General features: G+C 44.3%; 55 protein-coding genes and 1 other annotated feature (2 of these 56 cut by a window edge). Of the genes, 13 read left to right on the top strand and 42 right to left on the bottom strand.

Translation table 11 applies throughout. The features are described from left to right. The 6 genes from NSS94_RS10875 to NSS94_RS10850 all read right to left on the bottom strand — a co-directional run. Positions 1-719, bottom strand: the 5' portion of a protein-coding gene (locus NSS94_RS10875; RefSeq protein WP_341039271.1) for a copper amine oxidase N-terminal domain-containing protein. The gene continues 172 nt to the left of window position 1, outside the view; only the first 719 of its 891 coding nucleotides appear in the window; the start codon lies at positions 717-719; its stop codon lies beyond the left edge, outside the window. A 973-nt stretch (positions 720-1692) separates the two neighbouring features. Further along, positions 1693-2574, bottom strand: a complete 882-nt coding sequence (locus NSS94_RS10870; RefSeq protein WP_341039270.1) for a copper amine oxidase N-terminal domain-containing protein — start codon at positions 2572-2574, stop codon at positions 1693-1695. Between the two features lie 122 nt (positions 2575-2696). Continuing rightward, positions 2697-3587 carry a copper amine oxidase N-terminal domain-containing protein gene (locus NSS94_RS10865; protein WP_341039269.1) on the bottom strand — a complete coding sequence of 297 codons (891 nt, stop codon included), beginning with the start codon at positions 3585-3587 and terminating at the stop codon, positions 2697-2699. Positions 3588-4061: 474 nt separating this feature from the next. Continuing rightward, the gene (locus NSS94_RS10860) at positions 4062-4346 is read right to left on the bottom strand and encodes a hypothetical protein (protein ID WP_029517074.1); all 285 of its coding nucleotides are present in this window, start codon (positions 4344-4346) and stop codon (positions 4062-4064) included. 319 nt (positions 4347-4665) lie between these two features. Next, positions 4666-4980 (bottom strand): hypothetical protein, encoded by a 315-nt coding sequence (locus tag NSS94_RS10855; RefSeq protein ID WP_340955261.1) that lies wholly within the window; start codon positions 4978-4980, stop codon positions 4666-4668. 800 nt (positions 4981-5780) lie between these two features. After that, positions 5781-6056: a hypothetical protein gene (locus NSS94_RS10850; protein ID WP_176715718.1), complete on the bottom strand. Its 276-nt coding sequence runs from the start codon at positions 6054-6056 to the stop codon at positions 5781-5783. 137 nt (positions 6057-6193) lie between these two features. Between NSS94_RS10850 and NSS94_RS10845 the strand changes: the two genes are divergently transcribed. Further along, positions 6194-6367, top strand: coding sequence for a hypothetical protein (locus NSS94_RS10845; RefSeq protein ID WP_176715717.1), 174 nt, complete (start codon positions 6194-6196; stop codon positions 6365-6367). Between the two features lie 430 nt (positions 6368-6797). Here the strand turns inward: NSS94_RS10845 and NSS94_RS10840 are convergent, their stop codons facing one another. Next, the gene (locus NSS94_RS10840; RefSeq protein WP_341039268.1) at positions 6798-7868 is read right to left on the bottom strand and encodes a hypothetical protein; all 1071 of its coding nucleotides are present in this window, start codon (positions 7866-7868) and stop codon (positions 6798-6800) included. Next, positions 7858-8433, bottom strand: coding sequence for a sigma-70 family RNA polymerase sigma factor (locus NSS94_RS10835; protein ID WP_341039267.1), 576 nt, complete (start codon positions 8431-8433; stop codon positions 7858-7860). The genes NSS94_RS10840 and NSS94_RS10835 overlap by 11 nt, the downstream gene beginning before the upstream one ends. 611 nt (positions 8434-9044) lie before the next feature. Here NSS94_RS10835 and NSS94_RS10830 point away from each other — a divergent pair. Continuing rightward, positions 9045-10097: an AraC family transcriptional regulator gene (locus tag NSS94_RS10830; RefSeq protein ID WP_341039265.1), complete on the top strand. Its 1053-nt coding sequence runs from the start codon at positions 9045-9047 to the stop codon at positions 10095-10097. Positions 10098-10114: 17 nt separating this feature from the next. Beyond that, positions 10115-10252, top strand: a complete 138-nt coding sequence (locus tag NSS94_RS10825; protein ID WP_239645186.1) for a helix-turn-helix domain-containing protein — start codon at positions 10115-10117, stop codon at positions 10250-10252. Positions 10253-10388: 136 nt separating this feature from the next. Here NSS94_RS10825 and NSS94_RS10820 read toward each other — a convergent pair whose 3' ends face one another. After that, on the bottom strand, positions 10389-11159 hold the full coding sequence (locus tag NSS94_RS10820) for an SDR family NAD(P)-dependent oxidoreductase (protein ID WP_341039264.1): 771 nt from the start codon (positions 11157-11159) through the stop codon (positions 10389-10391). 817 nt (positions 11160-11976) lie between these two features. Between NSS94_RS10820 and NSS94_RS10815 the strand changes: the two genes are divergently transcribed. Continuing rightward, positions 11977-12951 (top strand): stalk domain-containing protein, encoded by a 975-nt coding sequence (locus NSS94_RS10815; RefSeq protein WP_029517069.1) that lies wholly within the window; start codon positions 11977-11979, stop codon positions 12949-12951. 452 nt (positions 12952-13403) lie between these two features. Here NSS94_RS10815 and NSS94_RS10810 read toward each other — a convergent pair whose 3' ends face one another. Continuing rightward, positions 13404-13649 carry an NAD(P)-binding domain-containing protein gene (locus tag NSS94_RS10810; RefSeq protein ID WP_341011428.1) on the bottom strand — a complete coding sequence of 82 codons (246 nt, stop codon included), beginning with the start codon at positions 13647-13649 and terminating at the stop codon, positions 13404-13406. Positions 13650-14243: 594 nt separating this feature from the next. Here NSS94_RS10810 and NSS94_RS10805 point away from each other — a divergent pair. Beyond that, positions 14244-15080: a copper amine oxidase N-terminal domain-containing protein gene (locus tag NSS94_RS10805; RefSeq protein WP_069011424.1), complete on the top strand. Its 837-nt coding sequence runs from the start codon at positions 14244-14246 to the stop codon at positions 15078-15080. A gap of 261 nt (positions 15081-15341) precedes the next feature. Here NSS94_RS10805 and NSS94_RS10800 read toward each other — a convergent pair whose 3' ends face one another. The 10 genes from NSS94_RS10800 to NSS94_RS10755 form a co-directional block, all read right to left on the bottom strand. Next, positions 15342-15500, bottom strand: coding sequence for a hypothetical protein (locus tag NSS94_RS10800; protein ID WP_161626997.1), 159 nt, complete (start codon positions 15498-15500; stop codon positions 15342-15344). Between the two features lie 326 nt (positions 15501-15826). Beyond that, positions 15827-16636, bottom strand: a complete 810-nt coding sequence (locus NSS94_RS10795) for an SDR family oxidoreductase (RefSeq protein WP_341039263.1) — start codon at positions 16634-16636, stop codon at positions 15827-15829. Positions 16637-16901: 265 nt separating this feature from the next. Further along, positions 16902-17738 (bottom strand): hypothetical protein, encoded by an 837-nt coding sequence (locus NSS94_RS10790; protein WP_069011423.1) that lies wholly within the window; start codon positions 17736-17738, stop codon positions 16902-16904. Between the two features lie 12 nt (positions 17739-17750). Continuing rightward, positions 17751-18503: a vWA domain-containing protein gene (locus NSS94_RS10785; protein ID WP_013309992.1), complete on the bottom strand. Its 753-nt coding sequence runs from the start codon at positions 18501-18503 to the stop codon at positions 17751-17753. Between the two features lie 84 nt (positions 18504-18587). Next, positions 18588-20633, bottom strand: coding sequence for a hypothetical protein (locus NSS94_RS10780; RefSeq protein WP_341039262.1), 2046 nt, complete (start codon positions 20631-20633; stop codon positions 18588-18590). Positions 20634-20834: 201 nt separating this feature from the next. Further along, the gene (locus NSS94_RS10775; protein ID WP_013309990.1) at positions 20835-21110 is read right to left on the bottom strand and encodes a WXG100 family type VII secretion target; all 276 of its coding nucleotides are present in this window, start codon (positions 21108-21110) and stop codon (positions 20835-20837) included. Positions 21111-21358: 248 nt separating this feature from the next. Further along, positions 21359-21895: a WXG100 family type VII secretion target gene (locus NSS94_RS10770; protein WP_029517064.1), complete on the bottom strand. Its 537-nt coding sequence runs from the start codon at positions 21893-21895 to the stop codon at positions 21359-21361. A gap of 5 nt (positions 21896-21900) precedes the next feature. Continuing rightward, positions 21901-22743 carry a hypothetical protein gene (locus NSS94_RS10765; RefSeq protein WP_029517063.1) on the bottom strand — a complete coding sequence of 281 codons (843 nt, stop codon included), beginning with the start codon at positions 22741-22743 and terminating at the stop codon, positions 21901-21903. A 16-nt stretch (positions 22744-22759) separates the two neighbouring features. Beyond that, entirely contained in the window at positions 22760-26755 is a 3996-nt protein-coding gene (essC, locus tag NSS94_RS10760) for a type VII secretion protein EssC (RefSeq protein WP_340955248.1), read from the bottom strand. 67 nt (positions 26756-26822) lie between these two features. Beyond that, the gene (locus NSS94_RS10755; protein WP_029517061.1) at positions 26823-27143 is read right to left on the bottom strand and encodes a hypothetical protein; all 321 of its coding nucleotides are present in this window, start codon (positions 27141-27143) and stop codon (positions 26823-26825) included. A gap of 389 nt (positions 27144-27532) precedes the next feature. On the opposite strand from NSS94_RS10755, the gene NSS94_RS10750 reads away from it, so the two are divergent. Continuing rightward, a complete protein-coding gene (locus NSS94_RS10750; protein ID WP_013370782.1) occupies positions 27533-27772 on the top strand; it encodes a hypothetical protein in 240 nt (79 codons plus the stop codon). 129 nt (positions 27773-27901) lie between these two features. On the opposite strand, the gene NSS94_RS10745 is transcribed toward NSS94_RS10750, so the two are convergent. Continuing rightward, positions 27902-28051, bottom strand: coding sequence for a hypothetical protein (locus tag NSS94_RS10745; RefSeq protein WP_023988262.1), 150 nt, complete (start codon positions 28049-28051; stop codon positions 27902-27904). 216 nt (positions 28052-28267) lie between these two features. On the opposite strand from NSS94_RS10745, the gene NSS94_RS10740 reads away from it, so the two are divergent. Next, positions 28268-29287 carry a flagellar motor protein MotB gene (locus NSS94_RS10740; RefSeq protein ID WP_209018285.1) on the top strand — a complete coding sequence of 340 codons (1020 nt, stop codon included), beginning with the start codon at positions 28268-28270 and terminating at the stop codon, positions 29285-29287. Positions 29288-29405: 118 nt separating this feature from the next. Here the strand turns inward: NSS94_RS10740 and NSS94_RS10735 are convergent, their stop codons facing one another. The 3 genes from NSS94_RS10735 to NSS94_RS10725 form a co-directional block, all read right to left on the bottom strand. Next, positions 29406-29744 carry a L,D-transpeptidase gene (locus tag NSS94_RS10735; RefSeq protein ID WP_029517059.1) on the bottom strand — a complete coding sequence of 113 codons (339 nt, stop codon included), beginning with the start codon at positions 29742-29744 and terminating at the stop codon, positions 29406-29408. An 82-nt stretch (positions 29745-29826) separates the two neighbouring features. After that, the gene (gene rsgA, locus NSS94_RS10730; RefSeq protein WP_029517058.1) at positions 29827-30924 is read right to left on the bottom strand and encodes a ribosome small subunit-dependent GTPase A; all 1098 of its coding nucleotides are present in this window, start codon (positions 30922-30924) and stop codon (positions 29827-29829) included. A gap of 479 nt (positions 30925-31403) precedes the next feature. After that, complete coding sequence (locus NSS94_RS10725; protein WP_029517057.1) at positions 31404-32000, bottom strand: DUF2087 domain-containing protein; 597 nt, start codon at positions 31998-32000, stop codon at positions 31404-31406. 294 nt (positions 32001-32294) lie between these two features. On the opposite strand from NSS94_RS10725, the gene NSS94_RS10720 reads away from it, so the two are divergent. From NSS94_RS10720 to NSS94_RS10710, 3 genes are all read left to right on the top strand, one after another. Further along, the gene (locus NSS94_RS10720; RefSeq protein ID WP_029517056.1) at positions 32295-33266 is read left to right on the top strand and encodes a YpdA family putative bacillithiol disulfide reductase; all 972 of its coding nucleotides are present in this window, start codon (positions 32295-32297) and stop codon (positions 33264-33266) included. Between the two features lie 22 nt (positions 33267-33288). Continuing rightward, entirely contained in the window at positions 33289-33732 is a 444-nt protein-coding gene (locus tag NSS94_RS10715; RefSeq protein WP_039273550.1) for a DUF441 domain-containing protein, read from the top strand. Positions 33733-33847: 115 nt separating this feature from the next. After that, complete coding sequence (locus NSS94_RS10710; protein WP_039273552.1) at positions 33848-34360, top strand: hypothetical protein; 513 nt, start codon at positions 33848-33850, stop codon at positions 34358-34360. A 133-nt stretch (positions 34361-34493) separates the two neighbouring features. On the opposite strand, the gene NSS94_RS10705 is transcribed toward NSS94_RS10710, so the two are convergent. Then, a complete protein-coding gene (locus NSS94_RS10705) occupies positions 34494-34796 on the bottom strand; it encodes a HesB/YadR/YfhF family protein (RefSeq protein ID WP_039273555.1) in 303 nt (100 codons plus the stop codon). A gap of 583 nt (positions 34797-35379) precedes the next feature. Here NSS94_RS10705 and NSS94_RS10700 point away from each other — a divergent pair. Next, positions 35380-37137: an ABC transporter ATP-binding protein gene (locus tag NSS94_RS10700; protein ID WP_318626636.1), complete on the top strand. Its 1758-nt coding sequence runs from the start codon at positions 35380-35382 to the stop codon at positions 37135-37137. Further along, the gene (locus tag NSS94_RS10695; RefSeq protein WP_340955247.1) at positions 37137-39221 is read left to right on the top strand and encodes an ABC transporter ATP-binding protein; all 2085 of its coding nucleotides are present in this window, start codon (positions 37137-37139) and stop codon (positions 39219-39221) included. The genes NSS94_RS10700 and NSS94_RS10695 overlap by 1 nt, the downstream gene beginning before the upstream one ends. 123 nt (positions 39222-39344) lie before the next feature. On the opposite strand, the gene NSS94_RS10690 is transcribed toward NSS94_RS10695, so the two are convergent. From NSS94_RS10690 to NSS94_RS10680, 3 genes are all read right to left on the bottom strand, one after another. Next, positions 39345-40313 (bottom strand): S-layer homology domain-containing protein, encoded by a 969-nt coding sequence (locus NSS94_RS10690; RefSeq protein WP_340955245.1) that lies wholly within the window; start codon positions 40311-40313, stop codon positions 39345-39347. 262 nt (positions 40314-40575) lie between these two features. Next, positions 40576-42306, bottom strand: coding sequence for an arginine--tRNA ligase (gene argS / locus NSS94_RS10685; RefSeq protein WP_340955243.1), 1731 nt, complete (start codon positions 42304-42306; stop codon positions 40576-40578). A gap of 62 nt (positions 42307-42368) precedes the next feature. Continuing rightward, positions 42369-42625: a binding site (T-box leader), on the bottom strand. Positions 42626-42702: 77 nt separating this feature from the next. Further along, positions 42703-43032 (bottom strand): four-helix bundle copper-binding protein, encoded by a 330-nt coding sequence (locus NSS94_RS10680; protein ID WP_322251989.1) that lies wholly within the window; start codon positions 43030-43032, stop codon positions 42703-42705. Between the two features lie 261 nt (positions 43033-43293). On the opposite strand from NSS94_RS10680, the gene NSS94_RS10675 reads away from it, so the two are divergent. Continuing rightward, positions 43294-43809 carry a MogA/MoaB family molybdenum cofactor biosynthesis protein gene (locus NSS94_RS10675; protein ID WP_340955238.1) on the top strand — a complete coding sequence of 172 codons (516 nt, stop codon included), beginning with the start codon at positions 43294-43296 and terminating at the stop codon, positions 43807-43809. A 66-nt stretch (positions 43810-43875) separates the two neighbouring features. Here the strand turns inward: NSS94_RS10675 and NSS94_RS10670 are convergent, their stop codons facing one another. The 14 genes from NSS94_RS10670 to recA form a co-directional block, all read right to left on the bottom strand. Further along, on the bottom strand, positions 43876-45339 hold the full coding sequence (locus NSS94_RS10670; RefSeq protein ID WP_023988249.1) for a nicotinate phosphoribosyltransferase: 1464 nt from the start codon (positions 45337-45339) through the stop codon (positions 43876-43878). Between the two features lie 118 nt (positions 45340-45457). Next, positions 45458-46024, bottom strand: a complete 567-nt coding sequence (locus NSS94_RS10665) for a cysteine hydrolase family protein (RefSeq protein WP_029517047.1) — start codon at positions 46022-46024, stop codon at positions 45458-45460. A gap of 67 nt (positions 46025-46091) precedes the next feature. After that, positions 46092-46880: an NUDIX domain-containing protein gene (locus NSS94_RS10660; RefSeq protein WP_023988247.1), complete on the bottom strand. Its 789-nt coding sequence runs from the start codon at positions 46878-46880 to the stop codon at positions 46092-46094. Between the two features lie 65 nt (positions 46881-46945). Continuing rightward, positions 46946-47368, bottom strand: a complete 423-nt coding sequence (locus NSS94_RS10655; RefSeq protein ID WP_029517046.1) for a PaaI family thioesterase — start codon at positions 47366-47368, stop codon at positions 46946-46948. 122 nt (positions 47369-47490) lie between these two features. After that, a complete protein-coding gene (locus NSS94_RS10650; protein ID WP_023988245.1) occupies positions 47491-47943 on the bottom strand; it encodes a RicAFT regulatory complex protein RicA family protein in 453 nt (150 codons plus the stop codon). A gap of 80 nt (positions 47944-48023) precedes the next feature. Further along, complete coding sequence (miaB, locus tag NSS94_RS10645; RefSeq protein WP_341039261.1) at positions 48024-49577, bottom strand: tRNA (N6-isopentenyl adenosine(37)-C2)-methylthiotransferase MiaB; 1554 nt, start codon at positions 49575-49577, stop codon at positions 48024-48026. Between the two features lie 297 nt (positions 49578-49874). Further along, positions 49875-50447, bottom strand: a complete 573-nt coding sequence (gene pduL, locus NSS94_RS10640) for a phosphate propanoyltransferase (RefSeq protein WP_013309962.1) — start codon at positions 50445-50447, stop codon at positions 49875-49877. Positions 50448-50589: 142 nt separating this feature from the next. Next, on the bottom strand, positions 50590-51678 hold the full coding sequence (locus tag NSS94_RS10635) for a low temperature requirement protein A (protein ID WP_029517044.1): 1089 nt from the start codon (positions 51676-51678) through the stop codon (positions 50590-50592). 177 nt (positions 51679-51855) lie between these two features. Beyond that, positions 51856-52923, bottom strand: coding sequence for a dipeptidase (locus NSS94_RS10630; RefSeq protein WP_340955236.1), 1068 nt, complete (start codon positions 52921-52923; stop codon positions 51856-51858). Between the two features lie 122 nt (positions 52924-53045). Beyond that, the gene (locus tag NSS94_RS10625) at positions 53046-53306 is read right to left on the bottom strand and encodes a stage V sporulation protein S (protein WP_007430104.1); all 261 of its coding nucleotides are present in this window, start codon (positions 53304-53306) and stop codon (positions 53046-53048) included. A 129-nt stretch (positions 53307-53435) separates the two neighbouring features. Further along, on the bottom strand, positions 53436-54230 hold the full coding sequence (locus NSS94_RS10620; protein ID WP_013309959.1) for a TIGR00282 family metallophosphoesterase: 795 nt from the start codon (positions 54228-54230) through the stop codon (positions 53436-53438). A 77-nt stretch (positions 54231-54307) separates the two neighbouring features. Continuing rightward, positions 54308-55852 (bottom strand): ribonuclease Y, encoded by a 1545-nt coding sequence (gene rny / locus NSS94_RS10615; RefSeq protein ID WP_013309958.1) that lies wholly within the window; start codon positions 55850-55852, stop codon positions 54308-54310. 374 nt (positions 55853-56226) lie between these two features. Further along, positions 56227-56976 carry a regulatory protein RecX gene (locus NSS94_RS10610; protein WP_069011415.1) on the bottom strand — a complete coding sequence of 250 codons (750 nt, stop codon included), beginning with the start codon at positions 56974-56976 and terminating at the stop codon, positions 56227-56229. A gap of 195 nt (positions 56977-57171) precedes the next feature. After that, positions 57172-57671 carry the final stretch of a recombinase RecA gene (recA, locus tag NSS94_RS10605; protein ID WP_023988239.1) on the bottom strand. 562 nt of this gene lie beyond the right edge of the window, so 500 of the gene's 1062 nt are visible here — the last part of the coding sequence; the start codon falls outside the window, past its right edge — the gene reads right to left on this strand; the stop codon is at positions 57172-57174.

The raw sequence follows: 57671 nt of genomic DNA, 5'->3' as shown, positions 1-57671 counted from the left end.
GGTTTTTGGCCAGCACTAGACACAATATCAGACATACCATTTCCTTGCGTAAATTGCCAAACTGCTTTGGCTACTCCATTTTTAACTTCGACTACCGTATTACCAACTCTGTTTAAATACATATATCTGGATGAATCTCCTCTCGGGAAAACGTAAGTATAGCTTAGATTAGCCCCCGGTTTTTCTAGAGAAGAAAGCGATTTGTAAGAGAATTGAATCGGCAACGATATAGCAGCCTGACGGGCTGCTTGTAAATCTTCTGCCTGTAAGCTCTCTTGGTCTACCTTATAATTACCGTCTTGAATAAATAAAATAGACCGAATCTTCTCATAGTTTGCCTTGTAGCCAAAGTTCTCCGACACAAAACGAATAGGTACCAATATCCTTCCTTGAGTCATTTGGACAGGAACGTCTACCTGAACTGCTTGGTTATTTTTAAATGCTTCTTTTTTGTTGGCCGTCAGCTTAATTTGATCTTTGCCTTTTGTGATGAGAGCATACTGACTTTTACTATCCCATTTATAGGTTACCCCAAGTGAAGCAAGCGTGCGTATAGGGACCAAAACACGCCCGTCCTTAATAATAGGTGAAACATCAGTTGCTATAAACTTTCCATTCACATTCACCGCGTTAACGGATATAGGATTGGCAGCATCAGCAATCGCCCAGGATTGAAACATAAGTACGAAGAAAAACACAAACACAATAACCTTTTTCAAGATAAATTACCTCCTTTTTCAATAAGTTCTCTTACATAAGACGTATGTAATAATTCGAAAGTTTCTAATCTATATCACAAAATTCATATGTTTTGAGATGATGAGCGAAATGTAGCGTTCATGGTGTTTTTTGCCCTCCCTAATCCCTTTTCAAGGTCCTTCATTCGCTCCGTGGGTCTTGCCACCTTAGAGCCAGTAGCAATGAGCCTGCTTCCCTGTCTTATCCTGCCTACTCTCCTGCTCACCGATCTGGAAGCCAGCCGCTTGCTACAGTATCCAGGCTGGTTCAAACCAGCCTTTAGGGTTACAACCGGCCATTAAAAAAGAACGCTCTTGGATTCCTCCAAAAACACCTTTTCTAAACAATGACCTTTTCCGAAATTACTTTCCTTTACGAATTATGCTCATTTTTGTAAACTTGCACGCAAAAACTGTATAATAATTGTATAACTGTAAACTAGGTGAGGGGAGAGAACGATGCTAAAAAATCCTTATTATTTAACTTTTGTTCTTTTGGTATGGCTCATAGCTAGTCTAGTTTTGCGAATTTCATATAATTATCCGAACACTCTTTATAACTGGTTGTTAGCATCATTAATAATCCGTTTAATTGTACGCGCTATTCATGCAACATATCAGAAAAATGGGAAGACCAGTAGGATAACTGATTGGGTTGTAGAATTATTTATGCTTCTCATTTCATTCGGAGTTATCATATCCATATTTTCAACTAAAGACTTTTTATGGTCAGATCAATTAATTTTTCTGCTTGCAGAGCTATATTTACTTATTGGTGTGTGCGTTAATCTTATCAAAATCAGAAAAAAGGGGTGCTCCTAGATTTCTCTAGCCCCCTACTAATTGTTTTTTTTAGCCTATCGACTTCCTGAAGCTCGGATCAGAAAACTTAAAAGGAAAGCATAGATAAAGGACGTCCCTTATTGCTCAGAACGTCCAAAATGAAGTGAAAAATCTATTTTATTTGATCTTTCCTTACTTCGCCGGAAATAGGTACAATAATATCTGCTAATCCTGTAGTATTTTTAGGCAAAGCTTGCGTTACTGGCTTCTCGGTCCCCACTTTACCATATGTGACACTATGATCCACACGTTCTTGTAAAAAATAATATTGTGTTTTGTCTTCCGATGGACGCTTTCCTTTTTCTTTCATTTTCTTCCTCGAATCTTCTTCTACACCTTCCCAAACTATATGTTTAACATCATCCTTAATTTCATAGTAAGTATATAAATTCCCAACAACATAATAATATCTCAATGCTTCTCCTTCAGGAAAGATATACTGATAATAAACACCCTCCTCGGTATTATGAAGCGCATTTTCATCCTTAGAAGGAAGATTTACAGCGATTTTACGTGCCGCCACCAAATCCGTACCTTGATACAGCTTCTTATATGTTTCTACTTGGTCAGCACTCCGGATAATGACAGTATTTTTGTCCGCTTTCCACTCCACCTCTGCTTTAAAGGCTTCGCTGATGAAGCGCAAAGGCACAACAACGCGATTCTTGTTTAATTGAGCAGGCACGTCCAAAGTAAGTGTTTTTTCTCGATAAGAAGCTTCTTTTTGGCCGATCGTAAGTACAAGTTTTTCTTTTACCCCAGGAGCATTGACAGTCACCGTCTTCTTGTCCGCGTTCCAGACTAGATTAAGCTTTAGCGGCTTTAAGGAAGCTAAAGAAACCATAGTCCTTCCTGCAACGGAAACAGGTGGAGCATCTGAATTAGCGACCTCACTATTGATCACCAATTGAATGGATGGTGCAGCAGAAAGCGGAATAGCAAATGTTAAAAGCATACCTAAAGTAAGCATAGATGAAAGAAAGATTTTTTTCATACCCAACTAACCTCCAATAATTTGTAATTCACTAAAAATCCATTGCTGCTTATAATTTGAATTCATAAGCAAAATAAAGAACATCCCTTGCTAAGGACGTCCTTAATAAACTGGTTCAGTTACTATTGTTTTCTCGTCTCATTAGGAATAGGTTGGATAACATCTTTATAGGATTCAGCTTTTACAGTGAAATCTTTCTGTTGACCTTTATCATCTTTGTATATAATCTTGAAATTTCCATCTCTATCATTACCCATTGTAATGTCTGTTACCCATCCGACGTAATTATAACTTGGTCTTTGGCCAGCACTAGATACAATATCATCCAGACCATTTCCTTCTGTAAATTGCCAAACTGCCTTGGCTATTCCATTTTTTATTTCGACTACCGTGTGTCCAACATTGTTTGAATACATGTATCTGGACGAATCCCCTCTCGGGAAGGCGTAACCATAGTCTTTATTAGCACTGGGTTTTTCTAATGAAGAAAGCGATTTGAAGGAGGATTGAACTGGTAACGATATAGCAGACTGACGGGCTGCTTGTAAATCTTCTGCCTGTAAGCTCTCTTGGTCTACCTTATAATTACCGTCTTGAATAAATAAAATAGACCGAAGCTTCTCATAGTTTGCCTTGTAACCAAAGTTCTCCGACACAAAACGAATAGGTACCAATATCCTTCCTTGAGTCATTTGGACAGGAACGTCTACCTGAACTGCTTGGTTATTTTTAAATGCTTCTTTTTTGTTGGCCGTCAGCTTAATTTGATCTTTGCCTTTTGTGATGAGGGCAGATTGACTTTTACTATCCCATTGATAGGTTACCCCCAGTGAAGCAAGCGTGCGTATAGGGACCAAAACACGCCCGTCCTTAATAATAGGTGAAACATCGGTTGCTATAAACTTCCCATTCACATTCACCGCGTTAACGGATATCGGATTGGCAGCATCAGCAATCGCCCAGGATTGAAACATAAGTACGAAGAAAAACACAAACACAATAACCTTTTTCAAGATAAATTACCTCCTTTTTCAATAAGCACCCTTACATAAGACGTATGAAATAATTCGAAAGTTTCTAATCTATACCACAAAATTCATATGTTTTGAGATGATGAGCGAAATGTAGCGTTCATGGTGTTTTTTGCCCTCCCTAATCCCTTTTCAAGGTCCTTCATTCGCTCCGTGGGTTGCGTTAAGCGAGCGCCAGGAAAGTAGAGCGCCTTGGCCGGACGCTTTCTCCCGGCGTAGGCGCTCTAGTTATCGGCGTGAGTAGCGGCCCAGCGGTGCGTACTGGCTCTTAGGTGGCCGCTCTTGCCCCCTTAGAGCCAGTAGCATGAGCCTGTTTCCCCCACTCTTGTCCTGCTCGCTCCCTTACTTGCCGATCAGCGAGTCTATTTTTTACAGATATCCCGGCTGGTTAAAACCAGCATTTAGGGTTTCAACAGGCTCATAAAAAAAGACTCTTCCGGTTTCACAGAAACGTCCTTAATAATCTTCAACCCACAAAGATACATATATAAATAATACGTAAGCTAAAAGGAAGAACCCAATCACACTAAAAAGGATAATCCAGATAAAACGTTTTTTTAATGGAGACAGGATTTCCCCGCATCGTCTTAGGATTCTCTGACGGGTAGGCAACAACTCATATTCTAATTTCTTTATAACATGTTCTGCTTCTTCCTCATCTCTAACTAAAAGTTCACTCCATAATTGCTCATAGCGTTCTTGAATTTCTTCTTTTTTAGAACTATCTTCTAGAAAAGCCATTTAGCATCTCCATAATAATTCATTTATGTAGAAAAGATTTGGAAAATGTACAGCACCATTTTCCGAAGTTTTCTATTATCCAACCTTACACATTGCCTGCGTAACATAAAGAAAAACACAGGTTCCTTTTTGTTGGACCCGTGTTTTATCGTTTATACAATTAGCTGTGGTCGATGGATAAGGCCCCGCTTATGGTATTAGCACTGTTATATGAACACCAAAGAAATAATTTTTATTTTTATTTAAATTGTAAATGCGTACAAAAATGCGCTCACCTGTTTTAAAAGTGGAACTGGACACAGCGTTATTACTGCCTAATTCATATGCAGTAATGGTATAGCTTCCCGAATGTGGGTAATCCTCCATTCACAGCTCCTCTAATTTTTATTTCTCCTGAGCTGTTTGTAGGGAAATAGTAGTGAGTATAAATAGTGTCTCTTACACCTGAAAATTCAGCAATATAAGTACCTTGGCTGTTAATGTTCCAGAACGAGGTTGGGTACGTAATGCTGAATAACCCTAAGCTGCTTGAAGTGCTTATTTTCTTAGGATCAAGAGCAGACGTCTTATCTGTTGCTGGATCTAATATTTCGACTTTAGCATCACTCGTTGTTTCTATAACTGGTTTATTCATATTATCTACAATACCAATTTTATCTACCGCTTTTTCGTTACTTCCAGTTCCTACTGGCAGAACTTCGACAGAAGGAGTCGCCTGATCTTTAGTTATTTGCTAGCGGCAGGAACCGAAGCGGCGGATACAGAAGCACCTAAAGCAGCAACCATTGTAAGTGTAGCAAGCATAGTAAACCATGTTTTCTACATTTGTAATTCCCTCCATCCTTTAATTTTTATTCTATTGATGTATAATTTTTGTATGCAAATAGTTACTAATCTTTTTTTGTAATTTACAACTATTTTTTTTATATTTTTCGGAATATCCATGTTAATTATACAGGCAACTTGATAGTTTTTCCAACGTATTCAATTAATCAATAGCGAATATACCGGAATTGAGTATATAGCACTTTTTTTTGTTAAATGCGTAATTTAGGAAGTTTCACCTTCCCCATGACAACTTGATTTTTCAACAATTATAATCTCGTATATTTTTTTCAGGGAGGAATTTACATGGGATTTTTGATCTTCGTACCACAGTTTCTAATCCAGGTGTTTACCATAGTCGTCGCTTTAGTGATATACGATAGATTTTTCAAAAGAAGATAATCAATCAGTAACATAGTAGAATACATAATCACGTAAAAAAGAGCGATTTTTATCGTTCTTTAACATTCATTTATATGTATTCAGTTGATTATCCTGTCCGTCGCTCCCTGATCTCATCAGAAAAGTTATGTACCAGCTTCCCTTGGTATATCAACGTTTTTAACTGATTATGTGATAATGAGGGGATATTTCGCACCCATGTTTCGTTTATCGCGTTTTACTTAACAGTATCAAGCCCCCATACACTTTAGCTGTGACGAAGTTTACTGCCTGGCTAGCAGGGTCCACAGCCCAAAATACATCAAAGTAACCCCCTCTGCTATTATCCGCATAAACAATGGTAGCACCTTTTACAGTGCTTACTCCCCAACCTGGTATACCCAAAAACGAAAAAATACCGGTAAAGGTTCCTCCGGATATTGCGAATTCTCCCTGTACTTCATTTGGCGTTGCTACTGTACTGCTGATAACAAGCATTAGCATAACGGATGCCATCCAGGCTGATACAAATCCCTCATTTTACCACCTACCACCTAATAATATGATATAATTGTAACAACAATACATAGAGTACATATATATCACTATTGGCACACTTTTTTTAGAAGGAGTTTTCAATTTTGAAGAATATCGCAACAATCTTGGTCGTTGGATTTTTTACTGGAATATTGACTATATATATACTTAATGGAAAGGTAGAACTAAATGGTTTATTAGTTTGCTTTTTAAGCGCAGGTATAGTAGCACTAGGCTTCTTGGCTGTACATTTAATAAAAAAGTGCGTAAAAAAATGAACACACTCTAAAATGAGTCCGGATCTCATGGACTCATTTTCATTCACACACTACAGCGTTATCGCATATTGTTTTAGCTGGCATATGTATAAAACCCAACATTTTGTGCACATGTCTGCCCCTCCCACGATCGCAAAAACGGCCGTTTTCGGCCTTATCCTTCGGCGGCTCATGGACGTTTACTTCTCCAAAAGCTTCAGCACGTTGTCCCAATCACTCGGCAGTCGGATTTTTGCCTATTCTGCCGGCATTTCTTCGTCTTCAAATTGACTCAAAATGAACTTTCCCTTCTGTATCAATGATGACCATAAACAACCAACCCATGCCCTATTTTTTGACTGTAAAGAAGCCATTATTGCATTTCGAATGCAATGTAAGAATATCTAAAAAATAAAATACAGGCGCCATTTCTGGCGCCTGTATTTTCTTCCTACCAAGGCGTTTCCGTTTTGTGTTCAATCACTTTCAATACTTTGGGTTCCAGAATCCGTTTCAATAGTGCCAGCGTACGATCGTCATCAGTAGCTCCACCATGCGGATCGGCTTGGATTTGTTTTTTTGCCTGCGTACTTGCGATTATGTCCATGACTTGTTGTTTGGAAATCTTTTTAGATGCTGCGATCTCGACGACAGATGCCCCCTTTGCCAATTCTTGTTTCAAGTCTGCTGGACTCATGTGAAGTAAAGAAAAGAGCTCTTCATCGTTTAAAAAGGCATCCGCAGTATAGTCAGGCTTGCCTTTAGTCATGAAAAAGCCTTCCACGGATGGAGCAGGGCCGCCTCCGATCAGAGAAACGCTGATCGTATTCCCTTGAACGAATGCCTGATAAAACGGCGTTGTTGATCCCTTTTCGGTGTAGTTCAATATAAATGTTTTTTGGTCCGGGTTCTGCATCGGCTCCATGTTACATTCGTACTTACTGGAGCTGCCGTACAGTTTGTTAATGAGGTCATCTACTTTCGATTTGATTTCTTGATCGGTTAAGGAGATGACCGGCTTCTCCTGAGGCTCCCAATTCTCTTGGTTCACTTGTTCGATTTCACCCGTGATACCGTTCAAATCAAGTCGGACCTTTTTGCCGTGAGCTCCCTTTTCCTGCAGCACGATGCTTGTTTGAATGGCTTTCCCCTGACTTGTATTCGTGGGGTCTCCTCCAATCTGGCTGGCGTCGATAATTTCAAACGACTTGGTTTCCGGATAAGAGCGATACAACTTTTCAAGCGCTGCTTGGCCAACCGCATCCATCTTGACTTGTTGGGCTGTCATCGGTGTCCTCGTAATCATTTCAATCAGGGGAGGGGCCGCGAATGCCGCGGTTGGAATCATAATTACTGCAGCAACAATGCCGCCGATCAATCGTTTTTTCATCGTTTTTTTGCTCCTTTGCCGTTGTACGTATTGAGAATAGGATTGTTCGATTCGTTTGGAAACAGCCGGGGGACATTCCATGGTCTCTGCCTCTTGGTGCAGGTACTCGCTGATTTGACTTTCAATAGGCATTGTTCTTTTCCATCCTTTCCAACGGGAGATTTCCCAATTGTTTTCGAAGCGACTGCAGGCCGGCATGATATCTGGACTTGACTGTACCCAGCGGAATATCGAGTAATGTCGCAATCTCCTCCAGCGTATAATCGTGATAAAAGCGGAGGATGATCACCGTTCGCTGTTTATCGGTCAGCTTGTGCATGGCCCTCGATATCTCGGGGTCTGTCCCATCCATCCTCAACGTGGGCTGATCCCAATGATACTCTTCCCGAGAAAAGACACGGATGCGTTCGAAAATTCGGAATCTCCTCCAGCTTTTCACCCGGAATCTTTGCACTTGTCGGATGACCAAGCCGTGCAGCCAGAAGTGGAAAGGACGATTCGGATCGTAGTTGGGAAGCGAGGTCCACATTTGCATGTAGATCTCATTCATAATATCTTCGCGATCCTGCGGATGATCCACCAGAAAAGAGACGGTCCGGTAGACATCCTTGTAGGTGGCATCATACAACGTATGAAACGCCTGCTGATCTCCTTCGATCATTTTTGTGAGCACGTGGTACATAGATTCACTTTGCATTCAGAGGGCCCTCCTGAGTAAGCAGCTTACACCCTATATTGTCGCTCGATGGAAAAAAGGTTCGGTTTTTTATGTTTTCGGTTGGGAGCCTATGGATTGTAAGAAGGCGAGCAGCGGCATGAAAGCGTGGAAGACATGTTGTTCTTCCGTCAGACTGCACGGTGAGCTCAAGGAATTAGGCCTTTGCAGGAGCTATCTGATCAAACCCAATAAAGATGAGTTCTGAACAATAAAGTTGAGTTCTAACTGAAAAAAATACAATAAAGTTGTGTTCTCAAAATTAAAGAGACCCGACGGTAGGTTACATCATAAGAACTCTTTTAGAGCAATAAGGGTAATTGATAATTAATTCAAAACTCAATATTATTGTATATGCTCGAATGAAAATGATGATTTTGTGAGACCAAGAACTCTACTTTATTGTCCGTAGAGGGTTACAGAAGAAAACACCATTTTTTTTTACTCTAGGATCTCCAAAAGAAAAAGTGATCGATGTTATGGGTACTTCAACGTCAATCATAGAAACTCATGGTCTATAGCAATAATGAGGTTATACTATAAATCTTAGTTATTGACTGACAGGTTACTTAATCAATTTAGGAGTGGCAATAATGGTGAAACAAAACTTAGAATATATCTCTCAATTGATCTATGACACATACAATATTTCTCTTTTTATTTTCAAGAATAAAAGTCATCGTATTACTAGAAGTGGAAAACAGCTAAGACATCCTCTTTTTGATTCAATAGAAACATTTATAAACAGGCTCATTCAACCTGGCGATCAACAAAACGTTCCTTTGATTAGAATAACAAACTATCTAGAAACGCTCATTGTATTTCATTCATCTTCCACAGAAACGATAATAATCGGACCTTTCACTTCCTTTGAGGTTACCGAGAACACCGTAAATGGTATTATGCATGATCATCAAATATCCTCTAGTTATCAGCAAGAGTTATGCCATTATTACAGTCAATTAGAGCTGTTAAACCAAAAACAAATTGTATCGCTTTGTTCACTCACGTATTTTTTAATCTACCAAGAGCCTATGGATGAAGAAATAGTGAGATCTCAATTAATGAATTTTAACGAAATTGAACCCACTCATATTGAACAAGCAATACGGCATCTTCGTCTGGAAACGTCTTTTCATTTAGACCATAAAACTGAGCAGAAAATATGGCAATATGTGAAAGAAGGCAAGAAGGAAAAGCTGTTACAGCATTTAGAATCAATTGAAATGGAGGGATTGAGTCAACTTTCGAAAAAAAGCCACCTTCGTAACATTAAAAATCAAATCATCATTTATATTGCACTTGCGACGAGGGCAGCTATTGAAGGCGGTCTTTATCCTGAAATTGCCTATACAATGAGCGATATTAGCATTCAAAAAGTTGAAGAAACGTTTGACCTACAAAAAGTTTTATTAATTGGTGATAACTTATTATTTTCATTAGTTGACCGTATGAATGAAAATAGGGAAAGTGCACATTCTAAGGCTGTGAATACTTGTAAAAACTATATATTCAATCATATATTTGAACAAATTTCGATAAAGGATTTAGCAGACCTCGTCCATTTAAATCCAGTTTATTTATCGCAGCTCTTTAAAAAAGAAACAAACAAACCTATCGGAAAATATATCCAAGAAGAAAAATAAAAGAAGCACAAAAATTATTGATCCAAACGGACTATTCTGTAGCCGACATTTGTATGTTGCTTCATTTCAATAACCAAAGCCACTTTTCAAGCCTATTTAAAAAATTTACGGGTGTAACACCAAATCAGTACCGAAAAAATACACTCAATCATTAATTGATTGTTCACGAAAAAAACTGCTAATCCATTGCAGATTAGCAGTTTTTTCTTATTAGATGCGTCTATCTCTCCATTAACCCATACCTATTAATAGCATAGATCGCAATATGCACCATCTATTTCATTTAAGGTATTAAGCGTTAATAATGACACCGCCATCTACATTGATTGTTTGTCCCGTAATGTGTCTAGAGTCTTCACTCGCTAAAAACAGTACGACAGGTGCAATATCCTCGTAAGGCGTGCCAAATCTTCTTATAGCAGTTTGTGAGAAACCTAAATAAAGTGGATCTCGTTGACCTTCAGGCATTTGGTCTAAATATGCTTGAATCGCATCTGTAATGGCACCTGGGTTTACGACATTTACATTAATATTGTCAGGTCCCCATTCACGCGCAGCTACTCTCGAAAGACCACGAATTGCTTCTTTAATCGCTGCATATGCTGCATAGCCTTCTTGTCCTTCATTCCCACTTCCAGAGCCAAAGTTAATGATTTTACCACCATTTTCTTTCAGGTATGGATAGCAAAGTTTCATAAAGTCCCATGTTGTAACAAGACCCGTCTGGTAGCTTCGTTCTAGAGTCTCCCGCGTATGATCTAAGAACGAATGAGGTGGCTCAATCGCCATCGCTAAATTTACTAAAATATCTACAGTTTGATATTGTGCAACCGTATCCGAAATAAATGCTGTTGACTGTTTAAGATCAGTAGCATCAAATGCTTTTGCAAATACATCTGCACCTTTGCTTTTACATAATTCAGTAGTTTCGTTAAGCCCTTCTGCATTGATATCACATAATGCCAGTTTAGCAGCTTCTTCTGCAAAACGAAGTGCAATATATTTACCTAATCCGCCACCTGCTCCAGTAATAACAGCAACTTTTCCAACTATTTTGTTCATAATGTCTTCTCCTTCTTTGCTAACAATTGCTTTAGAATCGATGAAGTAGCCTGTTAGTCAATAACAAAGATTTGTAGTACGGTTTCATTTTAAGCAAATTTTTTAGTGTAAAATATGCATTTTTAAAGATTTTTATAAGGATTTATAGGGTGTTTACTTTTTGTTATTTCAAAATATTTAATTTATTTTATCAGGGTTACGTAAGACAATTGAAAGTGCAATTCGTAATGGAAAAGTAAAATCCAGTTTGGAAACAATCAATAATACTCCTGTTTTTAAAATCTTATTTTTGTGCTTAACGATGTAAATGCAATACCTAGAGTCATCCCTTATACCACAATCGGGCGCATTTGTGGAGTAACGCAGGATGAGTACTATTTTTTCTAATGAATAAATTTAAAATTATGGAATTTAGTACACAACTTTATTGTATGTACACACTATCAGCACCAAATATTAAGTTGGCTATAATTTTGTATATAAATCTGTTTGAGTGTAATGGACATGGCCGCAACCAATTTTAGAACTGAAAAATTACTAAAGGAGCTGGAGGCTCTTTTCCAAAATTGATTGAGTCACTTGCAGAGTAAATGGGATCAGAACACCAGACCACTTCAACCTTGAAGTGGTCTTTTTTATATAGAGAATAAGCTCTACAGGAATGTTTAGCGCAACAAGGCAGCTGATCCATGAGTCTGTGGTCAGCCAATCTATGGATGGAAACTTTTTCAAGTTCACCCGCGTCTAACATACGAATAAAGATTGCTGGTATGCATTCGGAAAGAACGCTGCCGTCATGAGAACAGGAGTGGATACTATGAAAAAGCTTCTATGCACATTCGCCGTCATCGGTGCATTATCCGTCGGTACAACCGCATTCGCCACCGTGGATATTGGCATTACGGTGAGGAGCAAGCCGATCGCGACCGACAGTCCCCCCATCTACGATCAGGGACGGGTGCTCGTGCCGATCCGAGCTGTCTCCGAAGCACTGGGCGCCGCCGTCGATTGGGATGCGAAAACGGACACCGTGGTCGTCCGAAAATGGTCGCAGACGATTAAGCTGACCGTCGGGAAGAAGACGGCCGCGACCGAGACGTTTGGGAATAACTCGTCCTCGTCGGGTCCGATTTCACTCGACGTGCCAGCGAAGGCCGTCCATAATCGCGTCTACGTGCCTCTGCGCTTCGTCTCCGAGCAGTACGGCTACAAGGTGGAATGGAAAAACAACACTGTCGCCATCGAGTCGCCACTCTCCGATAAGCAGCGGGACGCGCTCTATACCGGCGATCTGGCCGCAAGCAGGAATCTGGTCATGGAAGCGATGTTCTCTGGAACCCATTACGAGCATACGCCACTGCGGACGCTCCACGAATCCGAGGATTACAGCACCGCCTTCCTCTTTCCCGAAGGAGAGGCACTCCGCTTCTTCACCATCGAGGGCAATGAGACGGCGACCTATTACGAATACAAGGACGATTTCCTTGTCGCGACATGGCAGGCCCATTTTGACGGAAGCATTGGAGATAGCTTTCAACTGCTGCTGGAGGAAAAGCTGAAGGACCGTACGGGTCCGACGCCGAAAATCGACAAGCCGCTGGTATTCTATAGCAGAGGCATTGCCGGAGATTCCAGCACCGAGGAAAGCGGCCTGATCGGACTGGACGGGAAGGTCACCCGGATCGGCTTCGAGCATACAGTCGGCGGTTCCGTGACCGACTCGTCTGGAAAGCTAACCGTGACGCAGCCGGACGAGGTGCGCAAGGAGGTCGTTCCCATCCCGCAAAATTAACAGCCTCAACGGATGTTCAAGTCTATTGCTTCTATCAGGAGGCGCCAGTAGGCAAAAAGGGATGGGATAAGATTATAAGTTCTTGTCCTTTTCGGGTACCGATTCATGTCTTGGGAAAGAACATGTATCACGATAAAAACAAAAATCCGCGAAATCCGCGAACCCGATACGTAATATGTTCTTTTCCTCCGACACATCCGTCAGGAGCATCGGAGAATTAACTGAATAGACCAGTGAATCTTGGCGTTTAACATGATTTTTTCGGATAAAAAATAAGTTGGGGCTACCGTGTGGCGCAGCCTCTTCGAAGTTAAACTAACGTTCTCCGTTAGCTTAGTCTTTTCTCAGGTTTTGAACAGGTTGTCCCCGTACTATGAATTTCTTAACATCTGTAGACTGGAATTGCTTAATAAAGCGGGTATTATCTCGTGAACGCGCACCGGATTTTGATGTTAGTCTTGTCTCTGCTCAATGCTCAAAAGGTCGACAATAGACTTGACATAGGAACGGGCGAGTCCACTTGTCATCGAGATGTGAACACCACCTGTTCCAAGCTTCTCTAAGAAGCCTTCGTTCATGACGACGCTTTCGACAGATGCATCATCCCATAAAATGGTTGCAACAATTCCCCTGCTCATTACTGTCTCAACCGGCCGGGACGCCAGCTGTGCGCCCTGAGCAACTAGGAAAAAATTAATGCTACTCTCTTACCTTGAACCAGCGCTCGAAGCGTTCGATGTTGGCCTGTAAATCAGCGCGGAATTGCTGTAACCCACCGATCTTCTGGTCAGCCTCTGCGAGATGCTACCGCAGGATAGAGAGGACTTTCTGCTTAGGTTGTACTCCACTAGGGTCAATGAAATAGAGATCAATAACGTCCCTTATTTCTTCCAGGCTGGCGGTTGATGTTGGTTTGCAGCATAGTACAGAATATAATGACTGGGCTCCTTTCATGCTCATTGAAAGTGTAAAAGAGCCTTATACTTTTAAGCCACGCTTTGAGCCTGATCAAGAAGTACAAATGAAATTTTATGTCCCTTCTGACTACAAGATCGACAAGACTATAATGACGGATCATACATTAGAAGAGTTCGTTGGGCTACATCCTACATTGGTAAAGATTCAGAAGATAATATTCCTTGGCGAAACAGTCAAACCTATGATTATTGTTCTATGCCACGGAGTAAAGTTGTAGTGGATTACGTACATGGAGGAGAGGAAACAGATAATATATTTTTAGATTGAATTCCGTGAGGGGCTGCTAGCCCCTCTCTTTTAAGGAGGATATTTTTATGGGAAAGATGTTGTTCAGAATTATGCTTATAGGTGCATTGTTTCTTTGTTTTTCTCTACCCTATATAGGAAAAATGTCAGCTCAGAGTATAACTCCAAACACTCCATTTTTGAAGATTAACAATTACTATGTCTTGTTCACAGCCCCCAAAGCACCTTATATTGATCAGAATAATCGCTATATGGTACCTTTGAGATCCATAAATGATTTGTTGGGAGGACAGACTACGTTTAACCCAACTTCTAATACGGCTACAATTAAGTTTGGAACACACAAGGTTGAGTTTAAAATGAACTCCACTGAGATTGTTACCGACTCGAGCTCGTCCGTGATGGATACCGTCCCTGTGCTTTATAAAAATGCGATGTTTGTCCCTTTAGGGGTACTTACTAAGCACTTAGACATACACCAGGAATGGGATCAGCAAAATAAACTGTATTCCCTCTCTGGGAAAGAATTAATGAAGACACCTTTGATGGAGAATGTAGAAGATTTGGATCATTTTAGAGAACAAGTGGATAATGAAAATGCATTCCAGTTGTTATCGTACAAATTGACCATGGGAGAAAAAATTCATCTGGCCATTACAGCTAAGAATATGACAGGGAAAAAGATTAGTGAGGGCATTGAAGATTTAAATACCACTTTTATTTTTTCTGACAATAGCACGGCCGGGGAAAATAGAAATCGTAAAAGGCCCAGTATAGATAAGGATGAAATTGTAACTCGCGAAGATGACATAGATTATGTGAAAACAATAGAGAATAATAAAATTATCAAACATGAACTGTCGTATATTCTCTTTAAGGGCAGAACGCTAAAGACTCACAAGTAAAAAAGTACTTTTACTTGTAGAGTGGAATGGGTCAATAGTAAAGCTGATCCTAGAAAGGATCAGCTTTACTATTAAATATTAGATTTGTGAGTTTCAAATTCCTTACGTTCATAAAAATACCCCAACCTACTCCATTGTCAATTAGGGACAAACTTGATAAATAGTGATTGCTTTCTCCGTTCCGAACGGCGTTTTACTTGACTGATTATTTATGTATTAGAAAGTTTATCAAGAGTATGTCTATATTTTCGACTGCCTTCTTTATTCTGGGGTGTTATCATGACGATCATCATTTTTATTCATATAATCCTCCTCGTGCAAATCTTCGTTTATAAAATAAAAATGCTGACTGTACTGAACCACGACTTGTTCTAAACCAAACCTTTTACCAGCCAACAAATTCGCAATCCACGCACTCATATAGAGTGCGACGTGCCTCGCGCAAAGCAGCCTGATATGCCGGGTCAATTTCAATCCACGCACTCATATAGAGTGCGACGACAGCGAAAATGAAGGAATTAATACCCTAATGATATCAATTCCATGCATTTCCGAAAAAAACGATGCCAAAAAAGCTTGAATCGACTATTGACTTCTAACGAAGAAAGCTAATTTAAAACCATTTCGACAAATTTCGAGGTGCGAAAGATCCAGGGTTTTTATGTGAGCTTCACATTTGCACCGTAACCAAGACATACACTCAGGATACCACAAAACATTTCTCTGTCCCAGACAATGCTCTATTTCTAAAACAATAACGACTCTGCCCCGTCAATGACAATTTGTGCGCCAGTAATGTGACGCGAATGATCTGAGGCCAAAAATGTTACCAAATCAGCTACCTGCTCGGGTTGACCCGGTCCCTCTGCCAACGGTTGCCCTCCTTCAGGAAACTTGACGGGGATGGTAATTTGCTTTAACCCTTCCGACTTCTCCGTGGTTTCATCAATATTCGTCGAAATGGCACCCGGATAGATGACATTGACACGAATACGAAACTTAGCCAGCTCCAGTGCAGCCATTTTAGCAAAACCAGTTTGACCCGCCTTCGATGTGCTGTAGGCTGACATCCCAAAGCTGGTAAAGCGCTGATTTCCATTAATGGAACTGGTAATAATAATGCTGCCGCCACCGTTCTTTTTCAAATGTGGAATTGTATACTTCACCGTCAGGAAGGTACCGTCCAGATTCGTGGACAATGTTTGCCGCCAATCCTCAATGCTCAGATCCTCGATCGGTCCGACGACCCCGTTAATCCCCGCATTAGCAAAAATGATATGCAGACCGCCAAATAATTCAGCCGCTTCCAGAACTGCTTTTTCCACACGCACCGGATCGGCAATGTCCACGTCAAATGCCCGCGCTGACCCTTCACGTATAGCATTAATTTCTCTTTCTGTCTCCAAAATACGCTCATTACTTACGTCAAAAAGAGCGACATTCGCTCCTTCTCTAGCCATTTGAATGGCCGTTGCCTTGCCAATGCCAGAACCAGCCCCCGTGATCAGAGCCGTTTTTCCTTCAAAGCGTGCGCCTCCTGCATATGTGTAGCTCATATGTATCGCTCCCTTTCAGTAATCTGTATAATCACAAGATTACCCAAAAGGATATACTTTATAATCACCATTTTTGCGCATTTTTTGCTATTCCTTTGCGATATTTAAGAAAAGTACGAATATTACGCGCATTAGCGCGTCTTTCCTTCTCCTCCTCGTTACATTCTATAAATATCTTAACGAATCGTAATGTTCTATGTATTCATCAAAAAAAGGACGTATACATCCATATCCATGGTTGTATAACGTCCTTTTGCTTATTCATTTACCACTGCAGCTCAATAAATGCAGCATCATCATCAAGTCCCCCGGTGTGGGATGCATCCAGCAATACCTGTATCTGCTCATCAGGGACAGGCTCGCGAATGGGGTCCAAATCGGATAAACCGTCCGTATATACCTGTAATCTCATCGGCATATCTGCGGATATGCTTCTTTCATACCAATGAGGCTTCCCTCCAATCGGCCCACGACTTGTGGACCAACGCTCCGCTGTAGAGAAGGTATGATCGAACAGCTCGCTGATTTCTTCGGCACCGTTCCATAGTCGCAAACGTGAATCCCCTTGCCAGGCAAGTCGGAGACGGCCACGGCTGCCACGCTTCGGCAGTTCGATTTTACCGCAAATATACATGGACTGGCTACCTTGACGACGTTTATCTTCCAATACCGAACGCATTAGGCCTGATTCGTGATCCAAAGGCTGCCGATCCAGTTCCTCTGCCGCTGTACCTGCCAAACGTTCAAGGTACACTCTCAATTGATCAGCAGACAGATCTTGTCCCCGTTCCATCCAATCCAGTAAAGAAGAACCCAGATAGCGGGCCGCAAAATCTCCTCGGTAACTGAGCCCGACACCATCACACAAGACAAAACAACAGACGGATTTATGAATACGTACTGCGGCGAAATCCTGTCCGCTTTCTCCCATACTGGCAGATTCGGCAGACCTTCCATAGCCATAACGACACATAAAACGACTGTGATGAGATGATAAAGGCTGATCGCCTGTCTGAGAGCTTATGTAAGCAAATTGCTGAGTCAGCCTTGCATTCATTCCCTTTTTTTTGCTCGCGGGGAGCAGGGACAGCGGTGGATTCATGCTTTTACCTCCTTACCGTACAGGCGTTGCGGCCGACATTTGAAACCCAATGGACACCAGCTCCGCACAGGTTCCGGGCAGCATCATAATGGCTCCTTCACCTAACTGATAATCTGCCTCAAATAGCATTTCCCGATAGCTTTCAGGCAGCACAGAAGACATATCACGCAATTTCACAGCATGTTCATCCTGCAACGGCGTATTATGTGTCAGACCTTTCCAGCGACGGGGGTCCTGAATAGGCGTTTCCAGCAACCTGTCGGATAAAAATATATTTTCCACCAGTACATTACCGTCCGGTACGCTCATGCTCATAATACGCTTCGCAATCGGTTCGGGATCATCACCTGTGGAAACTCCATCTGTCATATGACAGACCAAAGGTGCAGGACAGTCCTGCATCCCTGGTAATTCCGCTTGCAAAATACGCTCAGCTTGCAAGAAGGCCTTTGCTGAATCTGAAAACCGTTTGGGTGTCAAATCGGGCAACGAACCAATGGCCGCGATTTCATCAATTCCCTTGACACCATTCAGCAGGTCATACACATCGTCACTATAAGCCAAAATCGCAATCCGATAGCGCGCTGTCAGCCGATTTCCTTTGGTTGATCGAAAAACCATCTGCCGGATCGCCAACGATATAGCTTCATATACAACGTCAATACGCCGCCGCCCCTCCATCAGCATGTTCATCGACGCGCTGATGTCAATCAGGTAAATGATCAGGGCGGGAGTGCGTTGTGAAGCCTGTATTGTATAATTCATGGTTTGTACATGCTCCCCTCAGTTACCTTCTATCTCCATCTGTTTCGTATCTATCATTCCGCCTATATATAAACATATGAAATATTAAATTTTAGGCAGTCTAAAATTCGTATCTCCTAAAAAATTATAAATAGAGGAGGCCCGATATCCTACTTCACCTACCGAACGATAATAAGAAGGATTACTATCATATAGTGTTCTAAAACGCTTCGCAAAGCTCTTTGCCTTCGCAGCGCTGCCACCTTCCTGAGAGGCATACGCCTTGTTGTACAGGGAAATAAGCTGAAGAACGTTCTCCTTGTTTCGTGCATGCATGGACTCTTTTTGCTTTTGTTCCGCCTCGGCTGCTGCCTTACGAGCTGCCTCTTCCTGGGCGGCACGAGCTTCCTGCTCTTTTTTCAAAGCCAAGTATTTTTCATACTTTGCCTGTTGATCATACGCTTTTTGCTTCGCCAACTTGGCAGCCGCCTGCTTATTTTGTTCCTTTTGAGCGAGATAAGCTTCATATTTAACCTGTTGAGCGATAAGGGCTTGCTGTTTCTTCTGCTCTTCCTGTTGCTTTTGAGCAGCAAGTGCCTGTTGTTTGGTCTGCTGTTCCGCTTCCTGTCGTTGTTTCTCCGTCAGCAATTTTTGAGCCGCTTTCTGCTCGGCTGCCAGCTTTTCCTCGGCCGCCTTTGCAGCCTTCGCTGCCTCTTCCTGCTTGGCTGCCTCGATTTGCCGCTGATTGGACTGATCTGCAAGAATATTCACGGCTGGGATTCCAGCTGCCAATAGAACGACTGCGGCCGCAGTTGTCACGATAAACGCTTTGGAGCGATACCAGGCTTTTGTTTTTTCAGGTTGCTCTGGCGTCATGGGATTCAACTGCTCCTCTAGTCCTGTGATCGCAGCTGACACCTCCACATGCAAAGGACTGCCGTCTTCTACAAAATGATACAACGACCGGTATACTTCCAGCGCTGCAGCAGGTTTGTTTTGCTGCTCCAAATCACGTGCCTGTCGGAACAGCTTGTCCGTTACCCCACGCTCTCCTTGCTCCAGGGCGGCCTGATTTAGCAGTGCAGCCTGTTCAGTCTTGAGCGGTGCAGGCGCTGACAAAGAGGATGCAGCTTCACTGGAAAGGCCACCCACCGCTGCCGATTCTATTGTTTCTGTCGCAGCAGGTTCCGGTTCTATAGCCTCAACTGAAATTTCCTGCTCAGTAACCGCATTAAGTACAACCAGCCATTCGCCAAAAGTAGGGCAACTGCTTAAATCCTGACTATCCCAAGCACGGCTGAACAATTCTACCACCTTGCTGCCCCAACGAGATTCCAGCGATTTTCGTAAAATAAAATAACGTTCGCAAGGCGTCTGCATTTCATGCTGATCAAAATAACTTTCGCCCCACGCTTTGTCGACTACTACACGGTCAGACCAGCCTAACATTTCTCCTATAATGATTGCCCCTGCAAAACGGTCTGCATACGCACTCCACAACCCGCTGTGGACGGTACGATGGGCGGCATACCCTGGCGAACCTGCCAATAGAGCGTCTGGACGATCCATTTTAGTACTATACATTTGTTCCACGTCCACCAATTCCACAGCTGACGTGCCTTCAGGCAGTTCCACTTCAGAAAAAAACGGAAGCATCACATTCGGCGCCGATAAATCACAGTGCGCCAATCCTTTTTGCTCCATAGCTGAACCGATCCCTGCCAATGCTCTGGCTAAAGCCAGACTATCGGAAGCCTCAAGCTGACGCTGATCTGTGAGACAATCGAACCATGTCATACCGTGAACCCATGGCATCAGTACCGCATACAGCAAATCAGGCTGCTCGGCAATCAGACTTCCGTTTCTTTCTGGAGTGAGCACATCACGCTTGCATACCTGCAAACCGGGAATATCCCCGTATGCTTCCATATGCTCAGATTGATAAACCATAGCCGGGATGCGGAACTTCGGAAAAAACACCTTAAGGGCTTTTGCCTCATGTGGCGCTCCGTTTTTGGCATTTAGCTGGTATACAATTCCCTGACGCCCTGCTTGAGCATAGGCTAAACCGGGTGCAGCGGGATGTCGTCCAACCACATAAGCTGTGCCGTTTATGATCAATTCGTCTCCCGGATTCGGTTGAAAAGACATGAAACATCCCTCTCCTTACATCATTCAGTATGCTAGTTTTCCTCACCTTATTATATACATCTATGGATGGCAAGAAAACCGGGTATCCGAAGATCGCCCGGTTTTTCCTGAACATCCTGTGCCAAACCGTGAGGAATGGCTCACATATTGCTTCTTAATAGAGTGGTATATGATAAGTTAATGCCTATCAGGCAAGACAACTTATTTCGTTTGGTCAACCGTGCGGAATTTGTTAGCGATAGCTGTCAATTCTTGACTGATGCTGTTCAAAGTCGTTACGAAAGCTTGCATTTGTTTGCTAGCTTCCTGAAACTCTTGGAAGAAGCGTTGTTTAGTCATACCTTCCCATTGACCTTCCATACCTGAGATGGACTGTGTCAAACTGGAAACGATCTGCTGGCTTTGCTCACCACTTTGTTTAAATTGGTTAGCCACCTGATCAACCTGTTCTGGGGTAATTAAAATGCGTCCTGCCATTTTTTGAGTCCTCCTTGATGATAAATAATGTTTTTGTTTATCTGGTTCAAATTGTACTATGGCTATTTAATTCCCTACAAAAGGCAAAGGACCTAATTGTAACAATCCCACTTTTTAACTATAAAACAGCACCTAACAGTATAATATTAACAAAAAAAACACCTAATAAGTCCCATAAAGCCGGGAATTGTGGAACGAGCTCAAGTAATTTTGCAATCGATCCAGATTGTCCCGGAACGCGATCCCAACTAAGCGACAGGCTGATCTCTTACTGTAGACGGATCAGTAAAATACCAATCCTGCGGACTGCTAGAAGACGCCTGCATCAGAATATCCTGATGCAACGTTTCTACATCCGAAGACTGTACACCAGAAATGGCATGTACGACAGACTGCGGGTTAGAAATCAGGCTGCTTCCTTCCGAAGCTTGCCCAGGCAGAATAGACGGTGATTGCTGATTCGACCAATCGAGCATCGTGACGGGTCGTCCCAATGGTTGGCTGGCAAATGACAGTATCGTTTGATAGTTGTGGTCAACAGACTGAAACTGCTCTGCCTTTCGGTTCAGTTGTGTACCTGATGTATGGAGGTAAGCATGGATCTGTTCTGACATCCGCTTGGCCTGCATCCAATGATTCAAGATCGCCTCGCGTGCAGATACATCCCAATCCAGCGATTGTAACGCCTGCTCCAAACCTGCTGTTAACTGTTGAATTTGCTCCGCCGCATGCTGTAGCTGCCCGCTAAGCCCCCGAAGCACATCCGGTTCAACTCGAATGCGCATATCCATCACCCTTCTTCTGTCACTTCTTCATTCACTGCCGACTGTTTCAACCAATTTAATAATAAATCCACAAACTGATCTCTTGAAGCCATAGCTGCAATCAGCCAGTCCCCGTTACCACTAGAGCTCATCCGAAATATCCAGTTCATTGCAGGACACAGGACAAAGGCTGCCCGTTGTGATTCCCACTCCCTGCCGTTCCAAACCAGCAATTGCAGTTCTCCCTCAGCTACACGGGAACTCAAAGACTGAGCCAGTCTTGCAGACCCCTCTGCATCTCCGCTAGCCTCGGTCAGTTTACTGCTGATCAAAGACACACTTTCCCCTGCCGATTGCTCGTAAATTTTATTAAACGCCTGCTTGGAGAACATTAGTGCGGGGGATTCAGGCACAAGTCGATCTACCCAACCCATTTTATCAATCAATGTCTCGCAAGCCTTTTCCACATTACCCAGATCGTACAATCGATACTCATCGGGTTCATCAGCGGATTTCACGAGTTCCACTACACGCTCGTTCGTGCAATGGAGATAGCCTTCAAATTGCTTACCTCCCCGCACATAGCGTATACGGCAAGCCCTGTTGGATAATCCCGCGATAGCGACTCTTGAAAAAACAGTAGGAGGCATTGCTAGCTCTTTGCCCTTATCTACCCGCTTTAGATAACCCTTTTCCAAAAGAGTAGCTTTTACTTGCTCCCACTCTTCCGCCAACTCCTCTGCTAGATAGCCCTTAAACGGATCTTCCACCCCAAGCAGTCGGTCAGAACCCAATACGCCTGCCAGAAAAAACAGTTCCTTCGCCTTGAGGGTTATTAACTTCTGCTTGGAAGCTTGAAACGTTAACATTATGAGCCACCTCCCTTCAAACTACAACATGCCATCGGTCACGAATTTTCGTTATCCAATCCTCACAGCTCACTTGCTCTGAGAAGGGAATTGCCGCTTTTATCCTGGTAAATTTGCGCCGTACGTAGTACCCCTGCCCAGGTGGCAGGACTTTTAGTCCACCAGTAGCGGCGTTCGCCTCCGAATAAGGGATACGAAAGAACGATAGATCATTCGAATCTAGTGTTCCAAATAGCATACCGCTTTGGCTTGCCTTGACATCATTAAACCAGTCCACACCAAAGGTAGGAAAATCAGATGGCACACCCGAGAGCACGACATGCACATTGCGATCACGTCCCAACCGTACAATGGCGGAGAGCTGATCCTTTATCATAAAATCATTCAGTTGCTTGCTTAACATATCCGCATCATCAATGACCAGGAGCAATTCGGGATCATTCCCCTCCTTGTTCCGTTGTTGAACAATATCATACACTTGCTGTACCAGAGGTCCCATTTCTTCCTCACTTTCAGCAGCAGCCTTAACATGAGGAAGATGTCGTAATCTAGATAGTCCCCCGCCTCCATAGCGTGTATCGATCGTATAGACTTCCAATTGATCGGGTGATGTGTAATAAGCCAGCGATATAATCCAGCTCATTAGAAAGGAGGTTTTTCCACCCTCCATTGGACTACCCACAATAAAATTGGGCCCTTCTTTCAGATTCAGGAGAAAAGGCTCAAGATCGTCACTCTGTAGGCCTACAGGTACTTCGTAAGGTAGTGCGCCCGATGGTCCACTCGTCCGATCCCACTGCTGAAGCAGCTCCGATAGTGGAATCCGCTCAGGTAATGGTAGGATAGCTGGTGCGTGCTTGCCTTTCCATTCCTGCACAATGCCAGCAATATTGCGGCGTAGCCGTGCTGATCGCTCCGCCTCATCTTCTCCTGGTGAAGGCAGTGCCGTCTGGAACTCCAGCGGAGGAACATGCCCTTTAACCAGAGCGCGACCTGGAATTAACGGTCCTGGCGTTTTGGCTGGTCGCCCTACCGCATAGTAATAGTCACTCGGGTCGGACATTTCAAAAGAAACAGCATTCGGTATGTTACTGCGGAATTTCTCAAACACATCGGTAATCCGGTTCGCTGTAATGATAAACGTGATGCCTAGACTACCCCCTTCTCGCAAAAGAGATTCCAGCAGTTCATTTTCATCTGGATAAGCATTACGGAAATTAAGATATCCATCAATAACTACGACAATTTGCGGAATATCCTCGACAGCAGAACGTCGATAAGAGCTTATTGTTTTGACTCCAGCCTCGGAAAGCATTTCCTTGCGTACGGCCACCATCTTGAACAGATAACGGAACAATCGCTTGATCCGGTCATCCTCCTCAGCCATCATAACAGCCCCGATTTGGGGAAGTTCCCCAAAGTCGCGCATCGTTCGACCCATGTCAATGATATAACCGTTCCAATGATTCGCAGCAAATCGCTGAGCCGTGGACATCAGCAACGTATGCAAAAAGGTTGTTTTCCCCATGCCGGGCATGCCATACACAGCCCAATGACCATGATCTAGCGATGCATAAATTGGCTCCTGTCGCTGATTCGGCAAATCATCCACTAGACCAATAAGAGCCTTCAGCTCCAAAGGTGATGATGTACTATCTATTTCGGTGCATGCCGGCAAATTTGTTAAATCCAGCAATTCAGGCAGCGGCGGAAGCCACGGTCCCTGAAGCCGTTTGATCCCTGCCTTAGCAGCCTCATTCGCAATATAATCAATAAATACTTGAAGCTGTTTAGGGGCTTCTTCTCCTTTTAAGCCCGAGCTTGCCCGTTCGCCGCCCGTCAGTAGCGCTTCACGTTTTCCGTTCAGTCTCACTTCATGTACAGGTAGTGCAGAAGAAATATCGCTGTTGCCTATATACGGCGCACCGCTCCAAGCAAACTGCATCTCTTCAAATACTTCGTCACTACCCACTTGGAAATATCCTCGTCCCGGCTTCGTAATCCACGCGGCATTCGGTATTTTCAACATGTCACGGCTATCGCCTTCGCTTTGCACCCGTAAGCAGATGCGGAATCTGGAGTTACTCCAAATCTTGTCATCCACGACACCTGCGGGCTTTTGCGTCGCCAAAATCAAATGGACACCTAGTGTCCGCCCAATCGCAGCAATACTGATTAGCTCGTCCATAAACTCTGGCTGATCCCGCTTTAATTGTGCAAATTCATCAATAATAATAACCAGATGAGGCAGCGGTTGTTCCTGCCGCTGCCGGAGTAGTCTGTAATATTCATCAATATGCTGTAAATTGCCTGCATCGTTCAATATCTTCTGCCGACGAACCAGTTCTGCTTTAAGAGATATTTTGGCACGTTCAATCAAATTATTGTCCAAGTTCGTGATCGTACCCACAACATGCGGCAAGTTAACGAACGTGTTGGACATGCCTCCACCCTTGTAATCGATCAGCATAAAAGCAAGATCATGCGGATGAAACTCGGCAGCAAGCGAGGCTACGATGGACTGGATAACCTCACTCTTTCCTGAACCCGTTGTACCGGCGATCAAGCCATGGGGACCATGCCCTTGACGCTCTATCTTATCATGCAGGTTAATCATAATCTTCTTGCCGCCTGCTCGCACGCCCATTGGCACAGGTAAGGTATCAGGATGGCGGTTACGTCGCCACCGATCTGCCACATCCAGTTCTTCCACACTTGCTACGCTCATCATATCAAACAGAGGCAGCACAGCGGGAATATCAGAAGCAGAGGAACGCTTCAAGCGAATAGGAGCCATGTACCGCGCTAATGCATCGGCTTCCTCTTTTGACAAACGATCCGGTTTAAAACTTTGCTGTTCAACCTCCGCCGACTCTGATTTACGGGCATATACGCCCTGCTCTTTGGAAGCCTCCACAATCAGCTGACACTGCATCGGCAAAGCCTCTTTACGAGAAGCCAGCACAATCGTACACGCATCAATGGTTCGGCCGTCTTCCAATAACAACGGCAGTAACGGTTCTTCCTCAATCAGCTGGGTGTCAGATAAAACAACGACATAACAAGGGACTTCCATCCCTTTGCCTTGACGCTCATTACGATTATTTTTACGGCGGTTCAGTCTGGCAAACAGAAAATCTGCTAATTGATGTGCACTACTACTGCGGTCTGACATCATTCTCTGGATTCGGTCATCATCCCACACATGTGGAAGCCAGCGCATCCAGGTCCATTCACTTTCCTCTCGCTCGTCATAGAAGGAAGCAATTTTCACTTCATCTGGCGAGTGACGAACCGTCACTTGTGCCAAAATGACTCTTAACGCAGCAAGGGTATGTTCCCGATCGCCGACCAATCCAACCACTTTGGATTGAAACAGCGGTAATGCAATGGAAGCAGCGTCTACCAGACGAAATTCTTCTTCCAGTTCATCCGCAGCTCCCAACAAAGGATCTCGGTCATAACCGTCTGGGCGTGGAATTTGCAATTTTATATGAAAGGGAACTTGTCCAGTTCCAATACGCACCTGCAAAAAGTCCTCATCCTCCGGTGATCGTTCCCAAAGTGAACTGTTGCGGTTTTTGACAATTTGAGTGCATATTTGCGGGTCACCGTGAATTTCATATAGTGTGCGAATTTGCTCCTCGCGTTTCATTTCAAGTTCTTCACGATGCTTTTGGAGCTGTTCCCGGTACATGCGGTCCCGTTCCTCCAGCTTGCGCTTGTATTCCTTCTTATTATTTAGATAGACAAAAAAAGGAATCGTATAAGATGTAAGCATCATGACCACAGTGACCATTTGGAACATCAAATAGTTACTGTTGCCCATCTTGCCTGTTTTGCTCATATATACGTAAAAGCCTATAGTCACCAACGTCATCATTAACGGAATAAGTATAGATATAATAGAAAAAGACGGCTTGCTCGGCTCAGCCGGAGGCCGTAAAATCTCCAGCTTCTCCTCTCGGAGCGCCGGCCTTAATCTCGGGGATCGCTGGTATAATGCATTCAAGACAAAAGTCCCCCTTTTCGCTTACTATTTCATTTTACCAAGGTTTCATATAATTTCATGTGTGTATTTACCCATTTTTTTCATTTTGAAACAGAGAACGCCTTCCATACACAGGCGCTTCGTCCTGAGTTGTCGAAAAAGCGCGCTGAATACGCACAGTACAGCCTTCCCGCAAGCCGGATCCTGTAAGTAGCTGGTTATCTCCCACCCTGAACCAGAGCCCTTCCGGGAACTTTGCTTCCATAATATATTGCATGCCTTCCGCCGGAGGCTCGCCGAAAATGCGCACACCCAGCATCAGCTTTAAATGTTCCACCGAGTATTCATCAGCTACCTCGATGTCAAACCACTCTGTTTCCTGTCGTCCTGAAAGCACGGTCAGGATCATCTGTCATCCCTCCCGATCCTTAATATATAGCAAAGTTCACGCAAAAAGCCTATTTCCACGGAAATATGGCTATCGTAACTGTAGCATCCGACTATTAGACTGTCAATTTGTTACAAAATACCCACTCCAAAAATAAAATAGTGACTTTGGTCATATTTTCTCATATTAGTAGAGTCATTGGTATCAATAATATGTATTGGATCGGTTCTAATATGGGTATATACGTCATTTTGTCGATTAGTTAGAACTAAATTCGATTGTTACCTAGATTGTTGTGAACACTTTGTAAATTTTTCAGACCTTTATGTTTTTATAAGGTGTTTTTAAGGTAATTTTAAGAAACGGGCACTACAATTAAGCCATGAAATAACTCAGGCGAGGTGATTTTTGTGAGAACATTAATTACATTTCAAAACAAACGTATTCCCGTATACTTCAATCAAGAAAATAAGCAACCAGTACAAAAAACATTAAAACTTCTAAGTAACACTTTGGAGAATAAAATCTCCAGCGGCAAGCGTGCCCTTCAAAAATGCCTTAACTCTTTGATCAGTATAGAGATTGTCGGTTGTGAAGCCATCCTGCATAGTGTTAGTGAAAATGATTCATTGGCATTGTCCCTCTATTAAGAGGGACTTTTTTTTGTCCACTTTAGACACACAAAAAAGAGAGGGACATTTCAGCACCCTCTCCATATCAGCAGCTTTAAAACATGATACATGTGACTTACCGCAGCTTATGGATTGATCAGACTTTATTTAAAGTATTCTGCGATAACCTTTTTTACCGCCTCGTTCCTTATTCTGCGCCTTCTCAATCCGTATTCTAAACAGTTCTAGTAAATTAGCGCGTGTATGCTCTTCCCGGCAGTTGTCCAGCTTTTTTAAGATAAAACGGTCAATGGACATATGACTCAGGCTCCTTTACAGCAAGCTGCCCCTGCTTTTCAAGGGGATGATCAGGCTATCCATTTTTAACCATTCTGCCTGTTGTTTAAACAGGTACGTTCCTTATAGGATAAAGCAGGCGGGATTACATACCCTTTAATAAGGGTAAATACATAAAGTTTCGATAATTTTATCACGTTAAGCCTGGAAGCTATGGACAAGGAGCGAACAAAAACCATGAGTAAACACATGATTACCAAAATAGTCTGCAACCTTTTATTCGCATTCTTAATTCTAACGATGCTGGCTGCATGCAGCAGGGAAAAAGCTTCAACCCGGAGTATAGCCCAACATGAAGCTGAAGCACGTGCCTACACCGTAACGGGTAATCCCAACCAAGGTGCATCATCCCTTGATGAACGAGCTGCCAATCATACACCTGTCCATCAGCAAGGCAGCAGCTATGTCGAAATATCAGGTGGCGTCAGCATTGATAAAAATACCGTGAAGGTTACAGGACATTCCAACCTCCCGGCCGGAGCACGGATCAAAGGGAATCTTGCGGTCAAAAACTCCCTGTTAACTGGGTACACGGATGAGACAACCGTTCAAAAGGACGGAAGTTTTGTACTCCAGGTACAACGCCCCGGAATACAGGGCAGTATGGATCTGACTGTTCTGTTCCGTCCAGATGACCAAGACAATGAAATACGAAATCTGTATGGCAGCGGTGGCAACAAATTGGAAGGTCCTTATGTATATCAATACGAAGAAAACAAACAGCTTCTGTATGAAGTTCGGATTGGGGCTGAATTTGATCCTGAACAAGAACGCAATACCCCTTTAGTTAAGCCCGTCTGGAACAAACCTAAGGACTACGGCAGCCCTCAAGTGTGGATTAAGCCTGATGTGAAGCAAGAGGGTAACTATTATCATGTATATGCGCGCAGCAATTTGCTGGAAGGGTCGGACGTCAAACTCAAGATTGATTTTCCGGGACGATGGCAGTTTGGCTACGATGATCAAACCAAAGTTATGCCTGACGGCTCCTTCAGCATGAGGGTCAAAAAGCCGAGCCTTGCCAACCGCTACATCATAGTCATAAGTTTCGAACCAAACGAAGATATGTGGACCAACGCCAAACAGGCGTATGGTACACAAGGAGAACGTCTTTCGGGACCGTTAGTCAAATCTGCAGACGAAAAAGAGGGCTCCAAACAGATTGAAGCCCGTATCCCTATCCAACCCAAATCGTAACTAAACGCAGCATCTAACTTAAAGTTACGGCCGTTCGCCATGAAATACGCTTCACAGATACAGTCTATGACGCGGTTTCCACGTATGAGTAGATACAGAGTCTCATGTCGTCTAGCCGCTACGGCTGTATCGTGACTGGCGTGCCTATACTTACCCTCTCCTGAAGCTCAAGCACATCCTTATTCTGCATTCGAATGCAGCCATGTGACACCATCTTGCCAATGGACCATGGCTCATTGGTGCCGTGAATGCCATAATGCGGCTTGGACAGCCCCATCCAGAACGCTCCGAAAGGTCCGCCCGGATTAGGTTGTTTGTTAATAATCGTAAATTGCCCATGCGGTGTCTGTGTAGCCAGCTTGCCAATACCGACTGGATAATTAAGGACAATCTGATCTCCATCCTTCAAATATAAACGACGATCCGATAAATCCACCACAATGCTGTAGTTCGGCATATATTCACCCCTTTATACCATATGCCGACTACAACATAGATTTTCGTATATTTTTACATTTGATACTTCACTGCAGTTCGGCTCACCACTCCACATCACGTCGCCAGCCACTTCGCTGATCCCTACGCCCCGGGGTTGTGCTTGAACGGCTATCTTTCCTGCGCCGGTCTGCTTCCTTACGCGCCTGATATTCCAGTTCCCGCTGCATTTTGCGATAATTGTTCACTCTGGATTCCGACAATTCCCCTCTCTCTATAGCTTCCTCCACTGCACATCCAGCTTCTCCCTTATGCTTGCAATCTGCAAAACGGCATTGCTGCGCCGTTTCCATGATATCCGTAAAGGTATGAGCGACACCCATGGAATCATCCCATAGATTAAGCTCGCGCATACCAGGTGTATCCAGCAAAACGGCTTGCTTTGCGATAGGAAAAAGCTGTCGGTGAGTGGTTGTGTGCCTGCCCCGACTGTCTTCCTCCCTCACATCCTGTGTCAGTTGAACCTCAGACTCGGAGAGCCAGTTTACTATCGTGGATTTGCCACTACCGGAAGAGCCTGTCAAAGCAACTGTAGAGCCAGGCTGAAGAAACGTCTCCAGTTGCTCTCTGCCTTCATTCTGCAAAGCAGAAATAACGATAACAGGTACACCAGGGGCAACTCCCTCCGCTTCAGCAACCCGTTGTTCGACATCTTCACAAAGGTCACTCTTACTCAAAACGACAACCGGGTTTACCCCGCTGTTCCAAGCCATAATTAAATACCGTTCCAGTCTGCGCATATTAAAATCATGATTCAGCGCATTAACAAGGAACAGCGTATCCACATTGGTAGCGATCAGCTGCTCCCTCGTCTCAAAGCCCGCTGCCTGTCTAGATATTCGACTTTTCCGCGGCAAGACGGCATGAATTACTGCATCCGACACTTCATCTGGCGTAGTGATTGCTAGCCAGTCCCCTACAGCAGGCATTTCCGCCGGATCGACAACAGCATGTCGTAGCTTACCTGAAGACACTCCCCAGCGTTCTCCATCCATTGTGATAAGCTTCACCTTTTGTCCGTAATCGGCAATCAAGCGAGCAGGACGTACCTGTGTATTTCCTGTGCGTTCCTCAAAGCCTTGCTTCCATTGGTCCCAAAAAACGTTCCAGTAATCAGACCAACCGTATTCATGTATACTCATTGTTTTCCTCCTGAATTCATTGTTCATTTTTGATCGTAATGTTATTTGATAGGTGTACATTTTCTCCCCGCATGCGAACAACGCGAAAAATCCGCAGGGGTTTCCCTGCGGAGGGTATACGATTCAGGTCGATGCGATCCGTTCGTTCACTTAAGCAAGCAGTCTCTCACAGACCACTCCCCAGAACCAACAACTGGATAACAAGACGCCTAACCATAAAAAATCCGCAGGGAATCACTCCCTGCGGATTTTGTTGGTTCTACTGTCCAACCAACTGCTAAGCCAAGACTATAGATCTATACAGTCTTTAACTGTGCATTGTCCGTGCGGGAGACAAGTCATTCTGCTGCTGAACCCATCCATTCATGTTCGTACGCATATAACATCGCCTCCTCCTAAAATTTCCTTTATCATACAAGTCCATCAATTGTCTGTCAAGGCAGCTACGAAACTTTTTTGAAATCTTTGTCAAGTTTCGTTTAGCGTACCTGATCCCAGCGCGTCCACATCTCACGCGGGTTCAATTCGTACATTTCCCGTTCCCTGTACATAAACTGATGCATAATCAGCTCACGCCGAATCGTTGCAAAATCCTCATGGTATTGCTTGATCCACTCGTTTAATTCACGTTCAGGATACATGCGGCCTGGCTCCAGCTTTTCTGCCAGCATCTGAAGTACGATCAATTTTTTCTTATACTGCGCAGGGATTTGGCGCAACTTGCCGTCCTTGGAAAAAAAATTGCGTAAGACCGATGCCTCCAGCGTTTCATTCAACTCTGACATCTCTTCCTCCCCCTCTCCTTTTTCGAAAATAAATCGCACCGTCGCCTCGGCATGCTGCCGGATCAATTCTGGATTCAGTGTAAAATACACCGTGTTTTTATCACGTCGTTCCTTAATCAACCCAGTCTCACGAAGTTTGGAAGCATGATGCGTAACAGTCGGTTGGGACAAATTCAGCTTTTTCGCCAAAGCTTGGCCATGCATCTCCCCACAGGACAAAAGAAGTAGTATCCGCATTCGCGTTGGATCAGCAAGTGCTTTATGATAATTGACCATTTTATCCAGTTGCATCGTTATTGCACCTCTTTTCACTAGTACATACTTGCTATGCAAACGAATTCAATCACATAAATTAGATATATATCTAATTATATGTTCACTAAATGTGGCTGTCAATCTTCACCGTCTGTCATCTTTTCTGAAAACGGCTGGATATTGTGTTCGCATTGCGGTAGGATTATTATTTGAAAACTTCTCACATACTGAGCGATTTGCTTCAATCCTGAGATCCGTTTTTAATCGTCAAAATAATGTTAACCCTACAAAACTGGCGTAATAAACCAATACAACTGGAGGTTCAACCAAATGCACGACGTAATCATTATCGGTGGCGGACCCTGCGGACTATCTGCTGCAATCGAATGCAGCCGCAGAGGTTTGCAAACTGTCATTATTGAAAAAAGCAACATCGTTCACTCCATTTTTCTGTATCCGACGAACATGCAGTTTTTTAGCACCGCTGAACTACTTGAAATCGGTGATATTCCATTCAGTACCCCTAATGACAAACCTTTTCGTCATGAAGCACTGGCGTACTATCGTAAGGTAGCTACACATTATAACTTGAACATTCAGCATTATGAGGAGGCCCAGTCTATTCATCGCCAGGATGACGGTACATTTACTGTACATACCCTGAGCAAAGGAGAAATAACCAAAACGTATTCGTCACGCTATGTCGTTGTGGCTACAGGATATTTTGATCATCCGAACTATTTGGGCATTCCCGGGGAACAATTGGATAAAGTCACTCACTATTTCAGCGAAGCCCATCCCTACACAGGAACCCGGGTTGCAGTTATCGGTGGCAGTAACTCTGCGGTAGATGCTGCGATGGAATTAGTGCGGGTCGGAGCTACGATTGATATGGTATATCGTCGAAGCGAGTTGTCCCAATACATCAAGCCGTGGGTTCGTCCACTGTTTGACAGTATGGTACAAAAAGGGAAGATCACGCTGCATTTAGGCGCACGCATTACCGAAATTCATCCAGACCATGTCGTAGTCACTCCGCTGGACACTGAAGCATTCCGACTCGAAAATGATTTTGTACTGGCACTGACTGGATTTCACCCGGAACGAAAACTACTGGAGTCTGTCGGCGTTCATATGGCTGAAGATCTGGACAAACCAGAATTTAATCCTGCCACGATGGAAACGAACATCCCAGGTATATATGTCGCGGGGGTCATCGCTTCAGGCAGCAATGCCAATGAAGTGTTTATTGAAACAGGCCGCTGGCACGGGCGTCAAATCGCGGAGCATATCCAAAGCTAAATAAACGAAGGAGAACATCTGTATGGATTACAGCTCACTTATCTTACTGGTATTGGCTGGTCTTGGGATTGTTAGTGGCAACTCTACCGTGACTATTGCCATGGTTGTATTACTGCTGCTGCGGGTAACCAGCTTTCATTCTGCTTTCCCCTGGCTCGAAAAGTATGGCCTGACGATCGGAATTATTATTTTGACGATTGGGGTCATGACCCCGCTAGCCAGCGGTAAAATCAGCATCAATCAGGTGATGGAGTCCTTCCTGCACTGGAAATCACTGCTCGCGATTGGTATCGGAATTCTGGTAGCCTACCTTGGCGGCCGCGGAGTAACTTTGATGTCTGGACAGCCCATTATTGTGACAGGTCTACTGATTGGGACCGTCATTGGCGTTGCCTTCTTTAAAGGAGTTCCTGTTGGACCTCTAATTGCTGCCGGATTGCTTTCCTTGTTAATTGGCCGCAGCTAAATTCGTACAACAAATATAGGAATAAATGATAGCAATCTGCATGTCGGGCTGAATTCAGTCCCGCTTTGTGGTATACTCATATCGCATAATTTGGTAAATGCAGGAGGCTTGACCGATGTCTCGACAATTTGTAACGGAAGCTGTAATGGTGGCTATATACGGCCAACTTCTTACATCTCCCGCCCCTGTGGAATATATGGTGCCTTACACATCACTGCTAGAGCTATACGAATTCCAGGATAGCACAGAGCCGCTCATGGATAATCCTATGGACGATCAACATGTGAAGCGGAAGGTAAGCGAGTTGATCAGTTATTTTGAGGAACCGTTGAATCAGAAAAAAATTCGGCGTGCGCTTCAGATGCCTTGGGCCAAGAGCTTGCCTATTCTATTCGATGCCAATACATCACTCATTATCATTAATGCTGTTGATACAGCACATTACGGAGAATATTTTGATCCAATTGAGACTGAACTGGTGTTAACAGCTCAGCGTGAATCATTACCCATTCTGACGGATCAATTGGACTGGATCCACCGCATTATCGAAGCTTCCGTACCTGTACATGTGTACGACATTGATGATTTTGATTTTGCACTCGATGGCCCGATACTTAACAACCCTTAACATACGACATACCCGCCTTAACCACAAAAAAGCGGCGGAGCATCATGTACAGGTTCATCTCCTGTAACACGATACTCCGCCGCTTTTCATGTCCAAGAACAATTATTTGCACGCTATGATTGACAGTGGAGTACTAAGCTTGTCCATCCTCAACATAGGTATAAATAATGTCATCATGTTCCTCCAAATACTTAACTTCCAGATGATGGCCCTTGAGATACCAGTAATCCTGGTCCTCCATATAAAACGTAATGCCAGCCGCTTCATGCTGTAATACGGGGTGCTGCGGAGGCTCTACGGCAATTCCCAGAGAAAAGCCTGGATGCAACCCACCGCCAGAGCTATAGCGAACAAAAAAACGGATCGAATCTCCACGTTTCAAACCAAGCTCCTTAATATACCACTGTGCCGCAGGTTCAGTTACCTGTATGCTCATGCGCTATTCTCATCTCCTTATACAATGACGTCTGCTAACTATATCATAGCATTTTTTAGAATGACCACCAACCGTCCTAACCCAGCCAGTTTCTTGGACAAGCCATATACATTTTTTTGAAAAAGGTTTGACAATTCGCAAAAAAGGGTGTTAAGATTCAACCATACGAGATCCATTTTGAAATTTATTACCAATTTGAACGATTACTCATGTTAGAATGAACCCATTTTGAGGAAGAAAGGAGTGTTACCGGTGCTAAAATTTCCTATTGCATTTTACCCACATCTACAAACACAACAACTTCATACCGGAGCATCTCCCCTGTCGCATCCTTCAGAATTGGGCCATTCACGTTGTATGGTTTAATACGAGTGGCTGCCTGCGTTTGAGCAGTTTTTCAGTGGTGAGTGTGCTGAAAATACCTGCGCGCCATATGATATTGAGATTTAAGGCATATCGTCTGCGGACGGTATGCCTTTTTTGTGCCTGTTGTCGGATCTTACTTGTGGCAGCAAGCCCTGTTGTTTCTTCAAAATGGTACACAACTCTCGAATGAACTTGTCATGAAAGGATGGGATTCCTCTTGTTTTCAGTACTTAAAAATTTAAGCTGGTTTTTTAAAAGAGAACGAAGCCGATACTCCATTGGACTGTTTTTGCTGATAGCTGTTGGTGTACTGGAGCTTGCTCCACCTCGGCTGCTAGGTAGTGCCATTGATGAAATTGTGCGCGGTTCAATTTCCTGGTCCTCACTTTGGCATTATATTTTGTACATCATAGGCATTCTAGCCGTCATCTACTACATTACGTACATATGGATGCACAAGCTGTTTGGTGGTGCCAATCTGGTGGAGCGCTTACTGCGCACACGCTTTATGAATCATCTGCTGCGGATGACCCCTCCATTTTTTGAACGTAATCGCACTGGCGATCTGATGGCTCGGGCCACGAACGACCTTCGCTCCGTAGCAAGTACAGCGGGCTTCGGCATGCTGACACTGACAGACTCTACGGTCTATCTGAGCGTGGTATTAGTTGCCATGGGCACCCTAATCAGTTGGAAGTTGACACTGGCAGCTATCCTGCCCCTACCTTTTATCGCACTGGCTATGAGCATTTACGGTAAAGCCGTTCATGAGCGTTACACACTGGCACAAGATGCATTTGGTGATATGAACGATCAGGTGTTGGAATCCGTGGCTGGTATCCGGGTCATTCGCGCCTATGTGCAAGAGCGAATGGACGAAAAGCGTTTCGCTGATATTACTGACGATGTATTTCGTAAAAATCTGGCTGTCGCCCGGATGGATGCTCTCTTTGAACCGACGATCCGTTTATGTGTAGGACTTAGCTACGTCATTGGACTCGGGTATGGTATTTATCTGGTATTTCATAACGATATCACGCTAGGCGAATTGGTCTCCTTTAATATGTATCTAGGAATGATGATTTGGCCGATGTTTGCCATTGGAGAGCTGATTAACATTATGCAGCGCGGTAGCGCTTCCCTGGACCGGGTCAATGAAACTCTCGATGTCCAGCCAGACGTTCAGGATGCAGCTCAACCTGTTCCAGTAGACCGCCTCGAATCCATCAGGATGAAAGACGTTACCTTCCGTTACCCTACCTCTACTATTGACAATCTGTCACATGTGAGTCTGGAGCTCAAACGCGGAGAAACGCTAGGCGTCGTCGGTAGAACCGGCAGCGGGAAATCCACTCTGCTCAAACAGCTACTGCATGAATATCCGACGGGGAGCGGTGATATTTTAATCTCCGGCATAAGTTTGGAGGACATTGCAGTAGAACAACTACACAGCTGGATCGGCTACGTGCCGCAAGAGCAAATTTTGTTTTCCAAATCGGTGCGCGAGAACATTCAGTTCGGGAAACCTCATGCAGATGATGACGACATTATGGAAGCAATCCGTACTGCTGCCTTCGATCAGGATTTAGGTACCCTGTCTGACGGGCTGGATACACTGGTCGGAGAAAAAGGTATCGCTCTGTCCGGCGGCCAGAAGCAGCGCGTTTCGTTGGCACGTGCCTTTATCGGTGACCCGGATATTCTATTGTTAGACGATGCACTATCTGCAGTAGATGCCCGGACGGAAGCAAGAATTATTGACAATATCCGACGCAAGCGCTCGGGTAAAACGACCCTGATCTCCACCCACCGCCTCTCCGCTGTAGAACATGCAGACCGGATCGTCGTGCTGGAACAAGGACGCATTATTGAGGAAGGAACCCACAGCGAGCTGCTTCAGGCTGACGGATGGTACCGACAACAGTATGAACGGCAACAAGTGGAATCTGATCTGACCTCAGGGGAGGTATCCTAATGAAACCCAATATCGGCAAAAGACTATTCCAGTACGCACTGACGAGCAAAGCAGGCTTTATCGCCGCTCTCATCGCTTTGGCTATCGGAGTAGCCGCCGAGCTGGCTGGTCCCTTCATCGCCAAAACGATGATCGACGACCATATGCTCGCTATTGAAAAACCATTTTATGAAACAACTAGTGTGGACGGCACCGTAAGCTATGCGGGAACCCACTTTAAGCGTGAAGATCGCTTTGAGTCCGGGGAGACTAAAGGTCGTGAAGCGAGGATTTTACAAGTTGGAAAATCTTTCGTATTTGTGGATGGCTCGGTTCAAGTGGCTGACGGTAATCGCTCCTTTACGAACGGAACGCTGACTGTGACACGCGGCTCCGACACCTTTCGCTATGAAGCCAAGGCTCTGACAGCTGATGAACTGTATAGCTTTTACAAACCGGAAATGCCCGGTATCTTTCAGCTGATTGGTTGGTATTGCTTCTTCCTGGTTATTTCCATTTTTGCTGAATTTGGCAAAACATACTGGCTGCAATCCTCGGCGAACAAGGTCATTCAAAAGCTTCGGCTTGATCTCTACGCGCACATCCAGCGGTTGCCAGTTTACTTTTTTGATAACTTGCCTGCAGGCAAAGTCGTATCCCGTGTTACGAATGACACTGAGGCAGTCAAAGATTTGTTTGTGGCTGTGCTCTCAAATTTCACTTCTGGGATTGTGACGATGGCAGGAGTATATGTTGCACTCTTTTTGCTGGACTTCAGACTGGGTCTTATCTCTCTGTTTATTGTACCGTTACTGATCTTGTGGATTGTATTGTATCGCAAGGTTGCCACCCGTTATAATACGATCATTCGGTCCAGACTCAGTGAAATTAATGCGATTATCAATGAATCGATTCAAGGGATGTCCATTATTCGCGTATTCCGACACCAGAAACAAACGCAGCAAGAGTTTGAAGAACTGAATGATGACTATATGAAGCATCAGAATAAAATGCTGAATTTGAACGCCTTCACTTCGCACAATTTAGTCAACGTGTTGAGAAATCTCGCCTTTGCCGTCGTGTTGTGGTATTTCGGATCTGAGGCGCTCGGAACGACAGGTAGTGCTGTTTCACTAGGCGTATTGTATGCCTTCGTCGATGTGCTGGGACGACTGTTCCAACCTATGACGGGTATGGTCAACCAACTCGCCGTACTGGATACTTCCATCGTATCCTCAGGACGCGTATTTGAGTTGATGGACGAAACTGGAGAGCCGGTGACCGACGGCATGATGCCGCGCTACAAAGGCCAGGTAGAGTTTAACGACGTTTCCTTTGCCTACAAAAAGGATGATGTACTTAAACATATTTCCTTTACAGCACAGCCCGGCCAAACGGTTGCCCTTGTCGGACATACCGGATCAGGCAAAAGTTCGATTATCAACCTGCTATTCCGGTTCTATGATCCGCAAAAAGGAACGATCACCATTGACGGAACGTCTGTCAAAGACATCCCTAAGCAATGGCTTCGCCATTATATGGGTATTGTTCTTCAAGATCCATATTTGTTCACAGGTACGGTAGCCTCCAATGTCAGTCTCGGAGACAGCCGAATCACGAGAGAACAGGTGAATAAAGCGCTGCATGATGTTGGAGCCGACAAACTGTTGGCCCATTTGCCACAAGGATTCGATGAGCCCGTTATTGAGAAAGGTAGCACCTTATCAGCCGGACAACGCCAGCTTATTTCCTTCGCTCGTGCACTAGCCTTTGATCCCGCCATTTTAATTCTGGATGAAGCTACTGCCAATATTGACACCGAAACAGAAGCGCTCATCCAATCCGCTCTTGAGGTACTTAAGAAGGGACGTACGACCTTTATCATTGCTCACCGTTTGTCCACCATTCGTAGTGCGGACCAAATTTTGGTGCTGCATCGGGGTGAAATTGTTGAACGGGGTAGCCATGACGAGCTTATGGCCCAAGGCGGGCGTTACTTCCAAATGTATCAGCTCCAATCGGGAACAGTTGCAACAGAATCCGATTCAATCTCTGCTACGCCTCCTGCGCAAAATGACTTACTTACTGGCAAAGTCAGCATTTAAGGCTTGAATAGCCCTATTACTTAGGGTAACGATGAACATTTGGCATGAAAAAAACCAGCAAGTCTCCCCCACAAATTGGAGACTCGCTGGTTTTTTTATAACTATAACATATGGCTTGCAATTTTATTTAGCTGCAGAATTGCCTGTTCCCGTGGGCGGAAGCACTGTTCCATCTACCGCTTTAAGCGTAACCTTATACTTACTGTCTACCATTGTACTTGTGTGGGTATCCGTAATGACCTGAATATTCATTTCCCCTGGCTTTGGACTAGTCAACTTGTAGTAAATTACTGCATTTGTATCACCTACGTAGTCGATGTGATCCACTTCAATGCCGTAACCCGGATTAGGTGCCTGCAAACGAGTAATTGTCACTTTGTTCTGCTGGTCATTCGCCTTCTCTATACTCATACTAATGTTATTTTGGTGAACCGGATCTGCAGGCTCAACCGGATTTTCAGGAGTGGATTCAACTGGTTTATGATTTTGCACAAATTCGGATGCGTTATAGACCATTTCTGCTGCCTCCATCCGGGTTACTTTACGATCCGGGTTAAAATTGCTCTGTTCGTCCAATTTTGCAATTTTAGTCAACAGCAGGAATTGAACTGCTGCGTTAGATTCCTGATCTAGTTTTTTGCCATCCGCTACATTAATGTACATACGGACAGTTGGATATTCACCCGTTGCACTCACTGCTTTATACAGAATATTAGCAAATTGTTCTCTTGTCATACGAGTGCTTGGATCAATATCTGGTGACAAAGGGATTTGGTGTTGGGCTGCAATCCGATAGGACTGAGCATACCATGCGGAAGCCGGAATGTTTGCAAAGGAACCCGTTGTGAAATCAGGCATCACCTGAAGATCCATTGCACGAACAACCAAGTGTACTCCTTGTGCATACGTGAGCGTTTGATCCGGTGCAAATTTATCCTTGGTTATTCCTTGAATAATTCCTTTGTCCTGAAGTGAGTTTACGATCTTCTCCTGTTCAGCTCCCTTTATATCCAGAAAAGCAGAAGCCGACGTAGCCACTGCCAATGAGCAGACGACAAGCAGGGCAGCTGTCACACTTTTGTTCTTTTTCATGAGATACACCTCCATGTTTACTTTGCTTCTATACTTACCGACGCAATAGAATCATCAAATGTTTCAAATATACACAAATTGGTTGCAAAACGGTGGAATTCCTGCGATTAGTGTACCCGTCTAACTCTTTTCTGCTCACAACATTTATGCATACCCAAAAGTGGCTGCAACAGATTAATCTTTTACAGTATTCCTTTGGAAGAGCCAGGTATGGGTAGCAGTCATCCCGCCAGCAAAAACTCGCTCCCTTCGTTCGCTTTGCTTACATCCGATTCGGTGCTTTCAGACCAAGAAGTTGCAGCGCGCATGCCAGAATATCGGCAGTTTGTTCCGCCAACTGAATACGCCATTGTCCACCATCGACAATCCTTTCCTTGGCGTAAAACCGGTTAAACGCCTGGGCCGTATCCAATGCAAATCTCGCAATTACCGAAGGCTCTAGTTGGCGAGCCGCACGTATCAGTTGCCCGTGATAGCGACCCAATTGCTTAAGCAGCGCCCAACCTGCGTCACCCAATATTTCATCCGATACGCCATTCAAATCACGAGAATGGCTATCTTGGACAAGGTCATTGTCGCTAGGGTTAGTATTAACATCAACATCGGCGCGAGCGTGAGCTTTCTCCAGAAGGCTGCGTATGCGCGCATGAGTATACTGCACATAAGGCCCGGTCTCGCCTTCAAAGGTCAGCGCCTCCTCCAACGAAAAGTCCACTTCATTCAGCCGGTTGTTTTTTAAATCACCAAAAATAATCGCCCCGATGCCAACGTCCTCCGCTATTGCCTGTTGTTCCTGTAAACCAGGGTTCTTCTGAGTAATGATGCCTTGAGCACGCGCTACAGCTTCATCCAGCACCTCCTCCAGCTTCACAACCTTGCCACGTCTTGTGGACATTTTCTTACCCGCAAACCGCATTAATCCAAACGGCACATGCTCACATTGCTCCGCCCATGCCTCCCCTGCATGCTTCAGCACCGCAAACACCTGCTGGAAATGCAACTTCTGTTCTCCACCAACGACGTACAGCAAACGATCAGCCTTCATCACTTCATGACGATAAATCGCTGTTGCCAGATCACGTGTCGGATAAATGGTGGTTCCATCCTTTTTCAGAATAAGACACGGAGGCAGTTCCTCGTCTTCCAGGCGAACTACGAGCGCCCCATCACTTTCCTCCAACAATCCTTTTGCTCTTAATTGATCAATAACTGCCTGCATCTTATCATTGTAAAAACTTTCTCCCAGCACATGGTCAAATGCAATGTTTAGACGCTGGTACATACGATCAAATTCACCCAGACTGATTTCAACAAAAAACTCCCATAGTTGTCGAGCCTCCGCATCCCCATGTTCCAAACGTCGGAACCACTCGCGCCCTTCATCCTCCAAAGTCGGATCATGATCGGCCTCCTGATGAAAACGCACATATAGCTTTAGCGATTCACCAATCGGATCATGTTGTAACTGCTCCTCATTTCCCCATCTTTTATAGGCCGCAATTTGCTTACCAAACTGTGTTCCCCAATCCCCAAGATGATTCACACTAATAGGTACATAACCTGTTTCACCAAGTATGCGATACAAGGCAGCACCGATAACCGTAGAGCGAAGATGACCGATACCAAACGGTTTGGCAATATTAGGCGAGGACATATCAATAACTACCCGCTGCCCGTTCCCGATATTAGGCCTGAGGAAATCAGCCTTGCTCAATTCAGCAAGCATAAGCGGAATATGAACCGATCGATCCAAGGTTATGTTTACATAGGCACCCGATGCTGAAGCGGTTAAACCTTCTTTATGGCCTACTAGTTCCGCCAATTCCAGTGCAATGTGCTGCGGAGACTTTCGAAACTTTTTAGCCAGCATAAAACAGGGAAACGCCACATCTCCCCATTCAGGCTGCGGAGGCACCTCAAATAAAGATAAAATTTCTTTTTCCTCCAAGCCCGTATGGGCTAATATCGCTTGAGCAGCAATCCTCATTAACATGATGATCTCTCTCCTTCTTTTTATAGAATCTAACAAAAAAAGCCCCCGCCTCTTGAAATCATTCAAGAGACGAGAACTTCAATATCCCGCGGTACCACTCTTCGTAAATCGGTTGTGCAGCTAAAGCTAACTACACAAATCGCGATTTCACTCCAATGACTAATAACGGTGTCTGCCGGGCTGATCTACTAGAAGTTCTGCTCGTTGGATCAACCGTCTCCCGGGTGCGCTTCACATCGGACCTCATACCGGCTTCCACCTCTTCCGGCTCGCTGTAATGATACGGCTCAGCTGCTACTTTCCCGTTCCGTGACGTTAATTCCATTCATTATACAAACCTATTCAGTAGAAAGCAACCTATTATTTCCTCTTCAGGCACTAGTTCCATATATGTAATTACACTGCCACCAATTGGCGGCATGCCTGAACGCAACGACGGCAGGCTTCTGCACAATGTTTACAATGATCATGGGAATGCTTGCTGCATTCAGCAGCACATACCTCACAGGCCTTGGCGCACAGCTCACAGATTTGCTCGGCAAAATCCGTTCCACGCTGCATCATTTGAGCAGCAAATCCGCATATTTCTGCACATTCCCTACTCACTCGAATACATTCACGCAGCATAGCTAAATCATATTCCTTCAAACTCGCTACGTAACATACATTGCAAGCGTTCATACATTCCAGGCAAGCATCCACGCATTGTTGGTATGAATGATTCATATTACATTACCTCCCAGTTGTTGACCCTGCTGTACTATTACCCACTGTCCCTTGAGGTTAATCATTTGATGTGCGCGCTTTCAATAAAACAAGACAATACAATCCCGACTTATGTAAGGAAGTGTACTATATTCCAGTGTGCAAATGCAAGGATATTAATCACATGGATTTTTAGCCCCTGTTTCTGACTTGCATACGCTCAGTCATTGCTCTATTGTAAAAAGTGTATGTCTAACCACCGATCAAGGAGTGAACATTTTAATGAATATGTCTTCTGTAGAGGAACACCGTCAGGAATCCCCCCAACAAGTGAATTGCATGGTCGTGACTGTCTCGGACACACGCACCGTGGAAACAGATACTGGGGGACGACTGCTCATGGATCTACTAGAAACCAATGGATATACAGTTGTTCGATATGTCATCGTCAAGGATGACTACGAAGGTATTCAGCAGTTAGTATCCGAAGCAGCGGCACAGGATGACATCGAGGCTGTTCTTTTGACAGGTGGTACCGGTATTTCTCCACGTGATACTACTTATGAAGCTGTCTCCTCTCTACTGGATAAGGAACTACCTGGCTTTGGGGAAATCTTCCGTTATTTAAGCTATGCTGAGGACATTGGTTCAGCAGCTATCTTAAGCCGGGCTGTAGCTGGCACTGTGGGTCAGACAGCTGTATTTTCTATGCCTGGCTCACGCGGAGCCGTTCGTTTGGCAATGGAACGCATTATTGTCCCTGAGCTACGACATGTGATGAGAGAAATTTATAAATAAGCTCCTATTTCCTACATGCTCCAACACAAAGAGGCACCCCATGCATTCATGAGGTGCCTCTTCCAACTATTCTTTTTCTTCAACTTCGGGCTGCATATAGCTGTCGATCAGCTTTTGCTTTAGCTCCCATACCTTCTCGCTCAGATTTACACGATAAATTTCAGGGTTCAGCTTCCTCAAATATTCTGGCCAGAACAGTTTTAACTGTGAAGTATGGTAGGCACGAATTTCATCCAGCTCGGGAAGCTCATATACCTTCTGTCCATTTATAAAAATAGGCTCAAGCATCGGCACGGCTTCGTAATTTTCTACATACTTCTTCATATACGGATGCAAAGGGTTAAACAGCTTCAGGCGCTTACCATTACGCGGACGCTCTTCATCCGGAAAAGAAATATAATCGGCTACAGCTCTCCCTTTCTTCTTATCCACAATGCGATATACATCCTTTTTGCCTGGTGTGGATACTTTTTCTGGATTCCCCGAGATCTTAATCGTCGGCAGCATTTCGCCATCTACTTCACGCTCAACCAGCTTGTACACCCCGCCAAGCGATGGTTGATCCGAAGCCGTAATAAGCTGTGTTCCTACACCCCATACATCAATACGTGCCCCTTGGGCTTTCAGGTTAAAAATCGTATTTTCATCCAAATCATTGGAAGCTACAATTTGTACGTAATCTAATCCTTCAGCATCGAGCATTTCTCGTGCCTGAATGGATAGATAAGCCAAGTCACCGCTATCCAGACGGATTGCATTCATACGCTTGCCCTGACTCTCCAGCATTTTTGCTGTCCGAATCGCATGAGGAACCCCGCTTTCCAGCGTGTCAAAGGTGTCTACCAGCAGTGTAACCTGATCTGGCAATACCTTCGCATACACGTCAAACGCCTCCTGCTCCGTCATAAAGGTCTGCACCCATGAATGTGCATGTGTCCCCTTCGTCGGGATTCCAAAATGTTCGCCTGCCAGCATATTAGAAGTCGCGTCAAAACCAGCCACATAAGCTGCTCGTGCTCCCCAAATCGCTGCATCTGCTTCCTGCGCACGCCGTGTTCCAAATTCGAGCAGTGTATCATCACTTGCCACCTGCTTGATGCGCGATGCCTTTGTCGCAATAAGTGTCTGATAGTTCATAAAATTCAGCAATGCCGTTTCGACAAGCTGCGTTTCCATAATCGTTCCTTCAACACGGACCAGAGGCTCGTTGGGAAAAACAAGGGCCCCTTCTTTCATCGAATGGACCGTTCCACCAAACTTAAACTGGCGAAGCGCCTCCATGAACATGGGATCGTACTTCTCCTCCTGTTCAGACAGGTAGCGAATGTCCTCTTCTGTAAACCGCAAATTTGCAATATAATTCACAATGCGTTCCAGACCCGCGAACACGGCATATCCATTACCAAAAGGGAGTTTACGAAAATACGCCTCGAACACAGCTTTACGCTGGTGACTTCCGTTCACCCAGTGGGCGTACATCATATTAATCTGATATTTATCTGTATGTAATGCGAGGCTCGTTGACTGCATTGTAATCATCCTCTCTGACTGTCTCCAGGTTTGTGGCGCTACCGCCTCATCTGCCCAGATTCAGCAATATCCGGCTCCATTTTGTTATCGGACATTGGTACACAATCGTTAAGTTATTTTACTTCTTCTGGCGTAAAACCGTATCCTCAGCCGATCGTACCGCGGCTCCAAGACTTCCCTCAAAATGACCCAAAGCCCAATCATGTCCAGCTTGATTAAAGCTCGCCACAGCGTCCTTGTATACAGTAATAGCAAAACCTTTGTTATAAGCATCTACAGCCGTATGCAGTACACATATATCCGTACACACACCAATCAGATGAACTTCCACAATACCACGTTCACGCAGCCTGAGTTCCAGATCTGTGCCCGCAAAAGCACTGTACCGTGTTTTATCCAACCAGTAGATAAGATCACTTTGTTGCTCATAGAGGCTATGGAGCTTGCCATACAAATGTCGTCCGTTGGTTCCACGTATATTATGTGGAGGAAACAGCTTGCTCTCCGGGTGATAAAGGTCGTTCTCCTCATGCAAATCCACAGCCATGACGACAAAGTCCCCTTGATCTACATATGCCTGCGTAATTGCTGCGATCCGTTCATCCAACTCAATCGCAGGTTGTCCTACAGGCAAACTACCGTCCACAAAATCTTTCGTGTAATCAATCACAATTAGTGCTTGCATCGTACGGTCAGCTCCTTATCCTCAAAGTGAAATTGTACGTTCTATGCGTGACCTATTACATTAGACGTTACGTGTAGATAGATAAACGCGGTACTCTGTCACTAAAACGGTACAACTGTGCCGGTCTTTGTGAATACTGGTTGGAACTGAGCGGTTTGCCGTTCTCATCACGCACCTCTTCCAGAATTCCCTGTCTGCTACGAGTCGATGTTATTTTGCGAATAAAGTTTGGCTCTTCGAAGTCCGGTACGACACTCTGTATCACCTGATATAATTCACCCAGTGTAAAATGTAGCGGTAAAAACTGTTTGGCGATCGTCGTCTGAAGCATCTGCAACTGAATTTTGCGATAAGCATCTACTATGATATCCCGGTGATCGAATGCCAGCTCCAATTCCTCCAACGCTTCGCGGATTGTGAATAGCCCCACCTCGGAAGCATCATCGGCCGCCTGACGCTGTTCCAACATCCATTCTTCTACCAGCGCAAAAAATGCATGCGATATGATCCAGCCGCGCGGATCACGTCCCGGTCCACTATATACACCCAAATACTCCAGATGCCCGCCGTCCACACCCGTTTCCTCTAACAGTTCCCGCTTGGCAGCTCCATACATGGATTCATCTTCCTGACAAAACCCTCCAGGCAACGCCCAGCGTCCTGCAAACGGCCAACTGCGGCGCTTTATGAGCATCACTTTCAGCTCCCGAATCGGCAATGTCTTTGTTACCGTCTTGCGCTCCCGCTTCGTTAAGGTAAACATAACGATATCCGCCGGAGCTCCATCTGGAGTGCGGTATTTCTTAATGTTATACGACGCCTTTTGCGCCTCTTCGTTTATACGATTGCTATCCATTGGCATCACCATATTATATCGTTTTGATAAATTCATTATGACATAATAAAAATTTTTGTCAAGCGTCAGGCCTTACCTGAATCACTTGCTTGTGTACGTAATACTCGGAAGGTTGCTGTAGATGTAGACCCAAGTGTGCCTTCACTATCCCTTACTTCCGCCTCAGTGGTTATAGTCCGACCTCCCTGATGAAGAATCCGCGCCCTAACCTCCAGTCGGCCTTGCCTCATGGCTGACAAGAAATGAACATTCAGGTTCGTCGTTACACATGGATCCATATTTCGTGAAGCCATACTGACCATCCCCATCGCCTGATCCATCAATGAAGTAAGCACACCCCCATGGACAATACCCATCACATTGGTATGCTCTTGTTTGGCTTCCAAAGCGATCTGTACCTCGTTTGCATCAGCTGCAATCAGCTCACACCCTAAATACTCCCAAAAAGTATTATTTTCGCCCTCTAGCATCTTACCGAACTTATCCATTCCCTTGCTTCCATCCCTTCTATGTTGTCCCATTTCTCTTGATGTCTTATAAATATATACGATGGCAAATTGCTTTCGAAAAAAAGGCGTGGAAGCTACGCCTCCACACCATAAATTTCATTCTAATCACTGCAATTCGACGAGGAAGTACTTTTTCCCTCTTCAACGTTCACCTTCTCAGCAACGGTATCACGAATCGCCATGATCACCATTTGCAGTAGCTCATTAATTTCCACCTGACTCTGCTGAAACTCCGTTACAATTGGAATACCATCAAGTTCTTCCTGTAGCTCCTGTAGCTCGGCCTCTATTTTGGCAATCATTTTTTGATTTTTTAAGGATTCAAATGCAACAATTTCCTTTTGCTTCTTTTTCATCGTTGCAATCAGTTGCTGAATGCGCCCATGATCCTGAATCTTTTCTTCTGCTTTCCGGAATACCTGTACTTCCTCACTGCTACCCAAAATACCTGCTAATTCTTTGGCTTTTGCCAATATCATTTCGCGATTGACCAAATGATCATGCTGGCGCGCCGCCGATTGAAGTTCTGTTTGTTGCAACCGCTCCTCTGTCATTGTCCATCGCTCCTTTTCTCACTTAGACGGCCCTGCACACAACCTTACTCAGACCGCATGCAACCCGCTAGAATATTCTTTTATCCGTTAACTGCTACAGCCGTTTCAACCAGATCACCTTTGATGTAAAAGGTCATAGGTTCCGTAATTTTCACTTGAACAAAGGAACCAATCAGGTCCTGAGAACCCTCAAAATGTACAAGCTTATTGGAACGGGTCCGACCGGCAAGCACTTTGCTGTCATTTTTGCTCTCGCCTTCCACCAACACTTCAACCACTTCGCCACGCAATCGACTATTAAAGCGAAGGCTGTTTTGGTTCACCGCAATGTTCAGACGCCGGAGACGCTCTTTTTTGACCGACATAGGCACATTATCTTCCATCGAAGCAGCTGGCGTACCTTCACGTGGTGAATAAATGAATGTGTAGGCAAAGTCATAGCCGACCTCGCGCACCAAAGATAGAGTATCTTCAAACTGCTCGTCTGTTTCGCCCGGGAAACCTACAATGATATCCGTTGTCAGAGAAACATGCGGAACAGCTGCTTTAATCTTCGCTGCCAGTTCCAGAACACGCTCACGGGTATATTTTCGGTTCATTTTCTTCAATATATCCGTATTACCGGATTGAACAGGCAGATGGATATGCTCCACCAAATTACCACCCTTACCGAGCACTTCTACCAAATGGTCATCAAAATCACGTGGATGTGATGTTGTAAAACGTACACGCGGGATATTGATTTTGCGCATATCATCCATCAGATCCCCGAATCTGTAATTCAAATCTTTCAAATCCTTACCATAAGCGTTAACATTCTGCCCCAGTAAGGTGATTTCTTTAAAACCTTGACGTGCCAAATCCCGTACTTCAGCGATAACATCCTCTGGACGACGGCTTCTTTCCTTACCACGTGTAAAGGGAACAATGCAATAGGTGCAAAATTTATCACAGCCGTACATAATGTTCACCCAAGCCCGCATACCCTCGCGCTTCTTCGGCAAGTTTTCGATAATGTCGCCTTCCTTAGACCACACTTCGACCACCATTTCTTTGCTAAAGAGTGCTTCCTTGACGAGCTGAGGCAGACGATGAATATTATGGGTACCAAAAATCATATCGACAAAACCGTGTTTTTGCATAATCCGGTTAACGACGTTCTCTTCTTGTGACATGCAGCCACACACGCCGAGCAGCAGTCCTGGCTTTTCTGTTTTGAGATGCTTGAGGTGACCTAGCTCGCCAAACACTTTATCCTCCGCATTTTCACGGATAGCACAAGTGTTCAGTAAAATGATGTCTGCTTCCTTCCGATCCTCGGTTGCCTGGTAGCCCATCTGCTCCAGCAAGCCTTTTATGGTTTCGGAATCATGCTCGTTCATTTGGCAACCGAATGTGTATACGATATAATGCTTTCCCTCACCGATATGCTTGAGCTCATCCGGGACTGCGTTATCATATAATACCTGTACATCCTCTTTACCGCGTTGCTTTTCTTTTCTATGGTTCGGCTCCGCCATAATGTTGATTTCACGTCCGCGAATACGGATCTTTTTGCTATGCTCATCTTCAGAAATAATCTTCGCATCCGAGAAATCAAAATATTTGGAGTAATCTTTTGTTTTCTTTTCCATTCCTTAGTCACTCCTTACACCATCTATTTCACGAGCTAATTTGTGATTTTACTGTATCTTTAGGCATGGGTAAATTTATTTTTAGTCTAAAAACCTTTAAAAAAGGCATTACACTAAATTATAGCATGATTTATAGGCCATCGCCATAGATCAACCGCAGATACCATTGAGTGCAAAGTGAACTCATGTTCTTTTTGTACATAAGTGAAGTATTTGTGAATTATATAGTATGTAAAAAGCCCGATTCTTTTGCAAGAATCGGACTCTTTAAGCCTTCCGGCATTTAAATCGTGTATATTAGTCTACGATTTCAGCGTTGTCACCGTTTTTCACACCGGCACCGTTCGCTTCATCTGTATCAATGTGCATATCCAAAGCAAAAGAATCGGACACACGTGCAAGAACATTTTCAAATACAAGACCACGTTCGCCGCCAACACGTACTTTCAGCAACTGCTTGTCCTTAATGTCCCATTTAGCTGCATCAGATGTATGGAAATGAATATGGCGGGCTGCTACAATCACGCCTTCTTGCAGTTCCACTTCACCAGCTGGTCCTTTTACTGTGATTCCTGGTGTACCATCAATGCTACCCGATTCGCGTACAGGTGCTTTTACACCAATAGCAAAGGAATCAGTGCGAGAAATTTCCAACTGGGAAGCGGGACGAGCAGGTCCCAAAATGCGAACCTTATCAAATTGACCCTTAGAACCAATTACAGCTACCGTTTCATTTGCGGCAAATTGTCCTGGTTGGGACAAAGGTTTAAATTCGGTTAATTGATAGCCTGCTCCGAACAAAATTTCAATATGCTCTTGAGTCAGGTGAATATGACGGGCGGAAACGCCGACAGGTACGATTTTACTCATCGTGTGGTCACTCCTTTTTCTCTATACAATACTTTACACATCCATGCTATTATACTCCTATTTTGCCAAGAAAGAAAAGAAGAGCGTATAAAGTTCCCTTTTTCGCCCCAATCATCGTTAAATATCATCCCTATAAATCAGATCAAATCGTCGTTTTAGCGAACAGGAGAAAGAAAAGCATGATTTCAGCTACAATGAGATGAGGGGGGACGACAATAAATATATTAAGGATAAACAGGACACAGAGTATTCCAGTTAAGAAAAAAATGACTCTGAGACGGGGTTTAAGATGACTTAATCTGTACTGATGAAATACCAGTAAAACCGACAAAAAGTAAATAAAAACAGAAGCAAAGGTAAAGCAAAGCACAAAGATATAGTCTACTTGTCCCAAAAACAAGAGCTGAATCGAAGCAGCTAGCATGCTAAGGGAAAGATAAATAAACAAATGACCATAAATAATAGTCTGTCCTGCTGATTGTTTTGATTTATCTACGCGCTTCTCCATATTCTCAAAATATTGCCACCAGATTGCGATGACTAATATAAAAGCCAAAGCGGCAAATACAACGGAAGAAACCGTAAAATGATCGGATTGTAAAACAGAAAGCATACTTATCACAGATTCGCCAAGCAGAATTAAGGTGAACTGTGCAAATCGTTCTAAAAGATGCTCCGTATGGATTGGTGTGATCACCAACTTTTTACGACCAATCAAAGGAACGAGGATATCAACAGCTATACCGGTATATAAAATCAAATATCGAACCCAAGAGTCAAAGAAAAGGGAGAAACTAGAGATGACTATTCCAATCCAAAAATAGGTTCCGAAAAAACGAGCTGTTTCCTGTTTATGAGCCGTTTCTTTGGGCGCCGAAAGTAAATATTGAACGACAGTTAAACCTCTTAACCCAATATAGCCAACAAAAAAAGATACATAATACGCATCAAAATCTATATTCAAACTGGCAGTCATGATTAACACGAAAAACAATTGCAGGATCATAAAGATTCGATGCGTTATACTGTCTTGACCAAAACGGTTGTTGTAGACAGTTTGCCCCACCCAAGCCCACCATATCGGGATAAAAATCATAATGAACTTCTCCATATGTTCCCACGAGATACTACCATGCTCAACATGTAGTAAAACATGAGTGGCCTTAGAGACAGCAGCTACGAATAGTAAGTCATAAAAGAGTTCAAGCCAGGTAACCTTTTTTATTAACATTGTGTAATGGAGCCCCCTCTGGTATAGCGGTGCAGCATGGTGCACCATCAGTCTCGCTCCATTGTCTGCCGTATTTCTGCAAATATTATTTAAAATCTAAGATACTTCTCATTATTTCGTAATCGTTCTCGCTTTGTCAAGAGTGTTCGCAGCCAAAACATCCCCTTAAATAGCTATTTAAGAAGACATTTTAGAAGGCAGATTCGTTTGCAGGTATTCCAGGGCATGACCTCCCAGCCATCCTTTGACTAGCTCCTCAGGGTAATGCTTCAGCAGCAGTTCTGCAAAAGCCGGATATTTCCCCGAGTGTTCCAAGCCTTGCACATGGTGCTCGATACCGTCAAAATCAGAGCCAAACATCAAATGCCTTTCGCCCCCTAATGAACAAATATGCTCAATATGCGGTAGCAGATCCTCAGCAGTTACTGTATCCTGCTCTTTGAGAAACATGGTGACGAAGGTCAAACCAATCCGTCCGTTACGGGCGATCAGTGCACGAATCTGTTCATCCCGCAGATTACGAGGATGAGCACATCTCGCAAAGACATTCGAATGCGAGGCGATGGGCGGTAGAGTAGCCTCCTCCAGCACCTCCCAGAAGCCCTGTACGGACAGATGCGACACATCTAACAGCAGTCCCAGGTCATTACAGCGATTGACCAAATCGCGCCCCTTGCTAGTCAGCCCGCCACCTCTATGTTCCATAATGCCGTCAGCTGCCCAGTTCGCATAATTCCATGTCAGCCCAATCAATCGTATTCCCATGGCATAGCATAATTCTGCATAAAAAGGGTTCCCTTCCAGCGCATCTACCCCCTCCAGTGAGAGCAAAGCCCAAGGTGCCCATGTATGATCCGTCCCATTACCATCCAAATACGTTATCTTTTCCGTGCGCTTCTCTTCTCCTTCCCGCTTTACTTGCTCTTCCTGATGCACTACGGACGCATTTTTCCACATTGCCAAGTCTTCCTTCCACAGCAATGGTCTCAACCCACCGGAGATAGAGGTAACATGCTGCCTGAACAGCTCAATTTGACGTACCACATGTTCAAATCTTGGTGTGCCTAATACCTGTGAAATATATATAGCAAACGTTTGCAACTGCACGTTACCTTCTAGCAAACGTTCTTTTGTGACATCAAGCGATGGATGACTGAAATCGATCTGCGCATCGAGCTGCATTTTACATAACACATCACAATGAAAGTCAACAACTGGCCAATTCACTTTTAGCTTATCATTCATGTATCTTACCTCCATTTATAGATTGAAGCACCACAAATTTATTTTAAAAATCATAGTAACAGACTCACAATGCAAAAAAGCCCGTTTACAAATCGTAAACAGGCTCAGGCAACTTACATTTATTATCTTGGCTCTACAATCAATTTGATCGCAGTCCGATCTTCTCCATCAATAACAATGTCTGTAAAAGCAGGAATACAAATCAAATCCACTCCGCTTGGTGCGACAAATCCCCGGGCAATGGCTACCGCTTTAATGGCTTGGTTTAGTGCACCCGCTCCAATCGCCTGTAATTCTGCATTTCCGCGTTCACGCAGTACTCCTGCGAGTGCGCCTGCAACTGAATTAGGATTGGATTTTGCTGATACTTTTAATACATCCATAGTAAGTACCTCCCCTGGGAATGATGATGGTTTGATTCCACTATTAGATGTTATTCGAGGGTCAGCAAAAAATTCCTGCTTTTTGGTGACAGTTTTCCTTATTCTTTCCTTAAGCAGCTTACAAAAAAGTTAATCCATCCGCCATTCATCTTCTTTGAGTCTGATTTTCTGAATTTTGCGGGCTTTTCCATCGTTATCATTCAGCTCTACGCTGATGGCATGGAAATGCCATTTGCCCATGTCCACTTGAAAACGCACCGGAAGCTGGGTCTGGAATTTCTGTAACACAGCCTCTTTCTGCATTCCAAGCACTCCCTCATAAGGACCTACCATTCCCGCATCTGTCTGATACGCAGTTCCTTGTGGCAAAATTGTATCGTCATTGCTCTGTACATGTGTGTGCGTACCTACCACGATTGAAGCACGTCCATCCAAATGCCAACCCATAGCGATTTTTTCCGAGGTTGCTTCGGCGTGAAAATCAACTAGGATATGTTTATGTTTTTTGCGCAACTCATCGACAATTTCATCTGCTGCACGGAATGGATCGTCAATAGCTGGCAAAAAGGTTCTACCTTGCAGATTAACAATAGCCAGCTCCTTACCTCCACCCTTTACAACGGTATAACCTCGGCCCGGTGTTCCTGGTGGAAAGTTAGCCGGGCGAATGATCCGTGGCTCATCATCTATAAAATCAAATATTTCCTTATTGTCCCAAGTATGATTTCCCATCGTAATCCCATGGACGCCCCAATCAAAAAACTCTCTGGCGATAGCAGGGGTTATGCCTCTTCCCGAAGCTGCATTTTCTCCGTTCACGATAATAACATGCGGATTGTATTTTGATTTGAGCGAAGGAAGATTTTCCCTCAGTGCCTTTCTGCCTACACTGCCGACGATGTCTCCAATAAATAATACGTTGATAGAAAGCCCTCCCTAGTCTGCCTTACATAAATGAAAAGTGGCCCTACAAACAGTGGCCACTTTTCATTGAAATGCTTTTATTTTGCGTATTCTACCGCACGGGTCTCGCGAATAACAGTAACTTTGATATGTCCCGGATAGTCCAGTTCATTCTCAATCGTTTTCGTAATATCGCGGGCCAGTCGGAATGCTTCCGCATCATCAATTTTCTCTGGCTGTACCATGACACGAACTTCGCGTCCGGCTTGAATCGCGTATGATTTTTCAACGCCTTCAAAAGATTCGGAGATGCGTTCCAGCTTCTCAAGACGACGGATGTACGTCTCTAGCGTTTCACGCCGCGCTCCCGGTCTTGCTGCTGATAGAGCATCTGCCGCCCCAACCAGCATGGCGATCACTGAAGTCGCTTCGCAGTCGCCGTGATGTGAAGCAATGCTGTTGATGACGACCGGGTGTTCCTTGTACTTCTTCGCCAGTTCCACGCCAATTTCAACGTGCGATCCTTCCACTTCGTGATCCAGCGCCTTCCCGATGTCATGCAGCAATCCTGCCCGTCTTGCCAGTACAACGTCTTCGCCCAGTTCCCCGGCCATTAGACCTGTCAAGTATGCAACTTCCATCGAGTGCTTTAATACGTTCTGTCCGTAACTCGTACGGAACTTAAGACGTCCCAAGATCTTGATCAAATCCGGATGTAAGCTATGCACGCCCACCTCAAAGGTGGCCTGCTCACCATATTCACGGATTCGTTCGTCCACCTCTTTACGGGATTTTTCCACCATCTCTTCAATACGAGCCGGATGTATCCGTCCGTCCGCTACGAGCTTTTCAAGCGCAGTACGCGCAATCTCTCTACGAATCGGATCAAATCCGGACAAAATAACAGCTTCCGGCGTATCATCAATAATGAGGTCAATTCCTGTAAGGGTTTCAAGTGCACGGATATTACGGCCTTCGCGCCCGATAATCCGGCCTTTCATTTCTTCGTTCGGCAATGTGACGACAGAAACCGTCGTTTCTGCTACATGATCTGCCGCACAGCGTTGGATGGCCAGTGTGATGATTTCACGAGACTTTTTGTCCGCTTCTTCTTTGGCCTGCTGTTCAATTTCTTTAATCATCTGAGCTGTTTCATGACGAACTTCCTGCTCTACGTTGGTCAGAATAATACTTCTTGCATCCTCCATCGTCAGATTGGAAATACGCTCCAACTCAGTTACCTGACTCTTGTAAATCAAATCAATTTGCTGCTGGGTTTCATCGATTCGTTTCTCTTTGTTGGCCACCTGTTCTTCTTTGCGTTCCAGCGATTCCAATTTTTTATCCAGCGATTCTTCTTTTTGCAGCAATCTTCGTTCCTGTCGTTGAATTTCATTGCGACGTTCACGAGTTTCTTTTTCAGCTTCGGCACGGATGCGGTGAATTTCATCTTTCGCTTCCAATACCGTTTCCTTCTTCAGCGCTTCTGCCTCTTTTTTCGCGTTCTCCACGATTTGCGCGGCAGCTTCTTCCGCACTGGAGATCTTAGCTTCTGCAATAGATTTGCGAATAAAATAACCAATCCCGAACCCAAAGAATAACGCGGCTACAGCAACGAGAACGAACCAGATCGCAGTCATCATACTGTTCACCTCCCCGTTGGTTCCTCCAAGGCATTCCTTGGGACTTTTTGCAATTGTCACATTTACTTTGATCGTCAAACTAAGATAACGACACAAGGTCGTTTCATTTCATATGCACATGCTTTCACATGTACAATTCCGCCTGGCATAGCGGCATCACTTGTTATTTGGCGATGAGAACTCACCGGTGGATTCCGCTTTTTTGGAAGGAAAAAGGGCGTTCCACAAGTATCGTTTCATATATATTTTATTATTTGACAAATGGCATTGTCAAGGGAATGCAAACATTAGTAGAGTACCATGCAGCTTTCCATGTAATAACTAGCTCATCCTATCCGTTCATACTAGCCCAAGGTTCAGCAGCCGTTTGGCAATTATTCCTCCCACTGCAACAATTCCTCGTCATCTGAAGCAGCGTCATGCTCGGCCGCAGTGAGATGATTGACCACTCGGCGTGTCATATCCCCCGAATATCCGCGTCTCATGAGAAAAGGGTAGGTTTTCCTTTTTTTCTCCATTATATCACCACGTACCTGATTCCATTTCTTACGTCCGATCGTCAAAGCACTCTCCCACTCCTCATTATCGGTGATTTCACCTAACGCTTCCCCAATAGAGGCTTTAGAGATGCCTTTCTGACGGAGTTCTTGCCTAACCCACATCTTCCCCTTACGTTGGCTAGTTATACGCTGCCTTGCCCATTGGCGGGCGTACAAATCATCATCCACGAGTTGCTCCCTTTCCAGTCGGACCATTACTTCGTCAATAACAGACTGATCCAGTTCTTTTTGCACCAAACGCTGGGCAATTTCCTGACGTGTGCGAGGCTTTCGCCCCAAATATCGAAGCGCGAGTACATAGGCCTGTTGCTTTTCATCTGCCAGAACAATATCTTCCAGTTCTTTTTTGACGAATGACGTTCCTTTGAACATATTGTACTTGATCATTACATCTTCTAATACAGACAATGAATACGGGCCAAAATGAATGATATAGCGTCCACGTTTGCGTCCCTGTCCCTGCTCTACCCTAGTAATCATCAATTCCTCATGATCCGGAAAAAGAGAAATCTCTTGTTGCTTATTTGCTTCCGCAGAATATTCATCTTCATCGTCCAACTGCAATATGTTTCCCTCACTTTGAAATTCACGAAAGCAGTCTTTGGACAACTGCTACGCAAAAGTTAGATTCCGCTGACAAAGCAGCTTTAATTGATGCAAAAATGCCCTGCACAACTGTGCAGGGCATCAGAATCATGCTATTCAACCGGATTGTGCCATAACCCTGGCTCCAGTTCACAAATCAGGATTCACCAAGCTTTATTCAAGCTCCAACAATTCCTGTTCTTCCTTGGCTTGCTGTGCCAACTCTTCTTCTGTAGGCGGAGCAACCGTCGTAATCAAATTGCTTGCCACCCGAATTTTTTGCTCGATCGTACTAGCAATGTTCGGATTTTCCTTCAAAAATTGCTTCGCATTCTCACGTCCCTGACCAAGGCGCTCACCTTCGTAGGAATACCAAGCTCCACTCTTGTCGACAATGTCATGCTCCGTACCGATATCGATCAAGCTACCTTCTTTGGAAATGCCCTCACCGTACATAATGTCCACTTCAGCCTGACGGAATGGAGGGGCAACTTTATTCTTCACGACTTTAATACGTGTGCGGTTACCCACAATGTCGTTACCCATTTTCAAACTTTCAATACGACGAACATCCAAACGTACCGTAGAGTAAAACTTCAAGGCACGTCCACCTGGTGTTGTTTCAGGGTTACCGAACATAACACCTACTTTTTCACGTAGCTGGTTAATAAAAA

It is taken from the genome of Paenibacillus sp. FSL L8-0644, from assembly GCF_038008165.1.
GTDB lineage: Bacteria > Bacillota > Bacilli > Paenibacillales > Paenibacillaceae > Paenibacillus > Paenibacillus polymyxa_D.
Note: the sequence above shows the minus strand (reverse complement) of the source record. Positions and strands in the feature narration are given on the sequence as shown.

Coding starts and splice junctions, on each gene's coding strand:
- NSS94_RS10670 (WP_023988249.1), bottom strand. CDS start 45,339: ATGCAGTCAACGAGCCTCGCATTACATACAGATAAATATCAGATTAAT.
- NSS94_RS10660 (WP_023988247.1), bottom strand. CDS start 46,880: ATGGATAGCAATCGTATAAACGAAGAGGCGCAAAAGGCGTCGTATAAC.
- miaB (WP_341039261.1), bottom strand. CDS start 49,577: ATGGAAAAGAAAACAAAAGATTACTCCAAATATTTTGATTTCTCGGAT.
- rsgA (WP_029517058.1), bottom strand. CDS start 30,924: ATGAGTATACATGAATACGGTTGGTCTGATTACTGGAACGTTTTTTGG.
- pduL (WP_013309962.1), bottom strand. CDS start 50,447: ATGAGTAAAATCGTACCTGTCGGCGTTTCCGCCCGTCATATTCACCTG.
- NSS94_RS10820 (WP_341039264.1), bottom strand. CDS start 11,159: ATGAACAAAATAGTTGGAAAAGTTGCTGTTATTACTGGAGCAGGTGGC.
- NSS94_RS10635 (WP_029517044.1), bottom strand. CDS start 51,678: ATGTTAATAAAAAAGGTTACCTGGCTTGAACTCTTTTATGACTTACTA.
- NSS94_RS10690 (WP_340955245.1), bottom strand. CDS start 40,313: ATGAAAAAGAACAAAAGTGTGACAGCTGCCCTGCTTGTCGTCTGCTCA.
- NSS94_RS10740 (WP_209018285.1), top strand. CDS start 28,268: ATGAGTAAACACATGATTACCAAAATAGTCTGCAACCTTTTATTCGCA.
- NSS94_RS10775 (WP_013309990.1), bottom strand. CDS start 21,110: ATGGCAGGACGCATTTTAATTACCCCAGAACAGGTTGATCAGGTGGCT.
- NSS94_RS10665 (WP_029517047.1), bottom strand. CDS start 46,024: ATGCAAGCACTAATTGTGATTGATTACACGAAAGATTTTGTGGACGGT.
- NSS94_RS10790 (WP_069011423.1), bottom strand. CDS start 17,738: ATGAATCCACCGCTGTCCCTGCTCCCCGCGAGCAAAAAAAAGGGAATG.
- NSS94_RS10840 (WP_341039268.1), bottom strand. CDS start 7,868: ATGCCTATTGAAAGTCAAATCAGCGAGTACCTGCACCAAGAGGCAGAG.
- NSS94_RS10800 (WP_161626997.1), bottom strand. CDS start 15,500: ATGAGTGCGTGGATTGCGAATTTGTTGGCTGGTAAAAGGTTTGGTTTA.
- NSS94_RS10720 (WP_029517056.1), top strand. CDS start 32,295: ATGCACGACGTAATCATTATCGGTGGCGGACCCTGCGGACTATCTGCT.
- NSS94_RS10745 (WP_023988262.1), bottom strand. CDS start 28,051: ATGTCCATTGACCGTTTTATCTTAAAAAAGCTGGACAACTGCCGGGAA.
- NSS94_RS10795 (WP_341039263.1), bottom strand. CDS start 16,636: ATGAGCTACACATATGCAGGAGGCGCACGCTTTGAAGGAAAAACGGCT.
- NSS94_RS10770 (WP_029517064.1), bottom strand. CDS start 21,895: ATGCGCATTCGAGTTGAACCGGATGTGCTTCGGGGGCTTAGCGGGCAG.
- NSS94_RS10655 (WP_029517046.1), bottom strand. CDS start 47,368: ATGGATAAGTTCGGTAAGATGCTAGAGGGCGAAAATAATACTTTTTGG.
- argS (WP_340955243.1), bottom strand. CDS start 42,306: ATGTTAATGAGGATTGCTGCTCAAGCGATATTAGCCCATACGGGCTTG.
- NSS94_RS10860 (WP_029517074.1), bottom strand. CDS start 4,346: ATGGCTTTTCTAGAAGATAGTTCTAAAAAAGAAGAAATTCAAGAACGC.
- NSS94_RS10785 (WP_013309992.1), bottom strand. CDS start 18,503: ATGAATTATACAATACAGGCTTCACAACGCACTCCCGCCCTGATCATT.
- NSS94_RS10850 (WP_176715718.1), bottom strand. CDS start 6,056: ATGCTAATGCTTGTTATCAGCAGTACAGTAGCAACGCCAAATGAAGTA.
- NSS94_RS10805 (WP_069011424.1), top strand. CDS start 14,244: ATGGGAAAGATGTTGTTCAGAATTATGCTTATAGGTGCATTGTTTCTT.
- NSS94_RS10715 (WP_039273550.1), top strand. CDS start 33,289: ATGGATTACAGCTCACTTATCTTACTGGTATTGGCTGGTCTTGGGATT.
- rny (WP_013309958.1), bottom strand. CDS start 55,852: ATGATGACTGCGATCTGGTTCGTTCTCGTTGCTGTAGCCGCGTTATTC.
- NSS94_RS10630 (WP_340955236.1), bottom strand. CDS start 52,923: ATGAATGATAAGCTAAAAGTGAATTGGCCAGTTGTTGACTTTCATTGT.
- NSS94_RS10735 (WP_029517059.1), bottom strand. CDS start 29,744: ATGCCGAACTACAGCATTGTGGTGGATTTATCGGATCGTCGTTTATAT.
- NSS94_RS10705 (WP_039273555.1), bottom strand. CDS start 34,796: ATGAGCATACAGGTAACTGAACCTGCGGCACAGTGGTATATTAAGGAG.
- NSS94_RS10680 (WP_322251989.1), bottom strand. CDS start 43,032: ATGAATCATTCATACCAACAATGCGTGGATGCTTGCCTGGAATGTATG.
- NSS94_RS10815 (WP_029517069.1), top strand. CDS start 11,977: ATGAAAAAGCTTCTATGCACATTCGCCGTCATCGGTGCATTATCCGTC.
- NSS94_RS10835 (WP_341039267.1), bottom strand. CDS start 8,433: ATGCAAAGTGAATCTATGTACCACGTGCTCACAAAAATGATCGAAGGA.
- NSS94_RS10855 (WP_340955261.1), bottom strand. CDS start 4,980: ATGAATAAACCAGTTATAGAAACAACGAGTGATGCTAAAGTCGAAATA.
- NSS94_RS10695 (WP_340955247.1), top strand. CDS start 37,137: ATGAAACCCAATATCGGCAAAAGACTATTCCAGTACGCACTGACGAGC.
- NSS94_RS10725 (WP_029517057.1), bottom strand. CDS start 32,000: ATGCAACTGGATAAAATGGTCAATTATCATAAAGCACTTGCTGATCCA.
- NSS94_RS10870 (WP_341039270.1), bottom strand. CDS start 2,574: ATGAAAAAAATCTTTCTTTCATCTATGCTTACTTTAGGTATGCTTTTA.
- NSS94_RS10765 (WP_029517063.1), bottom strand. CDS start 22,743: ATGTTAACGTTTCAAGCTTCCAAGCAGAAGTTAATAACCCTCAAGGCG.
- NSS94_RS10625 (WP_007430104.1), bottom strand. CDS start 53,306: ATGGATGTATTAAAAGTATCAGCAAAATCCAATCCTAATTCAGTTGCA.
- NSS94_RS10755 (WP_029517061.1), bottom strand. CDS start 27,143: ATGATCCTGACCGTGCTTTCAGGACGACAGGAAACAGAGTGGTTTGAC.
- NSS94_RS10675 (WP_340955238.1), top strand. CDS start 43,294: ATGAATATGTCTTCTGTAGAGGAACACCGTCAGGAATCCCCCCAACAA.
- NSS94_RS10830 (WP_341039265.1), top strand. CDS start 9,045: ATGGTGAAACAAAACTTAGAATATATCTCTCAATTGATCTATGACACA.
- NSS94_RS10780 (WP_341039262.1), bottom strand. CDS start 20,633: ATGTCTTTTCAACCGAATCCGGGAGACGAATTGATCATAAACGGCACA.
- NSS94_RS10710 (WP_039273552.1), top strand. CDS start 33,848: ATGTCTCGACAATTTGTAACGGAAGCTGTAATGGTGGCTATATACGGC.
- NSS94_RS10650 (WP_023988245.1), bottom strand. CDS start 47,943: ATGACAGAGGAGCGGTTGCAACAAACAGAACTTCAATCGGCGGCGCGC.